This window comes from Arthrobacter sp. 10N44_2, assembly GCF_056394385.1.
In genome coordinates this window covers 1-57,671 of record NZ_JBFTHT010000012.1, presented here as the reverse complement: position 1 = coordinate 57,671, position 57,671 = coordinate 1, and the positions used below count along the sequence as shown (strand labels likewise).

Here is a 57,671-nt window from a genome sequence, read left to right as displayed (position 1 = left end):
GACCTGCCCTGCCTGTCCGAACTCGGCATGTGGCCGGACAAACTCTTCGACACCGAGCTCGCCGCCCGCCTGGCCGGGCTGCCCCGGGTGGGCCTCGCCGCCGTGATCGAACAGCTCCTGGGCTTCGGCCTGGCGAAGGAACACTCCGCCGCCGACTGGTCCACCCGCCCCCTGCCGGAACCGTGGCTGCGCTACGCCGCGCTCGACGTCGAAGTCCTGACCGAGCTGCGCGAGGAACTGATCGAGCTGCTCGTGGCGGACGAAAAGCTGGAATACGCCGAGCAGGAATTCGCCGCCATCCTCGAAGCCGGACAGGCCCCCCCACGCGTTGATCCGTGGCGCAAGACGTCCGGGCTGCACCAGATCCGGGACCGCCGCCAACTGGCCGCAGTCCGGGAGCTGTGGCTGGAACGCGATTCCCTGGCCCAGAAACGTGACGTCGCCCCCGGCCGGCTGATCCCCGACTCCGCGCTCGTCGCCGCGGCCAAGGCGATGCCCTCCACGGTCCCCCAGCTCCTGGGCACCAAGGGCTTCCACGGCCGCGCCGCACAGCGGGAAGCCCCCCGCTGGCTGCGCTGCATCGGCGTGGCCCGGGCCCTGGAGGACCTGCCGCCGCTGCACCTGCCCACCAACGCTCCCCCGCCCCCGCGCGTCTGGGCGGACCGGGACCCGGAGGCGGCCGCCAGGCTCGCCACCGCCCGTCCAAAACTCCAGGCCAGGGCCGAGGAACTGAACCTGCCGGTGGAGAACCTGCTGACCCCGGACTATCTTCGGCGGGTCGCCTGGCGTCCACCGGCAGAATGCAGCGAGGAAGGCGTGGCCGAGGAACTGGCGAACCTCGGGGCGCGCCAGTGGCAGATCGAAATCACGGCTCCGCTCATTGCCGAGGCCTTCCTGCACCCCGAGCCGCTGCCCGCAAAGGAACCCAAGGCCGCCGCGGAGGCGCCGTCGGGTTCCACGGTCTAGCGGCTCCTTCCGGGGCCGCTCATCTCCTCCTTGCCAGCTATGTTACTGGCGAGTAACATAATGCATGATGTCGCTCGGAACCCTCCTGCCTGTGGCAACCCCTGCCACAGGCACGGTTCCGGCACCATGTCTCAATGAGGAGTACGCCGTGAGCCAAGCCCGCACCAGCGGAAAACCCAGCAGCGCAAACCCGAGCAGCGGAAGAAACAGGACCGTGCGCGACGTCGTCTTTGTCGACGGCGTCCGCACCCCGTTCGGCCGCGCCGGCGACAAGGGCATCTACGCGGGCACCCGCGCCGACGACCTCGTGGTCAAGTGCATCCGCGAACTGATGCGCCGCAACCCTTCGCTTCCGGCGGACCGGGTCGACGAGGTCGCGATCGCCGCCACCACCCAGACGGGCGACCAGGGTCTGACCATCGGCCGCACCGCCGCCCTGCTGGCCGGACTCCCCCGCACCGTGCCCGGCTTCGCGATCGACCGCATGTGCGCCGGCGCCATGACCGCCGTCACCACGACGGCGAGCGGCATCGGCTTCGGCGCGTACGACGTCGTGATCGCCGGCGGCGTGGAACACATGGGCAACCACCCGATGGGCGCCGGCGCCGACCCCAACCCGCGCTTCATGTCCGAACGGATCGTGGACCCGGCCGCGCTGAACATGGGCAACACGGCCGAGAACCTGCACGACCGTTTCCCGGCCATCACCAAGGACCGCACCGACGCCTACGCCGTCGCCTCGCAGGACAAGCTCGCCGCAGCCTACGCCAACGGCCAGATCCAGCCCGACCTCGTACCCGTCGCCACGATGAAGCCGGGCCAGGGCTGGACCGTCAACACCGTGGACGAACCCCCGCGCCCCGGGACCTCGCTCGGGGACCTGTCCACGCTTAGGACGCCGTTCCGCGCCCACGGCCGGGTCACGGCGGGCAACGCCGCGGGCCTGAACGACGGCGCCACCGCAGCCCTGCTGGCCTCCGCCGATGCCGCCGAGGAACTCGGGCTGCCGGTCAGGATGCGCCTGGTGAGCTATGCCTTCGCCGGCGTCGAACCCGAGGTCATGGGCATCGGCCCGGTCCCGGCCACCGAGAAGGCACTCAAGAACGCCGGACTCGGCATCGGGGACATCGGGCTCTTCGAAATCAATGAGGCCTTCGCCGTCCAGGTCCTGAGCTTCCTGGACCATTTCGGGATCGCCGACGACGACCCCCGCGTCAACCGCTATGGCGGCGCGATCGCCGTCGGGCACCCGCTGGCGTCCTCGGGGGTCAGGCTGATGAACCAGCTGGCCCGGCAGTTCGAGGAGGACCCCTCGGTCCGCTTTGGCATGACCACGATGTGCATCGGCCTGGGCATGGGCGCCACCGTAATCTGGGAGAACCCGCATCACGCGGATTACGGCACCGAAACACACAGCACTGAAACACACGGCACCGCAGCACAGCACGCAGAGACCACGACCACCGAGACTGGAGCCACAGCATGAGCGCCGCTGACTTCCGCAAGCTTGCAGACCTCTTCCCGCACGAGACGGTCACCCACTCCTACGTCCAGGACATCGAACTGCCGCCCGTCGACGGTGGGGAGACGACTGACGGCAAAAGCCCCGGCATCTTCGCGCTGGTCACCCTCGACAACGGCCTGGACCACTCCAAGCCCACCACCCTCGGACCCAACACCCTGATCGAACTCGGCACGGTCCTGGAAGGACTGAAGGAACGCGCCGCCCGGGGCGAGATTGCCGGCGTCGGCGTCACCGGCAAGCCGTACTTCCTCGTGGCCGGCGCCGACCTCTCCACGGTCAAGTCCGTCAGCGGACGCGAACAGGGCCTGTGGATGGCCCAGCTCGGCCACGACGTCTACGCCACCCTCGCGAACCTCGGCGTGCCGAGCTTCGCATTCATCAACGGACTGGCCCTGGGCGGCGGCCTGGAGATCGCGCTGCAGTCCACCTACCGCACGGTCTCTACCGGCGCCGGCGCTCTGGCCCTTCCCGAGGCGTTCATCGGACTCATCCCTGGCTGGGGCGGGGTCCACATCCTGCCGCGGCTGATCGGGCCGGAGAACGCCCTCAAGGTCATGATCGAAAACCCGCTGAGCAACAACCGCACGCTCACCGGGCCGCAGGCCTACCAGCTGGGCATGGCGGACGCGATGTTCGAGCCGGCCGACTTCGTGGAACAGTCCCTGGCGTGGGCCGCGAAAGTCATTGCCGGTGCCGTGGCGCCGGAGCGGGCGAACGCCGTGGACCCGTCCGCTCCGGAGGTCGCCGCCCGCTGGGCGGCCGCCGTCGCCAAGGGCCGCGCCTTCGTGGAGGCCAAGACCTCCAACGCTTCCCCGGCGCCCGCCAAGGTCCTGGACGTCATGGAGGCCAACCGCACCCTGACCCAGGCGCAGTCCGCTGAGCTCGAATGCGAGACGCTCGCCGACCTCATGCAGACCGACGAGTTCCGCTCCACGGTGTACGCCTTCCTGGACCTCGTGCAGCGCCGCTCCAAGCGTCCAGCCGGCGCCCCGGACCGCAAGCTTGCGCGCCCGGTGACGAAGATCGGCGTCGTCGGTGCCGGCCTGATGGCCAGCCAGCTCGCCCTGCTCTTCGCCCGCCAGCTCAAAGTGCCCGTGGTCCTCACGGACATCGACCAGGCCCGCGTGGACAAGGGCGTGGGTTACGTCCACGCCGAGGTGGAGAAGCTGCTGGCGAAGGGCCGGATCAGCCCCGACGCCGCCAACCGCACCCGCGCGCTCGTCACGGGATCAGTTTCGAAGGAGGCCTTCGCCGACGCCGACTTCGTCATTGAGGCCGTCTTCGAGGAACTCAACGTCAAGAAGCAGGTCTTCAAGGAAGTCGAGGCGATCGTCTCGGAAGAGTGCATCCTCGCGACCAACACGTCCTCGCTGTCCGTCACCGCGATGGCGGAGGACCTTGAGCACCCCGAGCGCCTGGTCGGCTTCCACTTCTTCAATCCGGTGGCCGTGATGCCGCTGCTGGAGATCGTGCGGGCACCGAAGACCGACGACGCCGTGCTGGCCACCGCGTTCGAGCTCGCCAAGGGGCTCAAGAAGTCGGCGGTGCTGGTCCGGGATGCCGCCGCGTTTGTGGTCAACCGCGTCCTGCTGCGCCTCATGGGTGAAGTCACCGCGGCCTTCGACGAGGGCACCCCCGCCGACGTGGCCGATAACGCGCTGCGGCCGATGGGCCTGCCCATGACGCCCTTTGTGCTCGGCGCCATGGTGGGCCTGCCCGTGGCGCAGCATGTCCAGGAATCGCTGCACACGGCGTTCGGGGACCGCTTCAGGGTCTCGGCGAACCTGCAGGTGCTGATCGACAACGGTGTGACGTCCATTTGGGCCGTGCAGAACGGCACACCGGTGCCGGGCCCGGACGGCAAGCCGTTCATACCGGCCGAAACCCTGGCGCTGATGTCCTTTGGCAGCACCCCGTCCACCGGCGAGGAGGTGCTGCGCCGGACGCAGGACGCCCTGGCGGAGGAAATCGGGCTGATGCTCGAGGAAGGCGTTGTGGCCGGTCCCGAGGACATTGACCTCTGCATGATCCTCGGCGCGGGCTGGCCGATGTTCCTGGGCGGGATCACCCCGTATCTGGACCGGGTGGGCGCCTCGGAACGGGTCAACGGCAAGAAGTTCCTGGCCCCGGGCGTGGCGTCAGAGCCGGCCTAAAGCCAGGCTTCACCGCTCGCTTTTGTTGGCGCCGCCGCCCGGACTTTGGTCCGGGCGGCGGCGCTGCTTTCGGGAGAGTGGCCGGGCATCCCGGCGGCGCCATGACGTGGGCAGCCTCGATGTCTGCGGTGTTGAGATGAAAGGCTGGAACGCGAAAGACCGCGTCCGCGGAATAGATCCTGCTGTCCAGGACCAGGCCCGCGGAAACTCCAAGCAATATACATTGCGCGTCATGCATTGCGCGTTGGATTCGGTGCCTACCCCGCGGCCCCAGTCAGATTTCCCGCAGGCTCCCGCCGCTGAGTTCCAGGACGCGGTGCGCGTTCCTCCGTGCGTAGTCCAGGTCGTGGGTGACCATGACGACGGCGGCGCCCCGCGCGGCGGCGCGGTCGACGGCGCCCTGCAGCGCCTCTAGGCCGTGCCGGTCCAGCCCGACGGTCGGTTCGTCCAGGGCCACCACCGCCGGTTCGCGGGCCAGGACCGTGGCCAGGGCGAGCAGCCGCTGCCGGGAGGCGGACAGCTCGGCCGGGTGTGCCTCCTCGGTACCGGACAGGCCCACCGCGGCCAGCGCGGCCCGGGCCTTGCCCTCGGCGCCGGCCTTTCCGGACAGTTGCCGGAGTCCGAACGCGGCTTCCCGCAGGACGGTGCGTTCGAAAAGCTGGTCCCGGGGGTGCTGGAACAACAGGCCCACGGAGGCCGCGACCTTTCCCACCGGCTCGCCGGCAATGCTGCGCCCGCAGACCAGCACGTCCCCGGCCGAGGGCCGGAGCAGTCCATTGAAGTGGCGCAGCAGTGTCGACTTGCCGGCGCCGTTGAGCCCGGTCACGGCGATGATCTCGCCCGGGCGCACGGCGAAATCCACGTCCCGGAGGACCCGGTCCTGCGCGCCGGTGCCGTGCCGACGCGGGTCCCGAGCGTAGCCGAACCCAACCCCGCGCAGTTCCAGCGATGCCGGGCCGGGACCGGGCGCCGCGGCAGGCACCGGCCCGGGATGGCGGGCGCCGGCGGCGACGCCGGACCCACTGGCCCCCAGGACGCCGGACCCAATACCGCTCGGCCCAATGCCGCCGGGCCCGCCTACGCCAATCACTCCGGCGCGCTCCAGTTCGGCCGAGCCCGCCAGCTGCGCCGGCGTCCCGGCAGCGGTGACCGTCCCGGCAGCGGTGACCCTCCTGCCGTCGGGCCCGGTCTGAGCGTCAAGAATCGTCCAGTGCGTGGCTTCCCCGGCGAGCCCGTCGGCTGCCTGGCTCAGGAGGACGACGCCGGTCCCGGCGCCGCAGAGGCTGCGGACCAGGGCCTCGACTTGCGCGGCTCCGGCCGCGTCCAGCGATGCCAGCGGCTCGTCCAGGATGAGCACGTCCGGTTCCGTGATGACGGCGCAGCCCACGGCGAGCCGGCGCAGCTCCCCGCCGGAGAGCGTGGCCGGGTCCCGGTCCAGCAGGTGAGAGAGTCCGGTGCGGGCGGCGGTGCGCTCCACCGCGCGGAGCATGTCCTCCCGGGCCGTCGCGCGGTTTTCCAGGCCGAAGGCCAGCTCCTCCGCGACCGTGGCGCGCACCGAGGAGAGCATCGCCGCGGCGTCCTGCGGAACGAAGGCCACGCGGCGCGACCACTCGGCGGGGTTGATCCGGGGGTCCTCGGGCACGCCGCGGAATTCCAGCACCGTGCCGCCAAGCTCCAGGCTGCCGCGGAATTGTCCGGCGTGACCGGCCCGGAGCCAGCCGGCCAACAGTTTGCCCAGCGTGGATTTTCCGCTCCCGGACCCGCCCAGGACGGCGGTCAGGGAACCCGACGTGACCGAGAGTGCGGCATCCCTCAGCACCGGGGTGTCATCGCCGTGGAACGTGAACGCCTCGATCCGGATCTGAAGCGCCGTGCGGGTGGTGGCCGTCATGACACCGCCCCGGCAGGCCAGGAGGCCACAATCCGCCCGGCGACGGCGGCCGCCGCGAATACCAGTGCGGCTGCCCGGCATAGCCGCTGGGCGGGCGGGTCGGCGACTTCGCGGTAGCTGGTCCGGGGCCCCGGGCTGCCGAAGCCGCGGGCGTCGAGCGCCTGGGCGCGGCTTCCGGCGTCGTCAATCAGGGCCAGGACCAGCGGCACCATCTGCAGACGGAGGGTGCCGAGGCGGGACAGCAGGCCGCGTCCGACCACCATCCCGCGGGTTTCCTGGGCCTGCCGGATCCGGTCCAGGCGGCCCGCGACGGCGGGCAGGAGGGTGAGCGTGGAAGCCAGGACGAAGCCGAACTGCGGTGGGATCCTGCGCCCGGCGAGGGCGGAGACGAGGTCGGGGACGCTCACGGTGAAGGAAAAGAGCAGGAATACCAGCACGCAGGCCGTGGTCCGGGTTCCCAGCTCCAGCGCGAAGCCCAGACCCTCGGCCGTGACCCTCGCCGGACCCCACTGGGCCAGCACGGTCTGGCCCTCAGGGAAGAAGAGGCCGTGCAGCACCAGCAGGGACAGGCACAGAGGCGTCAGGATCACGGCTCCTGCGGTCAGGACGCGCCCCGCAATGCCATGGCGGGCGGCAAGGATCACCGCGGCGAGGGCCACGGCGACAGACAGCGGCCAATAGGCGGCCGCCGTCGTGACGACGGCGGCGCATACGGCGAGGGTCAGCGCGGTGAAGGGGTGCAGTCGCGGTGTCATGGTCGCTGTGTCAGTGTCTCAGGGTCAGTGTCGCTGTGGCAGTGTCGCAGGGTCGGGGTGTCCCAGCCGCAGCGGGGCTCAGGCGTCCGGCGCTGCCGGGGCCTTGCCGGCGAGTACCCGGTAGCGCCGCACGAAGGGGAACTGGAAGGTGGCGCGGCGGGGCAGCGCGTAGGCGAGCAGCGCCGCGATGGTGAAAACGATCGCCTTGTCCATGGGGTCGGAAATCAGTGCCTGCTTGGTGATGGCGGCGAGGAGGGTGTCCCCCATGGCGCGGAAGGCGCTGACGATCGCCCCGGTACCCAGCCCTGACGTGCCGCCAAAGACGAACGCGGCGATCGGGGCGGAGACGACGCCGGCCAGGATGCCGGTGACGAAGCCGGCGACGGGGGCGAGGTAGAAGCGGCGGAACAGCCCGCCGCGCGCGGCCATGCCGGCGAGGAATCCGATCAGGGCGGCACCGGCGGCGAACGGCAGAACGGTGGGGTTGAAGAAGGACCAGACGATGCTGCTCAGCGCGCCCGTGGCGGCACCCGCTGCGGGTCCGGCGAGGACGGCGATCAGGACGGTGCCGATCGCGTCAATGTAGAACGGCAGGCCCGTGCTGCCCATCAGCTGTCCGAGGACCACGTTCAGGACCAGCGCCACCGGGATGAGGACCACGGTGGAGGTGGGCAGCGCCGGCAGGACGGCCACAATCAGCAGCACAGCGCCGAGCAGGAAGCCGCCGAGGGCAACGAGGGCCGAGAAGCTGGCCGGGCCGTTGGCAATGTCAGCGGGCTGGGTCAGCACCAGGAAGATGTAGGTGGCGGCGATCGCGGCGGCGCCGGCGATTTCGAGCAGGCGGCGCCTGCGGCCGGCCGCCTGTCCAGGGGCAATGATGGTGAGGGCTGGCTGTGACATGAGGGGTGTTCCTTTGGCTGGGTACAACAAGTTCCGCCTCATGTCACCTCGGCGCAGCTACCATCCTAGCGAGCGGCGACCATTCTAGCGATCTGCAGACCCGTCCGGGCACTCCCCGCATTGGCCCAGCCGTACTGTCCGGTTTCAGGCCACCGGCGCCCGGGGGCCCACCGCGCGCGCAAGGGCGCCGATCGAGGAAATCAGTTCGTCGAAGCACTGCCCGGGGTTGTTGTCAGAGACGATCCTGACGTTCGGCGCCAACCCCCACAGCCCGCGGAAATCGGCCACCGTGGTGCCGATCAGCAGGGGCGAATCCGTTTCGACGTCGACCGTGGCCAGCCGGGTGGCGAACGGTGTGCGCCCCGCTGCAGCGCAGGCCGCGAAGGCGTCGTGCACGTGCGCCACATAGCCTTGGTCATAGAGGCGGTGAAATTCCATGTAGAAGCGCAGGGCGTCGGACAGGCAAGCGACGAGGGGGTTCCCGGACTGGCTCCGCTGGCCTTCGGACTGCTCCGGGAGGACGAGTTCGGGCTCCGGTGCACCGGCGGCCTCGCCAAGTCGGCGCAGGTGCTCCGGGTGCATCTCGATCCGCTCGGTCATTTCCAGGGCACACAAGATCGGCAGTTTGTCCTCGGGCAGGCCCCGGTAGGCGGCAAACACCTCCTTGGCGGCATGCGGATCCACCGAGGTGTTCCATTCGGCCGTAGGGGTGGTGTTGCCCTGGTAGTAGAAGCTGCCGCCCATGATCACAAGTCCCTTGAGCAGCCGGGGAAGTTCCGGTTCCCGGCGCAGGGCCAGGGCGAAGTTGGTCAGCGGTCCGGTGATCAGGCCGGTGAGCTCCCCCGGGTGCGCCCGCACCTCCTCGACCCAGACGTCGACGGCGTGCCGCGCCGAGATCTGCTGGCGCGGCGGCGGCAGCTCGGCATAGCCGATGCCCTGCGGCCCGTGGGTCTCCTCGGTGGTGACCAGCGGGATCTCCAGCGGGACCTCGGCGCCGATGGCCACCTCGATGCCCTCGCGGCCGCAGAGCTCCAGCAGGGCCAAGTTGTTCAGCGCCACCTGACGGGCCCCGACGTTCCCGGCGGTGCACGTGATCGCCTGGACGTGGACCTCGGGCCGGGACAGCAGGTAGACCAGGGCCAGGGCGTCGTCGATCCCAGTGTCGACGTCCATCAGGATCGAATGCGTCACGGCAGGTACCGCCGCCCGGGCGCTTGCAGCACTGTTCAGACCAGCACTGTTCAGACCAGCACTGTTCATACGATCAGTGTTCAGACCTGGACCGTTCAGAACTGGACCGTTCAGAACAGCGCCACCTTGGGCGTGCGCGGGAAGAGGTCGTCCAGCTCGGCGAGGTCGGCCTGGCTGGGTTTCCAGGCCACGGCGGCGGCGTTCTGGCGCACCTGCTCCGGCGTGGTGGCGCCGGCGATGACGCTGCTGACGGACGGCTGGGCGGCCAGCCAGGAGAAGGCCACCTGGACTTCGTTGAGCCCGCGGTCGGCGGCGAACTTGCCGAAGGCACCCAGCTGTTCCCAGTCGGCGTCGTGGACCAGGTTGGTGCGGGTGTGGCTGAGCCGGCTTCCCTCGGGGGCCCGGCCGGCGGAGTATTTGCCGGTCAGCAGGCCGTTGGCGAGCGGGAAGTACGGCAGGACGCCCAGGCCGTAGGCCTCGGCCGCCGGGGTCACCTCGAGTTCGGCGCGCCGGTCCAGCAGATTGTAGTGGTTCTGGCTGGAGATGAAGCGGGCTCCCCCGCGGGCGCGTGCCACGTACTCAGCCTCGGCGATCTGCCAGCCGGCCCGGTTGGAGTGGCCGATGTAGCGGACCTTGCCGCTGGTGACGAGGTCATCGAGGGCCGAGAGCGTCTCGTCGATGGGCGTGAGCGGGTCCGGGGTGTGGAACTGGTAGAGGTCGATCCAGTCCGTGCCGAGCCGGCGCAGCGAGGCCTCCGCCGCCTTGATGATGTAGCGGCGGGATCCGCGCGCACCAAAGTCCTCGCCGTTGGCGCCGCGCATGTCCATGCCGAACTTCGTGCCGATGACCGCATCGTCGCGGCGGGAACCGAGGGCCTTGCCGAGCATTGACTCGCTGAGGCCGGGCTCGCGGCCGTAGGCGTCCGCGACGTCAAAGAAGGTGATCCCGGCGTCGAGCGCCGCATGCACGACGGCGTCGGTGCCTTCCTGCGATTCGGTCACGGTCCCGGACCGGCCCAGGTTGTTGCAGCCAAGTCCCACGACAGAGACGGACAGTCCGGAATTTCCAACGCGGCGGTATTCAGTCATGGTTTTAGCCTATATCGCCCCGGCGGGTGCCCCGGCCAGGCCGCCGCGGGCGGCGGAGAAGCGGGACCCCGCTACCCTGCCGGCAGCTTCAGCCCGTGCTCGTCCATGGCGTCCTGGAGCTGCGCGAGGGTGCGAGGGCAGACGCCCGGCATCCCGGCAAGCCGGCGCCGGCCAAGCTGCACGAGGTGTTCGAGGGTCTCGACCCCCGCGTGCGCGAGCGACTTTCGCGCCGGCGCCGCGAGTCCCGCGGGCAGCGGGGTGCAGCCTGGTTTCGAGGGTTTGCGCGTCATTGCGTTGCCTTTCAGTCCGTGCCCCCAAACTGGTGTGAGCCGTGCCCGGCTCCTTGCCCGTGCTGCCTACAGCGTGAAGCCGTTTGCCGGCTTCGGCGAGTGCTTGAGCTTGAAAGTATCCTCGCCAAACGGCGCGGCGCCAATGCTCAGTTTGGTGAAGTCGAGGTCTTCGCCGCGGACGCAGACCTTGATGGCGTTGACCGTCTTATTCACGTCCGGGGTGAGGCAGAAGATGTTGAGCCGGGCGTCGGAAAATTCGCTGCGGTCCACGATCCCCAGGCCCCGCCAGGCCAGATGGCTGATCAGGGCGTCTTTGGCTTTTTCCTCGAGGTACCGGTCGCGGCTGGTCCCCTCTTTGGTCTTCAGCGCGTACTGGGCCACAACCCAGGACTGTTCCTCCGCCGGAATTTCGGCGTAGCCGTCCTCGGCGCACTGCGCCGCGAAGGCGTCCATGAGGCGCTCCGCGGCCTCCGCGTCCGCGACGTCCGTCTCGTCCGTCTTGCTCTGGTGTCCGACGACGCCGTGGTTCATCACGAACTGCCTGTAGTCCTCATCAAACCAGGCCTCCCTGAAGTGCAGGGTGCCCTCTTCGTCGCGCTTGTAAACTCTGATAATTCCACTCATATGCCAGTTCCTTCCTGGGCCGTCCGGCGCCGGATTCAGTGGCGCCCACGGGTAGTGCTCAACGGATGTGCTGGCTACAGCTGCGGGATGCTGCCGGTGCTGGGGTGTTCCTGGCCGGGCAAGGGGCGCGCAAACGGCACCTTGGTGCCCAGGACCTGGGCGACGACGTCGTGCGTGATCTGCTGGGCGGTCAAGCCCACGCGTTCGAGCACCTGGCTGCGCGTGCCGTGATCGAGGAACTCGACCGGCAGGCCGACCTCGTTGAGGGCAGTGTCCACGCCCGCGGTACGCATCTCCTGGCGGATCCGGGAGCCGACGCCGCCGGCCCGCACACCGTCCTCAATGCAAATGACCAGGCGGTGGCGCGCGGCGAGATCGATGATGGACTGCCGGACCGGGAGGACCCAGCGGGGATCCACCACCGTGGAGCTGATGCCCTGGGCACCGAGCCGGCCGGAGACGTCCAGCGCGAGTTCTGACATGGCGCCCACGCTGACGATCAGGACGTCGTTCTCGCTCGAGCCCGCGGGCCGGCGGGCCAGCACGTCCACGCCGTCCTCCAGGCGTTCGACCGCATCGACTTCGGGGCCGACGTTGCCCTTGGAGTAGCGGAGCACGCTCGGGGCGTCTTCAATGGCCACAGCCTCGCGCAGTTCCTCCCGCAGCCGGGTGGCGTCGCGCGGCGCCGCGAGGTGCAGCCCGGGGACGATCTGGACCATGGCCATGTCCCACATGCCGTGATGGCTTGCGCCGTCGGGTCCGGTGACGCCGGCCCGGTCCAGCACGATCGTGACGCCGGCTTTGTGCAGGGCGACATCCATCAGCAGCTGGTCGAAGGCGCGGTTCAGGAACGTCGCGTAGACCGCGACCACCGGGTGCAGTCCCCCGAACGCCATGCCGGCAGCCGAGGTGAGGGCGTGCTGCTCGGCGATGCCGACGTCGAACACGCGCTCCGGGTGCCGGGCGGCGAACTTGTGCAGCCCGACCGGAATCAGCATGGCACCAGTAATCCCGACGATGTCCTGGCGCTCGTCGGCGATGTCGGCGATCTCGTCGGCGAACACCGCGGTCCAGGACTTCGCGCCACCGGCTTCGGTGGGTGCGCCGGTCTCCGGATCGATGATCCCCACGGCATGGAACTGGTCCGCTTCATGGGCGCGGGCCGGGGCGTATCCGTGGCCCTTTTCCGTCATGGCGTGCACGATCACGGGGCCGGCATAGTTCTTGGCGGTGGACAGGGCGTTTTCCAAGGCCTGGAGGTCGTGGCCGTCGACGGGACCGATGTACTTCATGCCGAGGTCCTCGAACATGCCCTGCGGGGCCCACCAGTCCTTGATGCCCTTCTTCATGGCATGCAGGCTCTTGTACGTGAACTGCCCCGCGGGGCCGCCCTTCTGCAGTTTGCGCTTCCACCACTCGAGCGTGCCTTCATAGGAGGGGGCGGCCCGGAGGGAATCGATGGTGGGGCGAAGGGACGCCAGGTAGTCGGCGAACCCGCCGACCGTCGGGGCGTACGAGCGGCCGTTGTCGTTGACCACAATCACGACACGGCGTTTCTTGTCCGCCGCGATGTTGTTGATCGCCTCCCAGGCCATGCCGCCGGTCAGGGCGCCGTCGCCCACCACCGCGACGACGAAGCGGTCGCCGTCGCCGGTCAGCTGCCGGGCGCGCGAGATACCGTCGGCCCAGGACAGCGAGGAGGACGCGTGCGAGCTTTCGACGATGTCGTGCTCGGATTCGCCACGGTCCGGGTAGCCGGACATGCCGCCCTGCTGGCGGAGCGTGCTGAAATCCTGCCGTCCGGTGAGGAGCTTGTGCACGTAGGACTGGTGCCCTGTGTCGAAGACAATGCTGTCGCGGGGGGAATCGAAGATCCGGTGCACCGCGATGGTGAGCTCGACGACGCCGAGGTTCGGGCCCAGGTGCCCTCCCGTCCGGGAGACGTTGCCGATCAGGAAATCCCTGACCTCGGCTGCCAGCTGATCCAGCTGCGCCCCGGACAACTTACTCAGGTCCTGCGGATTCCGGATGGTGTCCAAGATTCCCAACGGCCCCTCCTTCGGGTGGTAGACATGCCTTTTAACTCTAACGCCTCCGGGCGGGCCGCCGCGCCGGAGGCCAGCACCGGTGCCCTGCACGCTTCACGCTCTCCGCTCCCCCGCTCCAGATCCAGCACCCGCGGCCGAAACCGGGAACGCAAAGGCCCCGGCCGGTCAGTGACCGGCCGGGGCCTTTGCATGCGTTACCGGAGCGTGCCCGGCAGCTCCGCTAGTGCGCGGAGATCTGGCGCAGGACGTACTGCAGGATGCCGCCGTTGCGGTAGTAGTCCGCCTCGCCCGGGGTATCGATGCGCAGCACGGCGTCGAAGGACGTGACGGAACCGTCTTCAGCGGTGGCCGTGACCTTGAGGGTCTTCGGCGTGGTGCCGTCGTTCAGGGCGGTGACGCCCTCAACTGCGTAGGTTTCCGTACCGGTCAGGCCCAGGCTGGCGGCGTTCTGGCCGGCCGGGTACTGCAGCGGGAGGACACCCATGCCGATCAGGTTGGAGCGGTGGATGCGCTCGTAGCTCTCGGCAACGACAGCCTTGACGCCCAGGAGCGCGGTGCCCTTGGCGGCCCAGTCACGGGACGAACCCGAGCCGTACTCCTTGCCTGCCAGGACCACCAGCGCGGTGCCGGCAGCCTGGTAGTTCTGTGCGGCGTCGTAGACGTAGGCCTGCGGGCCGTCGGCCTGGGTGAAGTCGCGCGTGAAGCCGCCCTCCACGCCGTCCAGGAGCTGGTTCTTGATGCGGATGTTCGCGAACGTGCCGCGGATCATGACCTCGTGGTTGCCACGGCGTGAGCCGTAGGAGTTGAAGTCCTTGCGCTCCACACCGTTGGCCAGCAGGTACTGGCCGGCCGGGGTGTCCGACTTGAAGGAACCGGCCGGGGAGATGTGGTCCGTGGTGACGGAGTCGCCGAGCTTGAGCAGCACGCGCGCACCGGTGATGTCCTGGACCGGCTCCGGCTGGGCCTTCATGCCCTCGAAGTACGGGGGCTTACGGACGTACGTGGACTTCTCGTCCCAGGCGAAGGTGTCGCCGGCGGGGGTGTCGAGCGCCTTCCAGCGATCGTCACCCTCAAAGACGCCTTCGTAGCCGCGGGCAAACATTTCCTTGTCGATCGAGGAATCGATGACCTGCTGGACCTCGACCGGGTTCGGCCAGATGTCCTTCAGGAAGACGTCGTTGCCGGCCTCGTCCTGGCCCAGGGCGTCGTTGTCGAAGTCGAAGTCCATGGTGCCGGCAAGGGCGTAGGCGATGACCAGCGGCGGGGAGGCCAGGTAGTTCATCTTTACGTCCGGGTTGATCCGGCCTTCGAAGTTGCGGTTGCCGGACAGCACGGCGGTGACGGAGAGATCGTTGGCCTGGATGGCCTCGGAGATCTCGGCGTCGAGCGGACCGGAGTTGCCGATGCAGGTGGCGCAGCCGTAGCCCACGATGTAGAAGCCGAGCTTCTCCAGGTAAGGGGTCAGGCCCGACTTGTTGTAGTAGTCGGTGACTACCTTGGAGCCGGGAGCCACGGAGGTCTTGACCCACGGCTTGGACGTCAGGCCCTTGTCGACGGCGTTGCGGGCCAGCAGTGCGGCGGCCAGCATCACGGACGGGTTGGACGTGTTGGTGCAGGAGGTGATCGAGGCGATCGACACTGCGCCGTGGTCCAGCTCGAACTCGCGTCCGTCCGCGGTCTTGACGCTGACCGTGTTGGACGGGCGGCCGTTGGACTTCGGGCCATGCGCGTGCGGGGCCACGTCACTCAGGTGCGACGCTGAGGCGGTGAACGAGGGCGAGTCCGAAGCCGGGAAGCTTTCGTCGATCGCTTCGTCCAGGCTTCCGCCGGCCAGGTCTTCCTTCACGTAGTTGCGCAGGTCCTCGCGGAACTGGGCCTTGGACTCGGTGAGGATGATGCGGTCCTGCGGGCGCTTCGGGCCGGAGATCGACGGAACAACCGTCGACAGGTCCAGCTCGAGGTACTCGGAGAACTTGATCTCGCGGGAGGGATCGTGCCAGAGGCCCTGTTCCTTCGCGTAGGACTCCACGAGGGCGACGTTCTCGTCGGACCGGCCGGTGAGGCGCAGGTAGTCGAGGGTGACGTCGTCGATCGGGAACATCGCGGCGGTGGAGCCGAACTCCGGGCTCATGTTGCCGATCGTTGCACGGTTGGCCAGCGGCACAGCCGCGACGCCTTCACCGTAGAACTCGACGAACTTGCCGACCACACCGTGCTTGCGCAGCTGCTCGGTGATGGTCAGGACGACGTCGGTGGCGGTGGCGCCGGCCGGGATGGAGCCGGTGAGCTTGAAGCCCACGACGCGCGGGATGAGCATGGACACGGGCTGGCCGAGCATGGCAGCCTCGGCCTCGATGCCGCCAACGCCCCAGCCCAGCACGCCCAGGCCGTTGACCATGGTGGTGTGCGAGTCAGTGCCGACGCAGGTGTCCGGGTAAGCGCGGACAACGCCGTCGACTTCACGGGTCATAACGGTGCGGGCCAGGTACTCGATGTTGACCTGGTGCACAATGCCGGTGCCCGGCGGGACGACCTTGAAGTCATCGAATGCAGTCTGGCCCCAGCGCAGGAACTGGTAACGCTCACCGTTGCGCTGGTATTCGATCTCCATGTTGCGCTCCAGTGCGCCGGAGTTGCCGAAGGCGTCAATCTGGACCGAGTGGTCAATGACCATTTCGGCCGGCGCCAAGGGGTTGACCCGCTTCGGGTCGCCGCCGAGCTCCTTGACGGCCTCACGCATGGTGGCGAGGTCAACGACGCAGGGCACGCCGGTGAAGTCCTGCATGATCACACGCGCCGGCGTGAACTGGATCTCGGTGTCGGGCTCGGCGCTGGGATCCCAGCCTGCCAGCGCACGGACGTGGTCGGCCGTGATGTTGGCACCGTCCTCGGTCCTCAACAGGTTTTCAAGCAATACCTTGAGGCTGAACGGAAGGTTCTCTGCACCTTCGACGGAGTTCAACCGGAAAATTTCATATTCGGTTCCGGCTACATTAAGTTTGCCTTTTGAACCGAAACTGTCCACAATGCTCATTCGCAGGACTCCTCTCGCAACAGTTTCATCTTTGTCGCGCCGCAGGACCCTTGCTAGTTAGGGCGGCCTAACTAATACAGGCATCAGTACAACGTGGTACGCAATGCAGGTAAGAAACGCAGGGAACGGCCGTTACATCAACACCAGTCAAATTAAAAGCAGCGGTGATGGAGCGCGACGACGGACTACTACGCCCATCCTAGTGGCATCACGGTTGAGGAGTCAGCAACGCCACAGTCTCCATGTGGTGGGTGTGCGGGTACAGGTCGAAGGCACGCAGCCCGGCCAGGCCCCAGCCGCCCTGCCGGAAATAGCCCAGGTCGCGGGCGAACGAGGCCGGATCGCAGGAGACGTAGGCGACGGCCCGGGGACCGGCGTCGATCAGCTGTTTGACTACCGCCTTACCGGCACCTGCGCGTGGCGGGTCCAGGATCAGGGCGTCGAAGTTGCGCGGTTTCTGCCGCAGCACGCGCTCCACACGGCCCTGGACGATCTCGACCTGGGCGGCGTCGTGCAGGTTCTTGCGTGCATCGCGGCTGGTTCCGGGTGCTCCCTCGACCGAGAGCACGGATCCGGTCACGCCCACGGCATCAGCCAGCGGTGCCGTGAACAGCCCGGCCCCGGCGTACAGGTCCGCCACCACCGAGCCCGGCGCGAGGTAGCCGCCGTCGTGCAGGAAGCCGGTGACGGCGCCGACGAGTGTCTCCGGGGCATCCCGGTGGATCTGCCAGAAGCCGTCGCCGGTAACCCGGTACTCGTGGCCCGCGGCCGACTCCTGGACGTAGGTGCGGCCGCGCAACTGCAGCACCTCGCCGGTGGCCGGGTCCAGGCTGGCGACCGAGACGTCGTCGGGCAGCTGGGCCAGGATGCCGCTGAGCCGCTTGGACCGGGTTCCCGGGGCTGGCACCAGCAGCACCAGCGGCCGGGAGCCGTTCGCCGGGGCGGCAACCTCGATCCGGTCGATGCCCTGCAGGTCGATGTCCCAGAGCCGGAGCGCGTTGATTCCGTCCACGGCCAGCGGCATCTCGCGCACGGGCAGGATGGCATCGGAGCGGTGGGCGTGCATGCCGAGCTTGCCGGCCTGTGTCACGGCGAAGCCGGCGCGCGTGCGCCAGCCCAGGCCGGACGCGGCGGACTCCCCCGCACTGCCGGCATCCTCCGGCGCGCCTGCGCCGGCGCCTGCCGCCTCGCCGACGGCCTCGCCGACGGCCTCGACTGTGATCTGCTCCGCCGGCGCAAGTTCGACGCCGGCCAGCCGCTTGAGTTGTTCGGCCAGGACCTCGGCCTTGAGGCTGCGCTGGCGCGCCAGGGAGATGTGGCCGAGTTCGGCGCCGCCGACGGGCGGGTGCCGGTGCGACCAGGAGCGCGCGGAATCGGCGAGATCCCAGAAGTGCGGCACCCGGTCCGGGGAGGCCTCCAGGACCTCCACCACATCGGCGCGCCAGAATTTCGCGGCCGGGCCGTCGTCGGTGAGCCGGACGCGGACCTTTTCGCCGGGAATCCCGTGCCGGACGAAGATGACGCGCCCCTCGTGCCGGGCCACACAGTGGCCGCCGTGGGCGACGGGTCCGACGTCGAGCGTCAGCTCGGTGCGGGTCTCGGTGTGGGTGTGCGTCCGGGTGTCGGGGGTCATTGGATATCCTGCAGTTTCTTGGCTTCTTCGGACGATTTCAGCTGCCACGGCACACTGCACACCATGACCCCGGGCTCGAAGTGCAGCCGGGTTTTGATGCGCAGCGCGGTCTGGTTGTGGACCAGTTGCTCCCACCATTTGCCCACGACGTACTCCGGGATGTAGACCACGATCAGGTCGCGCGGCGAATCCCGGCGCATGCTCTTGATGTAGTCCATGATCGGAGTCACCGTTTCGCGGAACGGGCTGGCAAGGACGGTCAGCGGCACAGGGATTTCGAGCTTCTCCCAGTCCGCAACAGTCGCCTCGGTCTCCTCGGAGCTGATGTCCACGGTAATGGCGTCCAGCCGCGACGGGCGGGAGGCCCGGGCGTAGGCGAGGGCGCGCAACACCGGCTTGCGCACGTGCGAGACGAGCAGCACGGCGTGCACCCGGGTGGGCAGCGCGCGCGGCGAGGAGTCCTCGTCCACGGCGAGTTCCTTGGCCACGTTGTCATAATGCGCCCGGATGCTCCACATGATCAGGAACAGCACGAACATGGCCAGCAGCGCGATCCAGGCGCCCTGCGAGAACTTGGTGATCAGGACGATCACCAAGACCAGGGCGGTCATGCAAAAGCCCACCGTGTTGATGGTCCGGGACTTGATGATGCGCAACCGCACGGCAGGTTCCTTGGAAAGCTTCAGCTCCCGTCCCCAGTGCCGGATCATGCCCAGCTGGCTCATCGTGAAGGAGATGAAGACGCCCACGATGTAGAGCTGGATGAGCTTGGTGACGTCGGCGTTGAAGGCGATGATCAGCACCAGGGCGCCGGCCGCCAGGGCCAGGACACCGTTGCTGAAGGCCAGCCGGTCGCCACGGGTCCGCAGCTGGCGCGGCAGGTAGCCGTCCTGTGCCAGGATCGAGCCGAGCACCGGAAAACCATTGAACGCCGTGTTGGAGGCGAACACGAGGATGACGCCGGTGGCGGCCACCACGATGTAGAACGGGATGGACCCCTCGCCGAAAACTGTCTGCGCGATCTGGCTGATGGCCGGGTTCTGGATGTACCCCTCTTCCAGCGGTTTGCCGTTCAGGAGGAATTCCGTCGCCGGATCCAGCACGATGTGCACCTTGGTGGCGTTGGCCAGGTAGATGATGCCCGCCAGCATGGCGGAGGCAATCACGCCAAGCAGGAGCAGTGTGGTGGCCGCGTTCTTGCTCTTGGGCTTCTGGAAGTTGGGCACACCATTGCTGATGGCCTCGACGCCGGTCAGCGCCGCCGCGCCGGAGGAGAAGGCACGCAGCAGCAGGAACGCGCCGGCCAGGCCGACAAGTCCTTCGTCGAAGCCCGGCTCCGGCACAATCTCGAACGCCGCCGACGGTGCCTGCCCCAGCTGGCCTGTCACGGCCTGGAAGATCCCGACGGCGGTCATGCCCAGGATGGAGGCCATGAAGATGTAGGTCGGGACGGCGAAGACACTGCCCGCCTCTTTGATGCCGCGCAGGTTCACCAGGGCCAGGATGATGACGCCGATCGTGGCAATCGCCGCCTGCTGTCCGTGCAGCGAGGGCACGGCGGTGGTCAGGTACGTCGCGGCCGAGGACATGGACACGGCCACGGTCAGCACATAGTCGACCAGCAGCGCCGAGGCCACGGTGAGGCCGGCAAATTTGCCGAGGTTGACGTTGGCGATCTCGTAGTCGCCGCCGCCGGAGGGGTAGGCGTGGACGTTCTGGCGGTAGGAGGCCACCACGGTCAGGAGCACCACCATGACGGCGAGGCCCACCCACGGGGCGACGGCGACCGCGCTCACGCCGGCGATGGCCAGGGTCAGGAGGATTTCGTCAGGGGCATAGGCCACGGAGGACAATGCATCCGAGGCGAAAATGGGCAGCGCGATCCGCTTCGGCAAGAGCGTGTGGGCCAGACGGTCGTTCCGGAAGGGCTTGCCTACCAGCACCCGCTTCACGGCATTGAAAATTGTCAGCACCACACAAAGCTAGTCTGATTCGGACGCGATGTCATGACGGCGAAGTCGGCGTGCGCAAGGGCGCCGGCCGGCGCCCCGTGCCCGTGGCCTTCCGGGACCGCGTGGCCGGTAGAGTTTTACGCAGTATCAGACGCAGAACCAAGAGGAGGCCCATGTGGCGCACTTCGTGATCATGGGTTGTGGCCGTGTCGGGGCAACCCTGGCACACACGCTCGAGGACGCCGGGCATTCGGTGGCCATCATCGACCAGGACGACCGCGCCTTCCGGCGGCTCCGCACAGGATTTTCCGGACGGAAGGTCACGGGGGTCGGGTTTGACCGCGAGACGATGAAGCGCGCCGGCGTCGAGGAAGCCTATGCCTTCGCGGCGGTTTCCAGCGGCGACAACTCCAACATCCTCGCCACCCGGGTGGCGCGGGAGACCTTCCACGTGCCCCATGTGGTGGCCAGGATCTATGACCCGGGCCGCGCCGAAATCTACCAGCGCCTCGGCATTCCCACGGTCGCCGCGGTCCGCTGGAGCGCCGACCAGGTACTGCGACGCATCCTGCCCGAACAGCACATCGCCGGTGACTTCCGGGAGCCCTCGGGCCGGCTGGTGCTCGCGGAGGTTGACCTCAACCCCGACTGGATCGGGCACCCGATCTCCTCGATCGAGAAGGCGGCCGGCATCCGGATCGCGTATCTGACCCGGTTCGGTGAGGGCATGCTGCCCGCTGCCGCCACGTCTTATCAGGACGGCGACACTGTCCACGCCATGCTGAACGTGGACCGGAGCTCCGAGATCGGCCACATTCTCGCCAAATCCCCCGCCAAGGAGTCCTGAGTGAAAGTCGTCATCGTCGGTGCCGGAAGCGTCGGGTCCTCGATCGCCCGCGAGTTGTTGGCCCATAAGCACGAAATCCTGCTGATCGACGAGAAGCCGGAGGTCATCGGCCGGAGCGGGCTGCGCGGAGCCCACTGGCTGGTCGGTGATGCCTGCGAGCTGAGCACGCTGCAGGACGCCAAACTCGAGGACGCCGACGTCGTGGTTTCCGCCACCGGTGACGACAAGGTCAACCTGGTGGTCTCGCTGCTGGCCAAGACGGAATTCGGTGTCGGGCGTACCGTCGGCCGGGTCAACAACCCCAAGAACGACTGGATGTTCGACGACTCCTGGGGCGTCGACGTCGCGGTCAACACCCCGCAGCTGATGACCGCCCTGGTGGAGGAGGCGGTGGAGATCGGCGACCTGGTGCGGCTGCTGACACTGCAGACCGGGGTGTCCTCACTGGTGGAGTTCACGGTCCCGCACGACTCGCATGTGATCGGGCTGACCGTGGGCGATGTCCAGTGGCCCGAGGACGCCACCCTCGTCGCGATCCTGCGGGACCAGGCGCCCATCACGCCGAGCCGCGACGACGTGATCGACGGCGGCGACGAACTGTTCTTTGTCACCACGATCGCCGCCGAGGACGACCTCCGCGCCCTGCTGGCGCCCGAATCACCGCTGGAGGACCAGCACCCGGTGACCTCGGACCAGCACGGCCACGGCACCCAGCCGGCCGGGGACGACGGCTTCGACGGCTAGAGCAGTTCCGCTCCCAATAGTTGCGCTATCAGATATGGCCGTTCCCGAAGTCTGGGAACGGCCATATCTGATAGCGCAACGGGTCAATTCGCTTCTGGGGCTGCGGCGGGCACCGGGGCCGGCCGGGTGATCAGCCAGGCAACCCAGATGCCGAGGATGTACAGCGGGGCGCCCATGATGAGCCTGGTGGTGGCGAGGGCGGCGAGGCCCTGCTCGCCCATGAAGTAGAGCGGAACCTGCACCACGAGCCGCAGGACCAGCACGGCAACGATCACCCATGTGCCGATGCTGTACGCCCTGATCCTTTTCGGGTCCTTGCGCCATTCCACGCCCTCGTTGCGGATGAAGCCGAAGAGCAGGCCGGCGATCGGCCAGCGCACGGCCACGGAGATCGACATGGCCAGGATGTAGCCGACGTTCGTGAAGAACCCCAGGACGTAAAAATTCTCTGCTTTGCCGGTCGAGGTGGCCAGCCAGGCGGAGAGGCCGACGCCAATGAAGCCGGCCAGAGCCTGCGTCAGCGGTTTGCGCTGAACCAGCCGGGCCACGGTGAAGACGGCGGCCACCGCCAGGGAGGCCGTGACGGCCATGGCCAGGTTTTCCCGGTCGATGGTGAAGGCAATCAGGAAGACCAGGCCCGGGAGGATGCTCTCGGCGATGCCCTGGATGCCGCCGGCGCTTTTCAGCACGTCGATGTTGCCGTTGCTCGACCGGTGCAGGCCGGCCTTGGCCGCGTAGTCCCCGGCAAGCTGGGCGACGGTGGGCGCGGCGGTTGTGGGCTGGGCGGTTGTGGGCTGGGCCGTTGTGGGCTCGGAGGTCACGGGGGCGGAAATGTCCCGGCCGCCGTCCGCGGATTCCGCCGGCTCGTGCCGGTCGGTGTCTTGTTGAGGCCGCTCCGGGCGGTCCCGCTCGGGGTGTTCGGGCAAGGTCATTGCTCCTCCTGGCGGGAGAGTATTTCGTAGCGTGGGTTGAAGATCGTGGGCAGCCCGTCGCGGATGGTGACCATGCCCTCGAGCCGGAGCTCAGTTCCGGCGTCGACGCCAGGGATCCGGCGCCGGCCCAGCCATACAACGCGCAGCCGCTCCTTGGGGCCGGCCGGCCGCTGGCGCTGAGCGCCGGGGCGCACCCGGTGGGTGGACACGCCGCTGGCCGGCAGGGTGCTGGCCGGCAGGCTGCTGGCCGTCCCGGCACCGGAGCCGGCTTTGACACCAAATCCCGGGAAACGGCTGACGGGCGCAGGCACGTCGTGATCGATCAGGATCGCAATGAAGGAAGCCACCTGGTTGGCGGGCACGTACGTGACGGACTCGATGAAGCCGTGGCACAGCACCCGCCCGCGGTCCGGCAAGTCCCGGACGGACATGGCGGCGGTGGATTTTTTGCCGGCGGCATCAGCCAATCTGGGTTATCTCCGGTCCGCGTTCGGGCTGTTCGAATTCGGGGGCCGCCTGCGGCGACGGTGCAGTGGCGGTGTCCTTTGGCAGGCGCAGCTGCAGCAGGTCACGCGGCGGCATGGGGTTCTCGCCGCGGACCACGACGATCTTCCGGAAGAGCCCCTCCAGTCCGGCCGCCGCGTCGCGGTCAAGGGCTGCCTCGCCGCCGAAGACTCCGCGGAGGAACCAGCGCGGGCCATCAACGCCGATGAAGCGGGCCACGCGGTAGCCCTGGCTGCCGTCCGCGCCGCCGGCGGGAAGCTTCGCCACGAGTTCGGTGCCGAAGCTGCCCTCGACCTCCTCGACCTGGCCGCCCTGGCTGCCGACCGACTGCCCGATCTGCTCACGGATTTCATCCCACAGGCCCTCGGAACGGGGGGCGGCGAAGGCCTGCAGCTGAAGGCTCGAGCCCTCCAGGTCCATAGTGACGGCGACGACGCGCTGGCTCGCCTCTTCAACCTCCAAGCGGAGCTGGAGTCCCTCGCGGGGCGCGATCAGCAGCGCACCGAGGTCCACGTACCCGTCCTGGTCTTCGATTTCCGCGACGTCGAAGGGGCCGGTCGCGGCCCGGCCGGCGGTTTCGGCAACGTTCCCGGCCGGTGTCGCGGCGGCGTCACCAGCAGCTTCCGTGGCCACAGCGTTCTGGTCCGTATCGGCCCCGGTCGGCTGCTCCTGTTTGGCTTTCCTGCCGCGCCCAAAAACCATGGGGTGTCTCCTTCAGTTGTGATCCTGTACCGCCGCCCGGCGCCGTCCTGGCGCCTGTCCGCGTGGCCGCCCGCTACCCCGCGGCCGGCTCCTTATTTCGTGCATCATTGCCTGCATGTGCTGCAGTGCCTGCGGCACTGCAGAAACGCAGTTGGCTCCCGTGGCGTTGCCGGGGCCTGCGCTCAGGCCGGTCCGCCGAAACCGCCGGTGGAACCGAAGCCTCCCCCGCCGCGGACGGAGCCGTCGAGCTCCTCGACCGGGAGGAACCTGGCGTACTCCACGCGCTGAATGACCATTTGTGCAATTCTATCGCCGCGGCGGAGCTCGATCGCCTCGTCCCGGTCCGTATTGAGCAGTGTCACCGCGATTTCACCGCGGTAGCCGGCGTCCACGGTCCCCGGGGCGTTCACCACCGTGAGTCCGTGCTTGGTGGCGAGGCCGGACCGGGGGTGGATCAGCGCAACGAATCCATCCGGGAGCGCAATCGAGACGCCTGTCGGGACGAGGCGGCGCTCCCCCGGCGCGAGGACGACGTCCTCGCGGGCGCGAAGGTCAGCGCCCGCGTCGCCCGGGTGCGCGTACGACGGCGGCTCGAGCCCGTCGTCGAGCATTTTCAGCTGTACCGTCAAGGTGGGCGTTCCGTAGGCTGCGTCGCTGGCCGTCGGTGCGGCACTGGCGACGGCGGTGTTTTCTTCAGTCACAGTCCCTCACTCTAACGCCCGCAAGGAACATCGTCCTAGCCGCCGCTGGCCTGCCCGGGCACGCCGCCCGCGGGACTGGTGCGCGGTGGATACGGGTTGATCCGGGTTGTTCCGGGTTGATCCAGGGCTGGAGCCGGGCCGGGCCGAGGTGAAATAGCCCGGGAAAGATGAAAAGCTGTGCTTATGCCCGAATCCAGCGCAGCCGCGCCTGCCCCGAAGAGCGCCCCGCGCGACTCCACTGCCCTTTACTCCGAGAAGCTTTGGCCGAACTTCTGGATCTGGCTGGTCGCGGCGGGGTTCTCCAGCGCCGGGATCCTCATGCTGGCGCCCATCAGCATCTGGGCCGGTATCACCGCAGCGATCGTGCTCTTCGTCATCATCTCCGTGCTGCTGGTCCTGTCCACGCCGTCAATCACGGTCACGAGGACCACCCTGAAGGTGGGCAGGGCCACGATTGAACGCGGATTCCTGGGCAAGGCCACGGCGTTCCGGGGCAAAGAAGCGACGGCGGAGCGGGGCACCCGGCTCAACGGGCTGGCGTTCCTGTGTATCCGCGGCTGGGTGGATCCGGTGGTCCGGATCGAGATCGAGGACCCCTCGGACCGCACGCCGTACTGGCTGGCGTCCAGCCGCCACCCGGAGCAACTGATCGCCGCGCTCAACGCTTAGTTCCCACCGCCCCCTGCACGGCTCTCCCCAACTCCCGGAGGGCACCTCACGTCGCCTCCTCCCCGGTCCCGAAATGCGGGCCCGGGATCGGGGGTCCCGGTCAGGGCTGCCGCGTGCCTAGCCCTCGCAATCCTTGCAGTACTTAAAGCCGTCCTTTTCGCGGGCAATCTGCGAACGGTGGCGGACGAGGAAGCAGGAGGCACACGTGAATTCGTCAGCCTGGGCGGGCAGGACCCGGACCAGCAGTTCCTCCCCGGACAGGTCTGCGCCGGGAAGTTCGTAGCCTTCGGCGAGGTCGGACTCATCTTCATCCACCACGGCGGAAGGCTTCTCCGTACGCCGCGCCTTCAGAGCCTCAATCGAATCCTCGCTGAGGTCTTCTTCGGTCTTACGCGGCGCATCGTAATCAGTCGCCATTATTTGTTGCTCACACTCCGCATTCGTTCGATTGATTCGCCGTTCCTGGGCGGCCCGCCGGGATGGTAACCCTGGGCTCCGGGAACGGTTCACCGTTGTAACGCCGGACATGCGGTTTTTGTGCCCGGTGTCGGGTCATTTTTGCTTAAGCGCCTCCCGAATGCCAGAGCCCACCGGTCTCCTCGCCCCGATCTCTCCCGCAGACCGGCAAAAACCGGCGGAAAGTCGCGTAAAGTCGCGGAAAATCACGGCGCGCCTGCCGTCCTAACCCGAAATGCGTCCGGCTGGTGGCAGAGTTTCGATTGTTAGTAATGCCAGGGTGGAGGATTTGTATGCAGGATCTACGGCTTGTAGGCGTCCACGACGACGGAGAGCATCTCCTGTTGAGTGGCACCGGCGGCGAGATGTTCCAGCTGCCGATCGATGAAGCACTTCGGGTGGCAGCCAGCCGGGCGTCGGCGAAGACCGCGTCCAGCGCGGCCGCACCCCCTATTGCCATGTCACCGCGCGACATCCAGACCAGGATTCGCAACGGGGCCACCGCCGCCGAAGTGGCGGAACTGTCCGGAATTCCGCTGGAGAAAGTCCAGCGCTACGAGGGCCCGGTCCTGGCCGAACGCGAGTACATCGCGCAGCAGGCCCGCAAGGTGGAGGTCGCCTCCCCCGCCCCGGGCCACGACGCCTACCGGTCGGTGTTCGGTGAAAACCCGGCGTCCCTCAGCGACATGGTCGAGCACCGGCTCAGGGCCTACGGAGTCGAGCCCTCAACACTGGAGTGGGATTCCTGGCGACGTCCCGACGGCAGCTGGAACGTGGTGGCCCGCTTCGAGCCCAAGCCCGGCGGCCCGGCCGGAATCGGCGAGGAGCCGCCGGCCCTGTGGACCTTCCACCCCGCCCGGAAGACCCTGCAAAACGCCAACCGCTGGGCCCAGCAGCTGAGCGAACTTGAGCCGCTCGAAGGCCCCGTGCCGACCCGGCGCCTTACGGCCGTCTCCGACCGGCCCTTCGACTTTGAAACCGATGCCGAGGCCGCCGCCCGCACAGCGACCGGCCAGCACAGCATTATTCACCAGATGCTGCTCCAGCAGGACAGGATCCACCAGGAACAAGACGCCGACGGGCTGCTGGACATGCTGCGTTCCCGCCGCGGCCAGCGAATCGGCGTGGACGAGGACGCGGACGACGCCCTTGCCACGCTCCTGACCACCGGCGTCCCCGCTGCCCACCCCCGTCCCTCGGAGGTCCCGGAAACACCCGGGCTTCCGGCAACTGTGGAGCCGGATGCCATCCCCGAATCGGCTGCGGAGAACGATCCCGCCCCGGCCGAGACCGATCCAGCCCTCATCAACCCCGGTCTGCCGGACGTTCCGGCAGTGGAGGCGGCCGCCCCGTCGGAAACCGACCCCTTCACGCGACGGCGCGACGGCAGGCCCTCGATGCTCTCGCGGCTGAGCCTCGCACCGCGCCTCCCGGAGGAAGACGATGCCCTGAAACTGCACGACGGCGTCAGCACCGAGACCCGGGAAGTCACCATCGCGGCGTCGCAACTGCGCCCGGCCCCTAAGAGCGGCCCGACGGCGAGCCCGGGTCTGGATGAATTGATCGGCGGCGGAACGTCCCGGCGGCAGCACCGCGAGTCCCACGCCGCTGCCCGGAACGAAGCCGGAACGGACCAGCCCGAGCGCCAGCCGGCCAAGCCGAAGCGCTCCAGCGTTCCGAGCTGGGACGAAATCGTCTTCGGAACCCGCAGCGACCAATAAAAGCCGGGCGCGCGTTTCCGGCAGGGATTTCAGTCCCGAATTTCAGGCAGGAATTTCCGTCCCGATTTTCAGTCCCGAATTTCAGGCTGGGAACGTCAGCCGCGGGGGGCTTTTTTACCGTCGGCCTGGAAATAGAGCAGCGGGACTTCCCGCTCGGCTTTCGTCAGGGAACCGTGCTGGCCCACGACCTCAAGGGCAGTGGGCCGGACCCTGCGGGTATCGTAAAGCGCCAGCGCGTCCCGGGCCGCGATCATGACGTCGCCGATCCGCAAGGCGGCCTCGGCCCTCACGTCGCCGAACAGGCCGCCCGCGATCGCTTCCTCACGGGTGAAGGCCCATATTCTGTCCCCGAAACGGGACCGCCAGTTGGCCAGCAGGCGGCCGCGGGCGGCGTCGTCCGTCCTATCCTCCAGGTAGAGGTGGACCATGCGCGGCTCTCCGGCGGTGTGCCGCACCCCGGCGAGCAGCGCCGGCTCCGCGGAGTAGTCGATCCGCTGCGATTCGGGCACGTCCACCATTCCGTGGTCCGCCGTCAGCAGCACCGTGGTGCCGGCCGGCAGGGTGGCGTTGAGCCGGCGCACCGTGGCATCGAGCTCTTCCAGCTGGTGCTCCCACTGGGCTGACTGGCAGCCGTGGCGGTGCCCGGCCTTGTCGAGCTCATTGACATAGAAGTACATCAGCGAGGGACCGGCGCCGGCCATGGCCTCGGCGGCCGCTTCGGTCCGGGCGTGCGACGTGGTTCCGGTGAGGAAGCGGCCTCCGCGGAGCGCGGCCTCGGTCATGGCAGAGGTGCTGAACTGCGGCAGGCTGACCGTCGTCACATCGACGTGTTCCGCGGCCCGTTCAAAAACGGTGGGGAACGGCTGCCACGTCCGCGGGTCCACGCCGGCGTCCCAGTTGCCCAGCATGTTCACTACCCGGTCCTGATCCGGATCCAGGACGTCATAGCCCACCATGCCGTGCTGGCCCGCCGACAGTCCGGTGCCGAAGCTGGCGAGGGATGCCGCGGTGGTGGACGGGAACGCCGAGTCCAGCGACACGGGCACCTGGCCCTGGCCGGCCTGCTGGACCGCACGCAGGAACGGGGTGTGGGCGCTCTTCTGCTTCAACAGGTTCCGGCCCAGCCCGTCGGCCAGCACCACACACACGCGTTTGGCGGCCGGAAGGTTCAGTTTGTTCTCAAACCCCGGGACTCCCAGGCTGGCGGCGGCGCTGGTGAGCACCTCGGCGATGGAACGGTGTCCGAACGCCGGGGCGGGCGGGAGCGGGGACGGACCAGCACCGGCGGCCAGCGGAACGGCCGCGGCGGCGCCGGCGGCCAGGGAGGGAGCCAATACCGGGACTGGCAGCTGATCTTCGGCGGGCTCAGGCTGACGGAAATGGGCCATGTCAGCGCTGGTGGCCGCGGCTGAGGCGGTTTCCGAACACGCCCATCCGCGGTCGGGGCGGCAGCCCGGGCCCGTTGTGCGGGACCGGCGCCGCGGAGCCGGTGTTCACAGCGCGGAGGGCGCGGGCGAAGAGCTTAGCGTCCTGTACGGCCTGCAGGCCGTCCGCTTCGGCGCTGATGCGCAGGACGATGTCTTCCTGGGCAATGGTGCCGCTGTAGCCGTGATCGGCCTCGCACTGCGGGTCCCCGCAGCTGGCCGGACCCATGTCGAGGCGCTGGCCGCCGGACCATGCAATGGACAACGTCAGCTCGCGGACAGGGTCGGAAGGCTTGTAGTCCTGCGGCTGGGCGTAGACATAGCTCAAGACCACGGAGCGGATCTGGGTGACGGGAACGGACTCGGTGGACACCTGGGCGACGGTCTGCTCGCCGGCCTCGTCGAGCTGCTGGTCGTCGACATGGGTGATGACCAACATGTCGTCGGTCAACACCAGGACGGTGATGTGGCGGCGGACCTCGGCCCGGTCGAAGTGTGTCTCGAGATGTACGAGGTGGGCCACGCAATCGCGGCCATCCAGGGCATCGGCGACGACGTCGGCCACGAGCCGGGGGTAGAAACCGGCCTGCTGGAGGGCCCCTTCCAGGCTCTGGCCCTGCGCACTGTGGTCATGGAGGCCGTGGTGGTGCGCGGTCTGGCGTGCGGGGGCGGTCGCCAGGGGCTTGGGTGCTGGAGGCTGGGTGCTCATAGTCTCCATTTTCACAGATCAGCATGGGACTTGCTAACTGCCGGGCCCTGGACGCGGGCTGCAGCCGGGGAGGTTAGACCCTAACTCCGCATCGCCCGGCGCGCACTGTCGGTCCGCTGGGCGGCGTTCGCGATCCTGACATCGGCGGCCAGGATCGAGGCACCATCGGGCCCGGCGAGGACGGGATTGAAATGCACCAGCGCGATCTCCGGGTGGTTGTCCTTCAGCCTGGTGAGGCGGGCGGCGAGGTCCTCGAGTGCCGCGACGTCGACGGCGGGCAGGCCCTGGTAGCCGAAAAGCTTCCGCGACGCCCGGGGCGCCCGGATGAAGTCGTGGACGTCGGAGCCGGAGAGCGGCGGCACGCGGTGGGCCCAGTCATCGAGCAGGTTCACGGCGTCTCCGGCCAGGCCGAAGGAGATCACCGGCCCCAGCAGCGGGTCTTCGATGGCGCGGAAAGTGCAGGCCTGCCCCACCGGTACCATGGTCTGCACTTCCAGGGACGGCGAGCCGTACCGCTCGAGCGACTTGCGCATCTCCAGCACGTTGCGCCGCAACGAATCGGCGTCCTGGATGTCCAGCCGCACACCTCCCAGGTCCAGCCGGTGCCGCAGTGCCGGGTCCGTGGTCTTCAAGGCCACAGGCCAGCCGAGCTGCCCGGCCGCGGCCACGGCCTCCTCCGCCGTCTCGAACCCGACGGACGGGACCAGCCGGATGCCGTAGTGGCCCAGCAGCCGGGCGGCCGTGTCCTGGTCCAGCCGGACGAGCTGCTCGCCGCCCACATCGCGCAGCAGCAGCTCCAGGTCCGCCCGGGCGGCCTCCGGGTGGCACCCTTCGGGCTCCACGAACAGTCCCTGGTCCCGGTCCAGCCACTGGGCGTAACGCACGACGGCGGCAAGGGCCGCGACCGCCGCACCCGGGTTGGAGTAGCACGGGACCGGCGGAGCGGGCGCGGGCTGGTGCGGCTGTTCAGGTTCGGCGCCGACCATTCCCTCCACATAGATGGAGGGATCAAGGATTCCGCTAAAGGCGGCAACCACCGGCTTGCCGGCCGCCGCGGAGCATTCGGCCAGCACTCCGGCGATCTTTTCGACGGTGAGACCGTGCGCCGGCAGCAGCGCGACCACCGCGGCGTAAACCGTGTCCGCGGTCAGGGTTTCCTGCAGGCTCCGGCGCAGGGCCGGCAGCGCCCGGGACATGCCCGCGTCCAGGTCCACGTCTGTCACGATCCGTTCCACGCCGAGCCCCTGGCGGGCGGCACTGTCTGCTACCACCTTGCCAAGGGCGCGCGAGTTGCTGAAGACGGCGATTCCGGGGCCCCCGGGCAGCGGCTGGCTCGAGACGATCTGGGCGACGTCCATGAGCTCTTCGATGGTCTCGACCCGGATCACCCCGGCCTGCCGCATCATGGCATCCAGCGCTTCCGAGGGAGCCTGGGTGGTGCGGACAGAGTGCCCGGGCGGCAGGTTCAGGCCCATGGCGTCGGACTTGGCCACAATCACCGGCTTGGTGCGGGCCAGCCGGCGGGCCAGCCGGGAGAACTTGCGCGGGTTGCCGATCGATTCCAGGTACAGGCCCACCGCCGTGGTGTCGGCGTCGTCTTCCCAGTACTGCATCATGTCGTTGCCGGAGACGTCGGCGCGGTTGCCGGCCGAGAGGAAGGTCGAGATGCCAACCCGGCGCCGGCTGGAGGCCGCGTAGAGCGAGACGCCGATCGCGGCCGACTGGCTGAACAGCCCCAACCCGCCGCGACGGGCCAGGGCCGGTGCCATCGAGGCGTTGAGGGACACGGCCGGGTTGGTGTTGACGATGCCCAGGGACGCCGGGCCGATCACGCGCATGCCGTTTTCTCGAGCCTGCCGCACCAGTTCGCGCTGGCGCGCCAGGCCGCGTTCGCCGTCGTCCGCGTACCCCGCGGTGGCCACCACAATTCCCTTGACCCCGGCGGCCGCGCATTCCTGGACCACCTTGGGGACCTCGTCGTACGGGACCGCGATGATGGCGAGCGTGACCGGGCCGGGAACCTCGGAGAGCCGGGCGAAGGAGAGCATGCCGGCCAGTTCCAGGGCCTCCGGGTTGATCGCATAGACCGGTCCGCTGAAGCCGCCTTCGATGACGTGCTCGAGCAGCTGGTAGCCCACGGTGCCCCATTTGCGGCTGGCTCCGATCACGGCCACGGACGCCGGAGCGAGCAGTTCCTGGATGCTGCGGGCTTCGGCGCGGTGCTCGCGGGATTCCATCACAGCGCGGGATTTGTCGGTGGGGTCGATGTTGAACTCGAGGCTGACCACGCCGTCGTCGAAGTGGCGTTTGACGTCGTAGCCGGCGTCGGAGAAGACCATGAGCATCTTGCGGTTCTCCGGAAGCACCTCGGCGCTGAACTTGCGGATCCCGTTCTCGCGGGCCGCGGCGGCGAGGTGTTCGAGCAGGATCGAGCCGATGCCGCGGCCCTGGTGGGCGTCGGCGATGTTGAAGGCGACCTCGGCCTCGGCCGGGTCATCGAGCCGGTCGTAACGGCCGATGCCCAGGATTTCGCCGCCGATGGTGATCACCAGGGCCACCCGGTCCTTGTAATCCACCTCGGTGAAGCGCTTGAGTTCCTTGCTGGAAAGCTTGGACTTGAAGGCGAAGAAGCGCATGTAGATGGACTTCTGGGACTGGCCCACGTGGAAGGCCTGGACCGCATCTGCATCGGAGGGGTGGATGGGGCGCACATGCGCCGTGCCGCCGTCGCGCAGGACAACATCGGCTTCCCAATATTCCGGATATACGCCGTCCGCCGGCTGATCCACCATAGGCTTAGCCTAGTCATAAACTTACGCAGTACCCGTTCAGCACCCCTCAGAAGGATCCACCAGCCTTATGGCACGCCGCCAAACCACGCCCCCGGCAGGGGAACCCAGCCACGATTCCGCAGGAAAATTCGTCGAGAACATCGTCGATATCGATGTCACGTCCGAGATGGAAGGCTCATTCCTCGAATACGCCTATTCGGTGATCTATTCGCGGGCCCTTCCCGACGCCCGCGACGGCCTAAAGCCCGTCCAGCGGCGGATCCTCTACATGATGTCCGACATGGGGCTGCGCCCGGACCGCGGCCACGTCAAGAGCGCCCGCGTGGTGGGCGAGGTCATGGGCAAGCTGCACCCGCACGGTGACGCCGCGATCTACGACGCCATGGTGCGGATGGCCCAGGACTTTTCCCTGCGGCTGCCGCTGATCGACGGACACGGTAACTTTGGCTCGCTCGACGACGGCCCGGCGGCCCCCCGCTACACGGAAGCCCGGCTGGCGGCCGCGGCCCTGACCCTCACCGACCACCTCGACGAGGACGTCGTCGATTTCGTTCCCAACTACGACAACCAGCTGACCCAGCCGGACGTGCTGCCGGCCGCGTTCCCCAACCTGCTGGTCAACGGCGCGACGGGCATCGCCGTCGGCATGGCCACCAATATGGCCCCGCACAACCTGGTGGAGGTCATCGCCGCGGCCCGGCACCTGATCGACAACCCGGACGCCACGCTCGAGGACATCATGAGGTTCGTCCCCGGCCCGGACCTGCCCACCGGTGGCCGGATTGTGGGCCTGGACGGCATCCGCGACGCCTATGCCACCGGCCGCGGCTCCTTCAAGACCCGGGCAAAGGTGGACATCGAGCAGCTCTCGGCCCGCCGCACCGGCCTGGTGGTCACGGAACTGCCTTACATGGTGGGCCCGGAGAAGGTGATCGAGAAGATCAAGGATGCCGTCAACGGCAAGAAGCTCACCGGCATCAGCGACGTCGTGGACCTCACCGACCGCAAGCACGGCCTGCGCCTGGTCATTGAGCTCAAGAACGGCTTCAATCCCACTGCCGTGCTCCAGCAGCTCTACCGCTACACCCCGATGGAAGACTCCTTCGGCATCAACAATGTGACTCTCGTCGACGGCCAGCCGCAGACCCTCGGGCTGCTCCAGCTGCTCTCGGTCTACGTGGACCACCGGATCAATGTGGTCCGGCGCCGCACCGCCTTCCGGCTGGGCAAGAAGAAGGACCGCCTGCACCTGGTCGAGGGCCTCCTGGTCGCGATCGTGGACATTGACGAGGTCATCCAGATCATCCGGTCCTCCGACGAGGTGGCCGAGGCCCGTACCCGGCTGATGTCCATCTACGATCTCTCCGAGATCCAGGCCAACTTCATCCTGGAACTGCGGCTGCGGCAGCTGACCAAATATTCGCGGGTCGAGCTGGAGAAGGAGCAAGAGGAGCTCCGCCGGGAGATCGCGGAGCTTGAAGCGATCCTGGGCTCCCCCGCGCTGCTCCGTGCCCTGGTGTCCGACGAACTCGGCGAGATCGCGGAGAAGTACGGCACACCGCGCCGGACCGTCCTGCTGGAATCCGAGGCCGTCTCCCCCACCGTCGCCGCGGCACTGGGCGCAGCCGCCGGGGCCAAGGGCAAGGCCGCACCGCTGGCCCTTGAGATCGCGGACGATCCTTGCTGGGCCATCCTCACCGTGTCCGGGCAGATTGCCCGCACCGCCAACCAGGACAGCCTGGCCGAGGCCGGACCGCGGACCCGGCATGACGTCTTCTCCTCCGTGGTCAAAACCACCGCCCGCGGCGAGATCGCCGCCGTGACCTCGCAGGGCCGCATGCTGCGCCTGCAGGTCATGGACATGCCTGTGCTGCCGCCAACCTCGGGTACCCCCAACATGGCCGGCGGGGTAGCGGCCAAGGATTTCATCACTCTGCTCAAGGGGGAATCGCTGGTGGCCTTCGCGCCGCTGGACCAGGTTCTGGCAATCGGAACCGCCCAGGGCGTGGTCAAACGGGTGCAGCCGGACTATCCGCTGAACCGCGAAGACTGGGAAGCGATCGCGCTCAAGGACAAGGACACCGTGGTGGGCGTTGCCCCCGCCGGGTCCGACGACGACGACCTCGTCTTCATCACGCGCCAGGCCCAACTGCTGCGTTTCAGTGCCTCCGCCGTCCGCCCGCAGGGCCGGACCGCCGGCGGCATGGCCGGGATCAAGCTGGCCGCCGGGGACCGGGTGATGTTCTTCGGGACCGCCAGCCCCGCTGACGCCGCCGCCGTCGTCGTGACCATCGCGGGGACGGAAGGCGCGCTGCCGGGCACAGCCCCCGGGGCCGCGAAGGTCACCGCCCTGGCCGAGTACCCGGTCAAGGGCCGGGCGACTGCCGGGGTGCGGGCACACCGTTTCCTCAAGGGCGAGGACACGCTGCTGCTCGGCTGGGCTGGGCACGGGCCGGCCAAGGCGTCCTCCCTGGCAGGTGTGGCGCGCTCACTCCCCGGCGAGCATGGCCGCCGCGACGGCTCCGGCATTCCGCTGTCCCAGGCGATCGACGCCATTGGACCCAGCATGGCGTGGTCAGAGGACCCGGAAGCCGGCAACGACACGTAGGACCGCGGACGAACGAAATCCGGCCGGCGGCGCTGTCGCGCTCCGGCCGGGATTCGTGATCCGGCGTTGCCTCCGGCGATCTCAGTCCCGGAAGCCTTGCCCGCATCCTGTGGGCCGGCGCTAGGGCATGTGGTTGAGGCTCAGGATGTTGCCCTCCGTGTCCAGGAACCACGCGGCCGAGCTTCCGTCCGGAGTGGTGGCGATGCCGTCCTCCGTTTTTAGGCCCGGGAAGTCGTATTCCTCGAAGACGACTCCCTTGGCCCGGAGTTCCGCAACGGCACCCGGAAGGTCATCGACCACCCAGCCGATCTGCGTGTTCTTGGCCGTTCCGGCATTGGGCGTCTGGTACAGGAGGAACCCGGTACCGCCGCCGCACTTGTACTGCAGGTTGTCCTCGGCATCCGCGTTCTCGGGTTCGAGTCCGAGCTTATCGCGGTAGAAATCCCGTGCACGGGCGATGTCCGCTGCCGGTAGCACTGCGCCGACTTGCTTGTCCTTGAGCATGGCTATTCTCTTTCCAGGCCCGCCCCCCGGAAGGAATGATACTCCTCCACATCCCCCACGTACCTGAGAAACCGCGACGCCGATTTCCTTGGCCGGCGGGGCACGGCCGGGCATGCGCGCACTCGATATCCGTGAGTGCGTGTAGCTCGAGGCTCCCGGACGGGGAGGCCTTCGGACTCTACCGGGCAGCCGAGGTCGGCCCAAGAATCGGAATAGCAATGGTCTGAGGCGAAAGGGCACCGGTCTTGATGTGGGGCTACGGCATGAATATGGCCTGGATGTGGATGTGGGGCATTCTCCTGCTCATCGGCATAGCGCTGCTGGTACTGGTCGCCGTGCGCATGTTTGCCGGAGGCGGCAGTCACAGCGGGATGCAGGGACCGCAGGGGCCCTACCCGGGCAGGAGCCGGGCCCGGCAGATCCTCGATGAACGCTTTGCCCGGGGTGAACTGACGGCGGAGCAATACCGCGAGCAGCTAAAGGTTCTCGGCGAGGACCAATAGTGCTCCCAATGAGCCGCCGGAACGCGCTCCTGCTGGGCGGCCTCGGCACGGCAGCCGTAGCCGCCGGCGGAGCCGGGCTCTGGTGGACGGTCAGTTCCCGGTTCGCGTCCGTCGCGGGCGGAGACTTCACCGAGCCGAAGCAGCTGCGCAGCAGCAACGGACAGTTGCAGGTCCGGCTCGAAGCGTCAGCTGGCTCAGTGCAGCTCGGCGGCCAGCAGGCCTCGGCGCTTGGCTACAACGGCGGAATCCCCGGCCCAACCCTGCGTTTGAGGGGTGGGGACGTGTTCGCCGTCGAGCTGGTCAACAGCATGGACGTCCCGACAAACCTGCACGTCCACGGACTCCACGTTTCACCCCAGGGCAACGGAGACAACGTTTTCAACGTCGTCGAGCCCGGCCACTCGTTCCGCTACGATTACCGGCTCCCTGCGGATCACCCGCCCGGCGTGTACTGGTACCACCCCCACCATCACGGCATGGTCGCCGATCAGATTTTCGCCGGCCTGTTCGGTGCGATCATCGTCGAGGACGCACAGCCCGTGGACGTCAGCCGCGAGCGGGTGATGGTCGTCTCTGACATCACCCTGGACGGCTCCGGAACCGTCGCCGGCCCCTCGCCCATGGACCGAATGCTCGGCCGGGAAGGTGAACTTGTCCTGGTCAACGGCCAAAGCAACCCGAAACTTTCCGCCCGGCCGGGCGAGCGTGAGCGGTGGCGGATCGTGAACACCTGCGTGGCCCGCTACCTGCAGCTGCGCCTAGACGGGCAGCAGATGCAGCTCCTCGGCATGGATTCCGGCCGCTTCCCCACACCCCGGAACGTGGACGAGGTGCTGCTGGCGCCGGGCAACCGTGCAGATGTCCTGGTCACAGCTGTCGAGGGCGACGCCACTCTCGGTGCCGTCTACTACAACCGTGGCAGCATGGCCGGCGTGATGGGACCGGCAGGGCCAGCCCCCAACGGCGCGCAGGGCATAGGGGACCTCGTGCTGGCGACCCTCTCGGTCTCCGGCGCCCCGGCCGCTCCTCCTCCGGCGGTGCCGGCCCGGCCCGCAGCGGCAGACCTGAGGACCGCGGCCGTTGCCGCTCGCCGGCAGCTGACCTTCGCCGTCGGCGGTATGGGGATGGGAATGACTTTCACCATCAACGGCCGTGAATTCAACGCAAGCCGGACGGACACCACCGTGGCCGCGCAGACGGTGGAGGAGTGGACCCTGATCAATCCCAGCCCGATGGACCATCCTTTCCACCTGCACGTCTGGCCGATGCAGATCATCGAAGAACAGAGGCAGGCGCCGGGCCAGCCCGTCTGGCGTGACGTCGTCAACATAGCCGCCAACGGACAGGTGCAGGTCCGGATCCACTTCAAGGATTTCACCGGCCGCTCCGTGTACCACTGCCACATCCTGGACCACGAGGACCAAGGAATGATGGGCGTCATCGAAGTCCGCTAGCCCAGCGGGAGCAAGTATCCCGACGACGGCCCGGCCAATGCGCAGCCTGTAGCCTTAACCTGGCTACCGTCCAACACTGCCAACCGGAGGGAGAATGCCATGGCCGCAGCTTTCATGGGCCATGCCGCAACCGCCCTTCGCCGCGGATTCCTGCTAGTGGGCCTGCTGGCGGTCATGGCTGGATTCCTCGGGATGCACATCATGACCGGAATGCATGGCGCTCATGCCATGACCGCGGTGACATCCTCCGCGGAAACCGCGGGGTCGTCTTCCCGGCCGGAGACCAACCTCGCACCTCATCCGGCCGCCCATGCCCTGCAAGAGCGCACCATGGGCCATGACTCCGTGGCTCCGCGCCCTGCGACCCCAGCCGGTCCCGACCTGACGGCCGACAGCCGGGCCGCTGCCCCAGCGGCTTCGTGCGTATGCCAATCGAACTGCGCCGACGCTGCGTCAATGCACTCGGCCTGTGCGCCCTCGGCGGCAATGACGTCCCTGGCCGCGCCCCCGCCTGGCACGGCACCGGCCTCAATGCACAACCCGGACACGCACGCCGACGCCGCCGTCTGGGCCTACTGCTATCTCCCCGCAAGTCCTTCACCGGGCGATCTGTCCATCAGCCGGACGTAAGACGGGATCGCGCCGTGTCGTGCCCGGCGTCCCTACTTACCCGACACGCTCCATCCCGTTCTTCCAGCGGCGCGGGCGTGTCATCCGCAGGCGTGCCACGACGCCGATTGATGATTGAAGGACTTGACCCCATGAAGAAAACCCTGACCATTTCTGCCACAATTTCTGCCTTCGGCATTTCCGCCGCCATCGCCCTTGCCGGCTGCGCCGGCACCTCCGGAAGCACACCCACTAACACCATGCCGGGCATGGTCAGCGGCGGCATGGGCATGGCATCCAGCTCAGCCCCCGCAACCGCAGGCCACAACGCGGCAGACACCATGTTCACCCAAGGGATGATTCCGCACCACGCCCAGGCCGTGGAAATGAGCGACATGATGCTCAGGAAACAGGGCATGGACGCGCGGATCACCGCACTCGCCACCAAGATCAAGGCCGCACAGGCACCCGAAATCGCGCAGATGACGGGCTGGCTCAAGACCTGGAACGAACCCACCCAGATGGCGTCCGGCCATGGCATGGGCGACGGGATGATGGGCGACGACGACCTCAAGACGCTCGACGCCGCCCAGGGCAACGACGCGGCCAAGCTGTTCCTGGCCCAGATGATCGCCCACCACGAGGGCGCGGTGATGATGGCCAAGACTGAAAGCAGCCAAGGCAAGAACTCGGACGCCATCAGCCTCAGCAAGGCAATCGTGACCGCCCAGGAAGCTGAAATCCAGGAGATGAAGGACCTGCTGGCCAGCCTCTAGCAGCGTCCCGGCCCCGGTCCGTCTTCGGACCGGGGCCGTCAACTGGGCGGCCACGGCCGACGTCGTCAAAGCATCGGCCGACGGCGGTGCTGCTTTGGCCTCGTACCTGGGTGCCGCACCGGCTGCAGCGACGGGTCGGGATGCCCGGCGGAACAAATGCACCTACACTGCTGGAATGCCTATCATTCCGGATTCCAAGGACTGGACTTGGGTCCTGTCGCGGCCCTGCCCCGAGTGCGGTTTCGATGCCTCCGCCGCGACCCCGGCCACGGCGCCGGGGATCGTCATCAGCATGCTCCCGCGGTGGCGTGCAGCCCTCCGACGTCCGGACGCGACGGAACGGCCCAACGAGGCAGCGTGGTCCGTCCTCGAGTATGGCTGCCACGTCCGGGACGTCTTCACGCTTTTCGATCACCGCCTGTCCCTCATGTTGTCCGAGGACGATGCCCGGTTCGATGACTGGGACCAGGACAAGACGGCAATCGAGCAGGACTACGCCAACGCCGATCCAGCCCAGGTCGGCGTCGAGTTGACGGCCGAGGGCGAGCAGATTGCAGCGTCCTTCGCACGGGTAACGGAGGAGGATTGGGTCCGCTTGGGGACCCGGAGCAACGGCTCAGTGTTCACTGTCCTGACCTTCGCGCAGTATTTCCTGCACGACGTCGTCCACCATCTCCACGACGTGGACGGCTAACGCGAAGAACCAGCGCGCGGACGGCCGGCGGGCAGGCGCAGGTCTGCGGTTCCCCGAGGCGGCCCCTACGGCGCTGCCGGCTGAAGCTCCTTGTCCCACGCCATGCTCCGGTTGACGGCCACATAGCCCATCTTGATGTAGAGCGCGAGGGCCCCGGTCGGGTTCTCCGAGTCGACATCCAGCGAGGCCACGTCCATGCCCGCGGCCGCGAAGCGGCGCATGGCATCGGCCAAAAGCACCTGCGCGATGCCCCGGCCACGGTACTCCCGCCGGACGCCGAGGAGCTCCGTGTAGCCTTCGCGGAAGCCGCGGGTCAGGGCGGCCCCGACGTCGTGGGTGGCCAACTGGTACCCGGCCACCGTGCCGGTAGAACGGTCCAGCACGACGCCGCTCAGGTCCGGCCGGGCCTGCGGATCATTCACCACAAAGCCCCAACCCTCCTGGTCGCGGGGCTCGCTGCCCCAGTGGTCCCGGAATGCCGCGTTGTGCGCCAGCCGCACCGGTTCATGCAACTCCGGACCAAAAGTGACGAGCTCCAGTCCGGGGTCCAGGGAGGATTCAGGCACAGCCTGGTTCAGTGGCCGGTGCATCTCGTTGTAATAGCGGACAACGCCGTAGCCGGAACCGGCAAACAAGGTGGCCTGGTGCTGGTGCTGCTGTTCGGTATGGAGCCGTAGTCTCGGGCGCGGGACGTCCCCGTTCCCCCCGTCCTCGGCAAAGCGGTCCCTGGTCCGCTGTTCCATCCAGCCCAGCAGCGAGGTGCCGATCCCGCTCCCCTGCCACTCGGGGTCAACGCAGCCGGAGCCGTTCGCCTTGTCACCGTCGCGGTTCTTGGTGATCCGGCCGTAAGCCCGGGCAACGCCCTCCGGATCGAAGCCGATGATGGTGTTTGCCGTTGCCGGGTTATTTTTCGACTCCAGGATCTGTTCCAGATCCGCCTGGCGTTCGAACCAGACGGGTTGCTCGACGGCGGCCGTGCGGGCAATCAGCCCGGCCCACGCGTCGAGGTAGCGGCGCTCCGCCGGCCGCCAGGACAGCCGGGGATCGAGCGCGGGCCGGGGGTGGAGCTCGCCGTTGCGGTTCATGGCAACAGGCTAATAGGCGGGTTACCCGCGCGCCAGCACGGCCGCCGCCGCTGGACCCTCCCCCGCGGCGCCCACGGCGGCAGCCGCGGCTGCGGCGTCCAGGTCCAGCCTGGTGTCCGCGGCGTCGATATCGTCCGGGTTGTGGGTGACCAGGACAACGGTCCGGTCGCGCAGCCCGTCGCGCAATTCGGCGAGCATGAGCCTGCCTGACTCCGCATCGAGGTGCGCCGTCGGTTCATCGAGCAGGATGACGTCGGCCCCGGTCATGAGCGTGCGCGCAACGGCCAGGCGCGTACGCTCTCCGCCGCTGAGGAAGGCCCCGCCCGGGCCGATCCGGGTGTCCAGGCCGTCCTCGAGCCGGGCCAGCATCGGGCCGAGTCCGACGGCGTCGAGGGAAGCCCGCATCTGCTCGTCCCCGTTGGCCACCACGGCGCCGCCGGGTCCTCGCTGCGCACTGTCCGTCCTGGCGGGAGCTGGCTCCGGCCGCGCCAGGAGAAGGTTGCCGCGGATGGTCGAATCGAACAGGTGTGCCTCCTGCGGGCACCAGGCGGCGCGTCCGCTCAGGTACAGGTGGCCGCCGGCCGCCGGCAGGAACCCCAGGACCGTGGCCAGCAGGGTCGATTTGCCGGAGCCGGAGGCGCCGGTGACGGCCAGCCAGCGGCCGGGGCCGGCCTCGGCCGTGAGTCCGCTGAAGACATTTCCGCCGCCAGGCCACGCGGCAGCGAGGTCCACGAGTTCAATCCCTGGCCGGCCGCCGGGCCGCGAAGCCACGGGTACCAGTCCGCCCGTTGCGGCGCCGCCGTCCGCGTCACTGTCCGCCCCGGCCTCCAGGACTCCTGCCGCGCCGATCCGCCGCATCACGGCGCGCAGCGCGGGATACTGCCGCACGGCCGTGGTGATGGCCGCGTAAGGGTCCACCAAGGCCAGCTGCACGAGGACGACGACGGCAACAGTCTCCGGTTTGACCGCGCCGCTCAGGGCGAGCGGGGCGGCCAGCACTGCGCTGGCCAGGGCGGCCCCGGCACAGGCCAGGACGGTCAGGGCCTGGCCGAGACCCTCCGCCCATGCCGACCGTTGTGAGGCTGCCGTCGCGGCCCGGTCCGCCCGGCCAATCGCATTGAGCACGGGGGCGCTGACGCCGTTCGCGTGCAGTTCCGCGCGGGCGTCCAGGGCTGCGGCAACGTGACGGAGCACGCCGGAACGGAGGCTTTGTTCGGTGCCGGCAGACATGCGGTCGGCGGCCAACGCCAGGGCGGGGGCAACGACGATGCTCAGCAGCGCTGCCGCGGCCACGGCAGGCAGCGCATCGGGAAGCAGCAGTCCGATCCCGGCCACTGCGGCCGCGGCGACAGCGACGGCGGTCACGGGCGGCAGCACGACGCGGGGCAAAAGCTCGCGGACCGTGTCGACGTCGTCCACCACCGTGCCGAGTACGTTGCCGCCCTGCAGGAGCCGGCGCAGGGACAGCGCCCGGCGGCTCAGCGACTCCCAGAGCCGGCCCCGGAGCCGGGTCAAGGCGGCGAACACGGCATCGTGCAGCAGCAACCGCTCGGAGTACCGCAGGCACGCCCGGCCGACGCCGAAAAACCTCACGCCGACGATCGCGGTGAGCAGGTACAGGATGGGCGGCTGTTCACTGGCCCGGATGATGAGCCAGCCGGACAGCCCCGCGAGGGCGACGGCGAACAGGGCCGCCAACGTGCCTACGGCTCCGGCGGCGGCGAACCGGCCCTTGACCGGGGCCAGCAGGCGACGCAGCTGGGCAGGGACCGAACCGGACGGGCCCGCCGCGCCGGAGCCGGAGCCGGATCCGGAGCCGATTGAGCTGACCGAACCGGCGGCCGCGGCAGGAGCGGGGCCGGTTTCGGGGCGGCCCGGGGCCGGATCCGGGGTCGGGGTTGGGTCCGGGGTCTGGCTTTGGCCCGGCGCCGCGGCGTCCACGAGGAAGGGCGCCCGGGTGGCCGCCGCCTGCACGCCCGGCTCTCCCCCGGCGGATGCCGGCAGTGGCGGGACGAGGGCCGGAAGTTCACCGCCGTGGTGGCCGCCGGCTCCCGGCGTAACCGCGACGAGAGTGTCGGCAAGGTCCCGGGTGTGCCGGTCGTGCGCAACGAGCAGCACGGTGACCTTTCCCCGGAGCCCGGCGAGGGCCCGATTGACCAGTGTGGCCGATCCCCGGTCCAGATGGGCGGTGGGTTCATCCAGGAGCAGTACGCGGGCGCCGGCCTCGATCCTCGCCAGCCCGCGGGCCAGAGCAACCCGCCTCAGCTCCCCCGGGCTCAGCTCGGCCGGGTGCTTGGCCGCCAGGTGCCCCGCGCCCACGGCTGCCAGGCACCGCTGCGCTGCCGCATCGGCTTCCGCGCCCGCCTCGGTGCCGGCCGTGGCGGCGTCGGCTTCGTCGGCGGGAACGCCGAGATACAGGCGGATCTCGTCCAGCACCGTGGAAGCCAACATGACGGGATGCTGTGGCACCCAGGCGAGATCCGCCGTCGTGAATCCTCCGAGGCGTCCGGACACGGCGGTCCCTGCATCCGTCCCGATGGTCCCCGCGAGGACTCCGAGCACGGTGCTCTTGCCGGCGCCGCTGGCACCGTCGAGTGCCGTGATCTGGCCGGCGGCGGCGGTGAAGCTCAACGGTCCGACGGCGGCGTCCGTGCGTCCGCCGAAGCGGACGGTCAGTCCGTCCACGGTGACGGCGGGCGGGCCGGCAGCAGGAACGGAGGCCGGCGTCGGATCCAGGGGCGCAGCTCCGGGATCCGCGAGGACCGCTGTGGTTTCGGCGAGCGCTGCCCGGCCGTCGTCGCTGGCGTGGTGTGCGGTGCCGAGCTCCCGGAGCGGAAGGTAGCAGTCGGGAGCGAGGATGAGCGCAAGCAGCCCTGCCTCAAGCGCCATGTCGCCGTTGACCAGGCGGACGCCGATGAACACGGCGACGACCGCCACGGAAATCGTCGAGATGAGCTCGAGGGCCAGGGCGGAAAGAAAGGCCGTGCGCAAAGTCCCCATGGTCCGGGAACGATATTCCTCGGACATGTCCTCCAGCGCCTGGCGCTGGGCGGAGGCCCGGCCCAGGCCCACGAGGACGGGCAGGCCTTTGGCGAGCTCGAGCATGTGCCCGGAGAGCCGTGCCAGCGCGGACTGGGCGTCCCTGACACGTTCCTCGGTGTACCGCCCGATCAGGATCATGAACAGCGGCACCAGCGGCACCGTCAGCACGATCACCACGGCGCTGACCCAGTCGGCGAACAGGATGCGGGCGCCCAGCAGCAGCGGAATGGCCGCGCAGTTCACCAGCGCGGGCAGGAACTGGGTGTAGTAGCTATCCAGGGCGTCCAGCCCCCGGGTGGCCAGCACGGCGAGGCCGCCGTCGGCGGGCCCGGCAGACCGCGTGCCGTTCCTGAGCGCCTGCTCCAGCAGTTGCGAGCGCAGCTCCTCCTTCACTCCGAGCGCCGCCCGGCGTGAGGCCACGGACTGGCCCCACACCGTCAGCGAGCGCAGCACCGCCCCCGCGGCGCCCAGAACCAGCTGGTCTGCCCAGGCGGGGTCATGAGCGGCGAGCCCGGCGAGCATCGATGCCACTGCCTGCGCCATGAGCACGAGCGAGAGGGCTTTCAGGGCGGCAAGCAGTCCCAGCAGGTAGAGGGCGGAACGGGTCGAGGGGCCGGCGGGGAACGGTCTCATCTGGGAAGTTAGTCCTTCGGTGCCAGCGCTTTGGCGGCGATCGCGGGAAGGAAGCTGTGCGCCTCCGGGATATGCGCTGCGCTCACCCGGCGCCGGAACACCCAGTACGTCCAGGCCTGGTACGCCAGGACCAGCGGCAGCCCGATGCAGGCCACGATGCTCATCAGGCCCAGGGTGTAGTCCGAGGACGAGGCGTTGGAGACGGTGAGATTGAACGCGGGATCCAGCGTGGACGGAAGGACCACGGGGAAGGCGGCACCGAAGATGGAGGCGCTGCCGAGCAGGAGGAATGCACCCAGCGACATGAAGGCACGGCCTTCGGCACCCTTGCGGGCGAAATTCCACGCCAGGACTGCGGCGACGACGGCGCCGACCACTGCGGCGATGGTCCACGCCTCGCCGCTGAGGAGCTGGAGGCTCACCGCCCAGCCGGCCATGGGCAGCAGCAGCACGGGCAGCAGCCGGACGAACCAGGCCCGCGCCCGGTGCCGTACCTCGCCGTCGGTCTTCAGGGCCAGGAACCCGAGACCGTGCAGGAGGGAAAACCCGACGACGGCGAGCCCGCCGAGCACGGCGTAGCCGCTGAACCAGGCAAACGGGCCGCCCTCGCGGTCGCCGTTGGCGTTCAGCGGCAGTCCCGTGGTGGTCAGGGCCAGTGCGGCGCCGACGCCGAAGGCCGCGACGAACGACCCTGCCGAGATGGCCCAGTCCCAGCGGGCGCGCCACCGGGGGTTGTCCACCTTGCCGCGGTATTCGAAGGCGACCGCCCGGAAAATGAGCGCCACGAGGACCAGCAGGAGTGGCAGGTACAGGGCGGAGAACAGCGAGGCGTACCAGAGCGGGAACGCCGCGAAGGTGGCGCCGCCGGCGGTCAGGAGCCAGACTTCGTTGCCGTCCCAGACCGGGCCGATCGTGTTGATCAGGACGCGGCGTTCCGTGTTGTTCCGGGCGAATCCCTTCATCAGCATGCCGACGCCGAGGTCGAAGCCCTCGAGGAAGAGATAGCCCGTCCACAGCACCGCGATGGCAACGAACCAGATGGTGGGTAGCAGTTCCATGCTGAGAATCCTCTGCGTATTTTTCGTGTGGGTTGCTGGGTGGTGGGTTGCCGGGCGGGCGCCTAGTAGGCGAACGCCAGGACGTCGTCGTCGGGTTTGCCGGGACCGCCCCGGGGGGTGGTGTCCTCGTTTTCGTCAACGGGGGCGTGGGCAAGTTCCGGCATGGCCGAGGCCACGCCGCCGCGGATGTACTTGACCAGGAGCTTGACCTCCACCACCAGCAGCACAGCATAGATGGAGGTCAGGACCACGAGGGAGGTCAGGATCTCACCGGCCGAAACACCCGGTGAGACGGCCGCGGCGGTGAACATGAAGACCTGGTCGATGCCGCTGGGGTCCGGGTTGGGGGCGACGACGAACGGCTGTCGGCCCATCTCGGTAAAGATCCAGCCCGCCGCGTTGGCACCAAACGGTGCGAGGATCCCGAACACCGCCAGGCGCATGAGGCCGCGGGAGGCCGGCACGGTTCCCTTGCGGGTTGCCCACAGTGCCAGGAGGGCGGCGAGGGCGGCCACGCCGCCGAAGCCGATCATCATCCGGAAGCCCCAGTAGGTGACTTCCATGACGGGCACGTACTGGATTTGCTGTCCGGCGCGGTCCCCGTAGATGGGGTTGTCCGGCAGGGTGGTGCCGTACTTGGCCTGGTACTCGCCCAGCAGGCTGTTGACGCCCTTGACCTCCGTGGTGAAGTCGCCCTTGGCCAGGAAGGACAGGATGCCGGGGACCTCGATCACGGCCACGATGTCATCGCAGTTCTTGGCGCCGAGGTTGCCGACGCTGAGGACCGAGAAGCCGGTGCCATCATGGCAGGCCGCCTCGGCGGCGGCCATCTTCATGGGCTGCTGCTCGAACATGAGCTTGCCCTGCAGATCTCCGGTGACGGCGGTGCCCGCGAAGGAAATCATGGCGACGACGGCGCCGATCCTCAGCGAGCGGATCCAGACGGTGTGGTCACTGCGGTCCCGGCCGAGGATGCCGGCGGCTTCGCCGGGGATCACCTTGCCGTCGGCCCCGATGGTGTCGATGCCGTCGTGGCGGCGGCGCCACAGGTGATACCAGGCAATGCCGAGCAGGAACCCGCCGGCGACGGCGAGGGCGCCGAAGAGAGTGTGGGGCACGGCGACCAGGGCCGTGTTGTTGGTGAAGACGGCCCACGCGTCGGTCATGACGGGCCGGCCGTTGACCATTTCGACGCCGACGGGGTGTTGCATCCAGCTGTTGGCCACGATGATGAAGTAGGCCGAGAAGACGGAACCAATGACGGCGATCCAGAGGCAGGCCAGGTGGACGGCGGGCTTGAGCTGTTTCCAGCCGAAGATCCACAGGCCCAGGAAGGTTGACTCGACGAAGAACGCCAAAAGCGCTTCCAGGGCCAGCGGGGCGCCAAAGACGTCACCGACAAAGCGGCTGTACTCGCTCCAGGCCATGCCGAACTGGAACTCCTGCACGATGCCGGTGGCCACGCCCATGATGAAGTTGATCAGGAAGAGCTTGCCCCAGAACTTGGTCATGCGCAGATATTCCGGCTTGCCGGTGCGGTACCAGAGCGTCTGGATCACAGCCACCACCAGCCCGAGGCCGATCGTGAGCGGCACCATCATGAAGTGGTAGACCGTGGTGATTCCGAATTGCCAGCGTGCGATTTCCAAGGCGTCCAAGGCAGTCCCTACTTTTGGCTAGGTCCGAGCAACTTCTACGTGGCGTAGAAGTAATTCTTCTACAGAGTGTAGAACACATCGTCGCTTCCCCGTAACTCAGACTCCCACGGCACGTCACGGCCTGCAATGGAACAAAGACCCTCTCCCGCCACCGCGGGCCGGCGGGGCGACACGCCGGGCGGCCGTGTTCTACTTCATGTAGAAAGAATGCGCAAAACGCGGTAAATTTGTAAACGAAGTATTCACACACACCGCCCCGGCAGGCACCAGCAGTTTCCCAGCATGACGCCGGCGCGGCAGGCATAGAAGGATGTACGCAATGGCAAGTCTCGGTGAACTGGAACGGGCAGTGATGGACCTGCTCTGGGCAGGCCAAGAAGCTGCGACAGCCAACGCTCTGCGGGACCTCCTCGCACAAAGCACCCAGCCCCAGGACGGCAGCGCCGGACACGTGGGCAAAGACCTCGCGGTCACCACGGTGCTGACCGTACTCTCGCGCCTTGAGCGGAAGGGTCTGGTGGAACGCGAACGCGGCACCCGCCCGCACCGCTACCAGGCCGTCTCGAGCCGTGCGGACCACACCGCGGAACTCATGCACGAGGTCCTCGGCTCGGCTCCGGACCGCGAAGCCGTCCTGGCCCGGTTCATTGGTTCCGTCACGGATAACGAGGCAGAAACCCTGCGCAAGCTTTTGGGCCGCAGCTAGCGCCCGATGTTCTGGACCTCATATTTTCTGGCGGTCCTGGCGATAGCATTGGCGTGGCCGGTGCCTGTCCTCCTCTCCCGTGCCCAGTGGCCGGCCCGCTCCCCCTTCACGGCGATGCTGTTGTGGCAGGCGATCGCGCTGGCCGGTGGCCTGTCCATGATCGGTGCCATGCTGGTTTACGGGCTCGAGCCGGTCGGGGACAACCTGCTCTCCGGCCTGCGGGCGCTGGCTGGCATGGTCTTCCACAATGCCCCCACCACGGAACTGGGCTTCTGGCACATCTTTGCGCTCTCGGCCGCGGCCCTGCTGACGGCGCACCTGGTATTTACCCTGCTGCTGACCTACTACAAGATCCAGCGCCAGCGCCGCCGCCACCGCGAGCTGCTGGACCTCCTGGCGTCGCCGTCCTCCGACGGCCCGGGGACGATGGTCCTGAACGTGGACTCGCCGGTGGCGTACTGCCTGCCCGGCGGCGCACGGTCCGTGACGGTTCTCTCCGACGGCCTCATGGCCGCCCTGGAGCCCGATGAGTTGCGTGCCGTGCTGATTCACGAGAACGCGCACCTGAGCCAGCGCCACCACCTCCTGCTGTGGGCCTTCGCCGCGTGGCGCCAGGCGCTGCCGTGGCTGCCCACCACCCGGCTGGCGCAGGAGTCGGTCAACTCCCTGATCGAGATGCTGGCCGACGACGTCGCGCTCAAGACGGAGAGCAAGGCGACCCTGATCAGGGCGATTGCCATTGTGGCCAGCGGGTCCCCGGCCACCCCCGCGGTGCGCCTGGCGTTCGGCGAGCCCGGCGTGGCCGACGGCGACCCCAGCCAGCCCGGCGCCACCGGAGGCAGCGGCTCGGCGGGCACGACGGCGTCACGCGTCAGCCGCCTGCTCTCGCCGCAGCCGCCGTTGTCGGAACCGCTGCGCGCCGCTGTCCTGGCCTGCTGCGTGCTGCTCCTGGCAGTGCCGACGGCCCTGCTGCTGGTCCCCGGCCTGCTCGGCTAAGTCCGGCCCCTGCCAGTCTTATCATCCGGCCCCCACGCCGGACCGCCCCGCCACAGGAGCGGCGGAGCGGCCGGTTTCGTGCAGGTTAGCCATCTGCGCCGCTATTTCAGCAGCTTGCTGGCCTTGAATTGGAGGTCGACGTTGCCGGACCCGTTGCCCTTGGACGTTCCATTGATCGCCGAGGTGGTCATGGCGAAGGTCAGTGTCGAGTGGGCGATCGCGTCGGCCATTTGCTCCAGCACAGTGGTGTTGACGTTGGCGAGAGTGTCGCAGGCCTGGTGGTAGCAGGCGTCATGAGCCACGTTCGGTGTCCCGCCGAACACTGCCGCTTCCGCCGCCGTCTTAAGGTCTTCCGCGCCGGTGAACAGGCCACCCGCCGGAATCCCGTTGTTGATGAATCCGGAGTAGTCCGAGCGCCCGTCGAACTGGGTCGGCGCAGTAGGCAGGTTCTGGGACTTGAAGTAGTCCAGGAAGACCTTCTCGACGAGCCCGGAGCCATTGGGGCCCTTCGTGCCGAAGGAGGAGCCGTCGCCGTCGTAGACGAACCGCACAAAGTTCGGCGAGCCGACCATGTCGAAGTTGAGGTTGACCGCGTGCGCCTTGATCTGGCTCGCCGTCAGCTGGGATGTGTAGAAGTCGGAGCCGACAAGTCCGGGCTCCTCCCCTCCCCAGAAGGCGAAGCGGACCCTGTTCACGGGGGTCTGGCCCGACGCCTTCAGCTGGATCGCCGTCTCGAGGATCGCGGCTGTCCCGGTGCCGTTGTCGTTGATGCCCGGCCCTTCCGGCACGGAATCCAGGTGAGCCCCCACCAGGACGGTGCGGTCCGCGCGTCCGCCGGTGTCGGCCAGGATGTTGAACGAGGTCAGCTTGGTGACGGTGGAGTTCACGGCGAGGTGCATGCTGACGCCGTTCAGCCCGGCGAGTTCGGCGCCGGTGGCGAAGCTGGTGCTGACCACCGGGATACCTGCCTGAGGCGCGTCCAGCGTGCCGCCGAAGAGGGCAAAGCGCTCGTCCGCCGGGTCCGCATTGCCCTGGTTGAAGATGATGACGCCGGCCGCCCCGGCCGCGGCGGCGTTGTCCGCCTTGATCCGGAAGGTGCAGGTGCCGCGCTGGATCAGGGCGATGTTGCCCGCCGTGAACCCGCCGAAGTCGGCTGCCTCGCAGCCGCTGGTGGAGGCCCGGTCGCCGGCCAGGTTGATGTCGACGGCGCTCAGCGGGGCCGTGACGTTGCCGGAACCGGAATAGTTCATATCGAGGAAGCCGTCCGGGGCGTCATAGGCGTAGGTCCGCGGGGATGGCGAGAGGCGCTCCATCGACGCCGAGACGGTGTCGTAGCGCTCGTAGGGGAAGGTTTGGCGGACCGGGGTGTAGCCGGCGGCCCACAACTTGCGCTCGATGTACCGGGCGGAGGCTTCGTATCCCGGAGTGCTGGCAGCCCGCGTGCCACCGTTGGCGTCCGCGACGGCCTGGAGGGCCGCGAGGTGTTTCATGATGTTTGTTGCCGACACGGCAGCACGCAGGGGTGCCGTGTTTGTTCCGTTGTCAGCGAGTGCGGGCGGCGCAAGGCTGGCCGCCAGTCCGATCGAGGCGGCGATGGCCGCACGGCGGATATTCCGGCGTTGCTTCATAGGGTTCTCCTGGATTCGGCTGCGGAATCCAATCCGGGCGTCCTTGCCCGCAAGGGTGAGATGAAGCTATCGGAAGCACCTTGGGCAAAGGTTGAGAGAACCAGACGCCGGCGAAGCAGCCGCGACGGCACAGATTTCCGTCGCCGGGCCCGTCCCCGCCGGCGGAACGTCAGGCGTCGATGCGCTCCCGGTCCAGATTGGCGGCGCCTGCAATGATGAAGTCCTTGCGCGGCGCCACGTCCGAGCCCATGAGGAGGTCGAAAGTCTCTTCGGCCTGCTTGGCGTTCTCGATCCCGACCTTGCGGAGCGTCCGGTGTCGCGGGTCCATGGTGGTTTCGGCCAGCTGTTCGGCATCCATTTCGCCCAGCCCCTTGTACCGCTGGATCGGCTCCTTGTAGCGCTTGCCCTCTTTGGCGAGCCGCGCCAGCAGGACATGGAGCTCAGCCTCGGAGTAGGTGTAGATCATCTCGTTGGCCTTCTGGCCGGCGTTGACGACCTCCACCCGGTGCAGCGGCGGGACGGCGGCGAAGACGCGCCCCTCGTCGATCATCGGACGCATGTAGCGGAAGAAGAGCGTTAGGAGCAGGGTCCGGATGTGGGCGCCGTCGACGTCGGCGTCGGTCATCAGGATCACTTTGCCGTACCGGGCGGCGCTGATGTCGAACGTGCGGCCGGAACCGGCCCCCACCACCTGGATCAGGGCAGCGCACTCGGCGTTGGAGAGCATGTCCCCCACCGAGGCTTTCTGGACGTTGAGGATTTTGCCGCGGATCGGCAGGAGCGCCTGGAAGTCGGAGGACCGCGCCAGTTTGGCGGTGCCGAGCGCGGAGTCACCTTCGACGATGAACAGTTCGGAGCGTCCGACGTCGTCGGTGCGGCAGTCGGCCAGCTTGGTGGGCATGGAGGAGGTTTCCAGCGCATTCTTGCGGCGCTGGGTTTCCTTGTGGACGCGCGCCGAGATGCGGGACTTCATCTCGCTGACGATCTTTTCCAGCAGCAGCGCGGACTGGGCCTTGTCGTTGCGGTTGGCGGAGGTCAGCTTCGCGGTGATCTCCTGTTCCACCACCTTGGCCACAATGGCCCGGACGGCGGAGGTGCCCAGGATTTCCTTGGTCTGGCCCTCGAACTGCGGTTCGGCCAGCCGGACGGTCAGGACCGCGGTCAGGCCGGCGAAGATGTCGTCCTTTTCAATCTTGTCGTTGCCGGCCTTGAGCTTGCGGGCATTGGTCTCCACGGCCTTGCGGAAGGTCTTGAGCAGGGCCTGCTCGAAGCCGGACTGGTGGGTGCCGCCCTTGGGCGTGGAAATGATGTTGACGAAGGTCCGGACCGTGCTGTCGTAGCCGATCCCCCAGCGCAGCGCGACGTCGACCTCACAGTCGCGTTCGACCTCCGCGAGCTGGCTGTGGCCCTTTTCGTCGAGGACGGGGACGGTTTCCTTGAATTTCCCGGCACCGTGGAGGCGCCAGATATCCGTGACGGCGGGGTCGGCGGCGAGGAAGTCGACAAATTCGGAGATGCCGCCGTCGTGGTGGAAGACCTCTTCATGCGGGCCCGATTCTCCGGGCGTGCCGGCAATCCTGCGTTCATCCCGGACCGTGAGCTTCAGTCCGGGGACCAGGAACGAGGTCTGGCGGGCACGCGCGGCGAGGTCATCGTAGGAGAATTTGGCGTCGGGCGTGAATATCTGCCGGTCCGCCCAGTAGCGGATCCGGGTTCCGGTCACGCCGCGCTTGGCCTTGCCCACGACATCGAGCACAGAGCCGTCGATGAAGGGTTCGAACAGGGTCGCGGGGTCCGGCTTGGTGCCCGGATCCTTGAACCGGCCCGGTTCCCCCCGGCGGAAGGACATCTTGTACGTCTTGCCGCCCCGGTCCACTTCGACGTCGAGGCGGGCCGAGAGCGCGTTGACCACCGAGGCGCCCACGCCATGCAAGCCGCCGGAAGCGGTGTAGGAGCCGCCGCCGAACTTTCCGCCGGCGTGCAGTTTCGTGAAGACGACTTCGACGCCGGTCAGCCCGGTTTTCGGTTCGACGTCCACGGGGATGCCGCGGCCGTCGTCGTGGATCTCGACCGAGTTGTCCGCGTGGAGGATGATCTTGATGTCGTGGCCGAAGCCGGCGAGGGCCTCGTCGACGGAGTTGTCGATGATTTCCCAGAGGCAGTGCATGAGGCCGCGGGAGTCCGTGGAGCCGATGTACATGCCCGGGCGCTTACGGACGGCCTCGAGGCCCTCCAGCACGGAGAGGTGCCGGGCAGTGTAATCAGAACTGGGTGCCACGGGTCGTGAACTCCTTAAAGGATCGGGACAGCCACCGCAGCGTGCGCAGGCGGCAGTCACAGAATTTGACGCACTTCCTAGGTTAGTCGGACTCCGGGTGATCGACGGTCTGCCACTCCCCGCGGGGGCTCTCCGGCCACCCGCCGTTACTGAGACGTGATACGCGGACAGCGAAAGTAGGCCATCCGTGCCATGGTTTGGCCACGAATGCTGGTTATATAGGTATACCGATCTACTAAGGAGGCCGAACATGACAACAGCAGTTGCGGACCGCACACTGACCGCCGCAGACCGGTGCGATCGTTGCGGAGCACAGGCATATGTCCGAGTTGTTCTCGGTGCCTCCGGCGGTGAGCTTCTTTTCTGCGGCCACCACGCACGCGCCGTAGAACCGACCCTCAAGCCGCTCAGTTCAGACTGGCATGATGAGACTGACCGCCTTCACCAGAAGGCCCCGGTTCCGGTCGACTAGACCGCACCGGTTTCAGCCCGGCACCCTACAGGGTTCCGGGCGACCTGAGACCACTGCATCAGGGCCCCTCCATACCGGAGGGGCCCTGATTCGTTAAGTGCTGTTTCGTCAGGTGCCGGGTCGGTTAAGTGCCGTGCACCCGGCTGCGGCGGCAAAAAGCAATGCGGGGTCCCTTCCTGCCCGTTCCTCCGGTGAGGATGGGCGGGAAGAGACCCCGCATTGCTGAGAACCTTTACCCGGTCTGCGACCAGTGGCGCTTAGTCCAGGTAGTCGCGCAGGACCTGTGAGCGCGACGGGTGCCGCAGCTTGGACATGGTCTTGGATTCGATCTGGCGGATGCGCTCACGTGTCACACCGTAGACCTTGCCGATTTCGTCTAAAGTCTTCGGCTGGCCGTCGGTAAGGCCGAAGCGCATCGCTACCACGCCGGCTTCGCGCTCGGAGAGCGTATCCAGCACCGAGTGCAGCTGTTCCTGCAGCAGGGTGAAGCTCACGGCATCCGCGGGAACCACGGCTTCGGAGTCCTCGATGAGGTCGCCGAATTCGGAGTCGCCGTCCTCGCCAAGCGGGGTGTGCAGCGAGATGGGCTCGCGGCCGTACTTCTGGACCTCCACGACCTTTTCCGGGGTCATGTCGAGTTCGAGGGCCAGCTCCTCCGGGGTGGGTTCGCGGCCGAGGTCCTGCAGCATCTGGCGCTGGACTCGGGCCAGCTTGTTGATGACTTCCACCATGTGCACCGGGATGCGGATGGTGCGGGCCTGGTCAGCCATGGCGCGGGTGATCGCCTGGCGGATCCACCAGGTGGCGTAGGTGGAGAACTTGAAGCCCTTGGTGTAGTCGAATTTCTCCACCGCACGGATCAGGCCCAGGTTGCCTTCCTGGATCAGGTCCAGGAACAGCATGCCGCGCCCGGTGTAGCGCTTGGCCAGCGAGACGACGAGGCGGAGGTTGGCCTCCAGCAGGTGGTTCTTGGCGCGCTTGCCGTCGTGGATGACGAATTCGAGCTCGCGCTTGAGTTTCGGGTCCATGGTGCCGTCGTCGGCTGCGATCTTTTCTTCAGCGAAGAGACCGGCCTCGATCCGCAGGGCCAGGTCTACTTCCTGTTCGGCATTCAGCAGGGCGACCTTGCCGATCTGCTTCAGGTAGTCCTTGACGGGGTCGGCGGTGGCGCCGGCAGACATAACCTGCTGCACCGGAGCGTCGTCGTCGTCGGCGTCGGAGTAGACGAAGCCGGAGCCGGTGGTGGCCGCGGCCTTGCCGGCGACTTCCTCGCCTTCTACTTCGTCGCCGAGCTCGGCGGCGTCGGGCGTGATGTCGTCGAGATCCTCTTCGGCGTCGACGTCATCGTCAGACGTACTGGCAGAGTTGCCGGCGGCTTCTGCCGCGGCTTTCGCGCCGGGCTTGGGCCCGCGCTTCTTGGGCTCAGGCTTGGCGACTCCGGTTACGGTGTCGCCACCCTCTGCGGAAGCGGCGTCCTTGACAGCCTTGTTGGCTGCGCGCGTGGCGGCGCGCTTGGCGTTGGTCGCCGCCTTCTTCTCCTCAGGGGACAATTCGGCCTGGTCGGCGGGTTCCTTCTTCGCGGAAGACGGGGTCACTGAAAACCTTTCTAGCTGCGGTCTGCGGAATCACCATACGGGCAACACCACTATGACCCTGTCAAGTCCGTGTTCAACATCAGGTGCAACCACGACCAGCAGAGCCACTTAGTAGAACTGCTGGCGCGGCCTTAATGTTCCCTGTTTCCAAGGAACATTTAGGGCACTTGATACACGGACCCAACCGGGTCTCGGCAACCATTGTCTCACGGTTTTCAGGCCGGGCGCCTTTCGCGACGCCGGGTCGACGATATCGCGGCGGCTTCGCCCGCCGCGTCAGGACCTCATGCCGCGTCCGGGGCAAACTTCTGCCAGGCCGCCTCCCGCCTGGCAGCCCAGCCGCAAAGGGTGCCGCGCCGGCCAAGCTCTGCCAGCAGTTCCGCGAGCCTGTACCCCGGCTGGCCCTGCAAGGCCTGCCGGTAGAGCGCGTCGGCGTAGGAGCCGCGGCCACGGCACCATTCGATCCAGCCCCGCGCCGTCACGGCGGCCGCCGTTGCCTCCCCGTCACCAAGACGGCCAAGCCGTTCCAGGACCCGCTCGAGCCCGACCATCAGGGTCCAGTCCGGAACCGACGGCGCCAGTCCGAGCAGGACTTCCCCGTAACCGGGAACAGCCCCGGCTGCAGGCACGGCGCCGCCGGCGGACCCGCCGCTGCCGGGTGCCACCGGCAGGGGTATCCGCGGAGCGGACTTGGACCGGGAAGTGCGGCCGGACATTGGACCCGGCAGGGGGCTGGGCGTGGGTCGGAGCCGTGAGGCGGGCGTGTTATCGGGGAAAGCGGCGGACCCGGGGTCCGGGTCGAAGATACCGAAGTCCTCGGCGCCGCGTTCGGCCGCAGACCGTCCGGCGGCCGCCATCACCAGGACCGCATCCCGCCATGACGGAATGCACAGGCTGGCCCGCAGGTAGCCGGCGAGTTCCGGTGAGAGCTGAAGCGGCCGGCCAATGGTCCAGGGATCGGGCGTCCCGGAGCCGGTGGTTCCGGCGTCGGTCCCGGAGCCGGTGGTTCCGGCGTCGGTCCCGGCGTCGGTGGTTCCGGCGTCGGTGGTTCCGGCGTCGGTCCCGGCGTCGGTGGTTCCGGGGTCGGGGACGGCACCCCTAGCCACGTCACCCGCGGTGGGGACAGGAAGGTGCTCCTGGCCAATGGCGGCCTGCATGGCCATCATCCAGACGTCGAGGACCTGGTCGAATTGGGCCCGGTCCCGCCGTCGAGGAGAGAATTGCTCCGCCCAGCCGCACTCGGCAAGGCTCACCGCGGGGTCCACCGGCAGCGGCGCCGGGGTGGTCCCCTGGGCGCCGGGGACCGCGCCGACGCTGCTGCCGCGGTAGACCATCTCGGCGTTGAGCCTGCTGTTCCTGATCTGTTCGACCGGACGGCCGGGCATCCCACAGCATTCCGGATCGCTGCAGTCTGCGTTGCGCCAGAACTCAGTACCGATAATCCAGGCGTCCCTCACGGGCAATCCGGCTGCCTCAAGGGCAAGCTCGAGTTCTTTGAGCAGGTCCGCCCACGCATGGCCGTCGCCGGCGCTGTCCGTCTGCGTATCGGCGCCGGCCTCAGCGTCAGTGAAGAAGGCCAGCAGCGAACCGTCAGCCGCGTCGTCCGCCTGCAGATAGGCCACGACATTCCGGGCAAAACCGGCCAGCATGTCCCTCCGGCCTGAGCCGCCTCCGGGCACGGGGAGGTCGACCCGCAAGGTGGCTCCGAGGCGTTTCCCCTGCAAGGTCATGGCCACGAGGCTGTCTTCCGGCCAGTAACCGAGGGAGTGCGGGATGAAGCCCAGAATGTCTTCGGGGCCGGTAATTCTCAGGTGATCGGGAGCTGTCATAAGTCCAGCTTCGCGGCGGCTGCGTCCCCGGCGACAGTACCGGGTTGCGCTATGTGGATAACCGCGACGAAGTCGGAACCACTATGGCGGAACCAGCGCCAACGGGCGGTGTCCTCCCCCCGCCCCCCGAATGACGACAGGACGCCGGCCTTTCGCCAAACCGCACTAAACCGCACTATTTCGATGCATTGGCCTCCACCGTTGCCGCGTTTGCGTCCGCGGCGCGGCGAATCTCTTTGACCTTCGCGATCTGCGGGGCGAGTTCCTGCATGCGGGTTGTCAGGTATTTGTCCAGGACTTTGTCCAGGGCAGCGTGGAACCCGGTCTTGTCCCGGCAGACGGCGTCGGTCACGGCGATTCTGAACTCTTCCTGGCCGCCCGCAGTTTTACCGGCATCGGCGGCCTGCCCCGGGTTAGAAAACGAGGCGTAAGGGGTTTCCTTCATGCAGGCCGCCCAGTCAGCGACTGCTTTGGTAATGCCCGAGTCGCCGGAGGCGGACAGGGTGGCCGGGAAAAACCAGTTGGAGGCGATGCCGGTGGCGAGCATGTAGTTTTCCGCGCTGCCGTAGATCTGTGTCATGGCTTCGCCGCGGCATCCGCCGGAGGACGTTCCCATACCGTCCACCGTGGTCATTGACGCGGTGTCCCCGGGCCCGGTGAGTGCCTTGGTGAAGGCTGGATTGGCGAAGAGTTTGCCGTCTGCGGACCCGGGAGCCGGCTCGTGAGGTCCCTGCGGTCGGGTGCTGGCGTAGCCGCTGGCTTTGGCGGCGTCGACCGTGAGCCGTTTGAATCCGATGGCTCCGTTGAGGTCCATAGTCGTCTCGGAGGCGGGCGGTGTGTAGTCGAAGCCGGCCTTGGCCATGCAGCGGCGGACAGCCTCCTGCATGCCCTTTTCGGCTATCGGATCTGTTGAGGCGTAGGCCTCTGCCTGGCGGATGATCCCTGGGACGGGCTCCGGGGACGCGGTGACCGACGCGGCCGGGATGGCGGCCGCGGCCAGGGCGGCGCCGGTGCCTACGATCAGCACGGCAGCGCCGAAGATCTTCTTTTTCATGGTGGCTCCTTCGGTTGTTTTGGGCAAAGCGGTGGCTGTCCTTCCCGTATTGGGACGGCGTCGGAGGGTGGGAGGTGCTGCTGTGAGGGCTAGACGATATGAGGTAGCCGGGTTTTTCGGGCTGGAACCTCCTTTTCAAAGCGGGACGTGGGTTGCCTGCCAGACTTGGCGGACAGGTAGAGCCACATTTGAAATTGGAGGTTCCAGCTATGTTCGAGCGTACAAGCGTCGGCCTGGA

At 68.1% G+C, this 57,671-nt stretch carries 44 protein-coding genes (1 of these 44 running past the window's edge); 15 read left to right on the top strand and 29 right to left on the bottom strand.

What is annotated here, in order from left to right; all coding sequences use genetic code 11:
* The 3 genes from AC1DBX_RS13680 to AC1DBX_RS13670 all read left to right on the top strand — a co-directional run.
* Positions 1-966, top strand: the 3' portion of a protein-coding gene (locus AC1DBX_RS13680; protein ID WP_243179289.1) for an HRDC domain-containing protein. Its footprint begins 393 nt before the window's first position; 966 of the gene's 1,359 nt are visible here — the last part of the coding sequence; its start codon lies beyond the left edge, outside the window; the stop codon is at positions 964-966.
* A 148-nt stretch (positions 967-1,114) separates the two neighbouring features.
* A complete protein-coding gene (locus AC1DBX_RS13675) occupies positions 1,115-2,452 on the top strand; it encodes a thiolase family protein (RefSeq protein WP_476931986.1) in 1,338 nt (445 codons plus the stop codon).
* Entirely contained in the window at positions 2,449-4,644 is a 2,196-nt protein-coding gene (locus tag AC1DBX_RS13670; protein ID WP_476851498.1) for a 3-hydroxyacyl-CoA dehydrogenase NAD-binding domain-containing protein, read from the top strand. The genes AC1DBX_RS13675 and AC1DBX_RS13670 overlap by 4 nt, the downstream gene beginning before the upstream one ends.
* A gap of 274 nt (positions 4,645-4,918) precedes the next feature.
* Here the strand turns inward: AC1DBX_RS13670 and AC1DBX_RS13665 are convergent, their stop codons facing one another.
* The 11 genes from AC1DBX_RS13665 to AC1DBX_RS13615 form a co-directional block, all read right to left on the bottom strand.
* A complete protein-coding gene (locus AC1DBX_RS13665; protein WP_476851497.1) occupies positions 4,919-6,535 on the bottom strand; it encodes an ABC transporter ATP-binding protein in 1,617 nt (538 codons plus the stop codon).
* Entirely contained in the window at positions 6,532-7,290 is a 759-nt protein-coding gene (locus tag AC1DBX_RS13660) for an energy-coupling factor transporter transmembrane component T (protein WP_476851496.1), read from the bottom strand. The genes AC1DBX_RS13665 and AC1DBX_RS13660 overlap by 4 nt, the downstream gene beginning before the upstream one ends.
* 78 nt (positions 7,291-7,368) lie before the next feature.
* Complete coding sequence (locus tag AC1DBX_RS13655; RefSeq protein WP_476851495.1) at positions 7,369-8,190, bottom strand: ECF transporter S component; 822 nt, start codon at positions 8,188-8,190, stop codon at positions 7,369-7,371.
* A gap of 144 nt (positions 8,191-8,334) precedes the next feature.
* Positions 8,335-9,363, bottom strand: a complete 1,029-nt coding sequence (locus AC1DBX_RS13650; RefSeq protein WP_230009738.1) for a nucleoside hydrolase — start codon at positions 9,361-9,363, stop codon at positions 8,335-8,337.
* A gap of 128 nt (positions 9,364-9,491) precedes the next feature.
* Entirely contained in the window at positions 9,492-10,469 is a 978-nt protein-coding gene (locus tag AC1DBX_RS13645) for an aldo/keto reductase (protein WP_476851494.1), read from the bottom strand.
* 71 nt (positions 10,470-10,540) lie between these two features.
* Positions 10,541-10,759, bottom strand: a complete 219-nt coding sequence (locus tag AC1DBX_RS13640; RefSeq protein WP_026537002.1) for a helix-hairpin-helix domain-containing protein — start codon at positions 10,757-10,759, stop codon at positions 10,541-10,543.
* Between the two features lie 66 nt (positions 10,760-10,825).
* Positions 10,826-11,383 (bottom strand): hypothetical protein, encoded by a 558-nt coding sequence (locus AC1DBX_RS13635; RefSeq protein WP_476851493.1) that lies wholly within the window; start codon positions 11,381-11,383, stop codon positions 10,826-10,828.
* Between the two features lie 74 nt (positions 11,384-11,457).
* Positions 11,458-13,431 carry a 1-deoxy-D-xylulose-5-phosphate synthase gene (dxs, locus tag AC1DBX_RS13630; protein WP_476860243.1) on the bottom strand — a complete coding sequence of 658 codons (1,974 nt, stop codon included), beginning with the start codon at positions 13,429-13,431 and terminating at the stop codon, positions 11,458-11,460.
* A gap of 220 nt (positions 13,432-13,651) precedes the next feature.
* Positions 13,652-16,465 (bottom strand): aconitate hydratase, encoded by a 2,814-nt coding sequence (locus AC1DBX_RS13625; protein ID WP_476851491.1) that lies wholly within the window; start codon positions 16,463-16,465, stop codon positions 13,652-13,654.
* A gap of 208 nt (positions 16,466-16,673) precedes the next feature.
* Positions 16,674-18,098: a class I SAM-dependent RNA methyltransferase gene (locus AC1DBX_RS13620; protein WP_476931985.1), complete on the bottom strand. Its 1,425-nt coding sequence runs from the start codon at positions 18,096-18,098 to the stop codon at positions 16,674-16,676.
* Positions 18,095-20,071, bottom strand: a complete 1,977-nt coding sequence (locus AC1DBX_RS13615; protein WP_476931984.1) for an APC family permease — start codon at positions 20,069-20,071, stop codon at positions 18,095-18,097. Before AC1DBX_RS13615 ends, AC1DBX_RS13620 begins: the two co-directional genes overlap by 4 nt.
* A gap of 154 nt (positions 20,072-20,225) precedes the next feature.
* On the opposite strand from AC1DBX_RS13615, the gene AC1DBX_RS13610 reads away from it, so the two are divergent.
* Both AC1DBX_RS13610 and AC1DBX_RS13605 read left to right on the top strand, forming a co-directional pair.
* Entirely contained in the window at positions 20,226-20,897 is a 672-nt protein-coding gene (locus AC1DBX_RS13610) for a potassium channel family protein (RefSeq protein ID WP_079553719.1), read from the top strand.
* Positions 20,898-21,641, top strand: a complete 744-nt coding sequence (locus tag AC1DBX_RS13605) for a potassium channel family protein (protein ID WP_018772421.1) — start codon at positions 20,898-20,900, stop codon at positions 21,639-21,641. It abuts the gene before it with no gap.
* Positions 21,642-21,724: 83 nt separating this feature from the next.
* Here AC1DBX_RS13605 and AC1DBX_RS13600 read toward each other — a convergent pair whose 3' ends face one another.
* The 4 genes from AC1DBX_RS13600 to dut form a co-directional block, all read right to left on the bottom strand.
* Complete coding sequence (locus AC1DBX_RS13600; protein ID WP_476931983.1) at positions 21,725-22,573, bottom strand: DUF3159 domain-containing protein; 849 nt, start codon at positions 22,571-22,573, stop codon at positions 21,725-21,727.
* On the bottom strand, positions 22,570-23,040 hold the full coding sequence (locus AC1DBX_RS13595; protein ID WP_476850470.1) for a hypothetical protein: 471 nt from the start codon (positions 23,038-23,040) through the stop codon (positions 22,570-22,572). Before AC1DBX_RS13595 ends, AC1DBX_RS13600 begins: the two co-directional genes overlap by 4 nt.
* Complete coding sequence (locus AC1DBX_RS13590) at positions 23,033-23,779, bottom strand: DUF3710 domain-containing protein (protein WP_476931982.1); 747 nt, start codon at positions 23,777-23,779, stop codon at positions 23,033-23,035. Before AC1DBX_RS13590 ends, AC1DBX_RS13595 begins: the two co-directional genes overlap by 8 nt.
* A 182-nt stretch (positions 23,780-23,961) precedes the next feature.
* On the bottom strand, positions 23,962-24,480 hold the full coding sequence (gene dut / locus AC1DBX_RS13585) for a dUTP diphosphatase (protein WP_230010969.1): 519 nt from the start codon (positions 24,478-24,480) through the stop codon (positions 23,962-23,964).
* Between the two features lie 183 nt (positions 24,481-24,663).
* Here dut and AC1DBX_RS13580 point away from each other — a divergent pair, with 183 nt between their 5' ends.
* Positions 24,664-25,149: a DUF3093 domain-containing protein gene (locus AC1DBX_RS13580; RefSeq protein WP_223917074.1), complete on the top strand. Its 486-nt coding sequence runs from the start codon at positions 24,664-24,666 to the stop codon at positions 25,147-25,149.
* A gap of 117 nt (positions 25,150-25,266) precedes the next feature.
* Here the strand turns inward: AC1DBX_RS13580 and AC1DBX_RS13575 are convergent, their stop codons facing one another.
* On the bottom strand, positions 25,267-25,566 hold the full coding sequence (locus AC1DBX_RS13575) for a DUF4193 domain-containing protein (RefSeq protein WP_476931981.1): 300 nt from the start codon (positions 25,564-25,566) through the stop codon (positions 25,267-25,269).
* Between the two features lie 332 nt (positions 25,567-25,898).
* Between AC1DBX_RS13575 and sepH the strand changes: the two genes are divergently transcribed.
* A complete protein-coding gene (gene sepH / locus AC1DBX_RS13570) occupies positions 25,899-27,326 on the top strand; it encodes a septation protein SepH (RefSeq protein ID WP_476931980.1) in 1,428 nt (475 codons plus the stop codon).
* Between the two features lie 95 nt (positions 27,327-27,421).
* Here sepH and AC1DBX_RS13565 read toward each other — a convergent pair whose 3' ends face one another.
* The 3 genes from AC1DBX_RS13565 to AC1DBX_RS13555 all read right to left on the bottom strand — a co-directional run bounded on the left by AC1DBX_RS13565 (position 27,422) and on the right by AC1DBX_RS13555 (position 32,251).
* Positions 27,422-28,648: an alkaline phosphatase family protein gene (locus AC1DBX_RS13565; RefSeq protein WP_476850477.1), complete on the bottom strand. Its 1,227-nt coding sequence runs from the start codon at positions 28,646-28,648 to the stop codon at positions 27,422-27,424.
* A 67-nt stretch (positions 28,649-28,715) separates the two neighbouring features.
* Positions 28,716-29,459 (bottom strand): DUF5998 family protein, encoded by a 744-nt coding sequence (locus AC1DBX_RS13560; RefSeq protein ID WP_223917079.1) that lies wholly within the window; start codon positions 29,457-29,459, stop codon positions 28,716-28,718.
* Between the two features lie 80 nt (positions 29,460-29,539).
* The gene (locus AC1DBX_RS13555) at positions 29,540-32,251 is read right to left on the bottom strand and encodes a bifunctional acetate--CoA ligase family protein/GNAT family N-acetyltransferase (RefSeq protein WP_223917081.1); all 2,712 of its coding nucleotides are present in this window, start codon (positions 32,249-32,251) and stop codon (positions 29,540-29,542) included.
* Positions 32,252-32,318: 67 nt separating this feature from the next.
* On the opposite strand from AC1DBX_RS13555, the gene AC1DBX_RS13550 reads away from it, so the two are divergent.
* Positions 32,319-34,859 (top strand): DNA gyrase/topoisomerase IV subunit A, encoded by a 2,541-nt coding sequence (locus AC1DBX_RS13550; RefSeq protein ID WP_476886945.1) that lies wholly within the window; start codon positions 32,319-32,321, stop codon positions 34,857-34,859.
* A gap of 120 nt (positions 34,860-34,979) precedes the next feature.
* Here the strand turns inward: AC1DBX_RS13550 and AC1DBX_RS13545 are convergent, their stop codons facing one another.
* Positions 34,980-35,363 (bottom strand): VOC family protein, encoded by a 384-nt coding sequence (locus AC1DBX_RS13545; protein ID WP_223917085.1) that lies wholly within the window; start codon positions 35,361-35,363, stop codon positions 34,980-34,982.
* Between the two features lie 245 nt (positions 35,364-35,608).
* Between AC1DBX_RS13545 and AC1DBX_RS13540 the strand changes: the two genes are divergently transcribed.
* From AC1DBX_RS13540 to AC1DBX_RS13525, 4 genes are all read left to right on the top strand, one after another.
* Entirely contained in the window at positions 35,609-35,866 is a 258-nt protein-coding gene (locus AC1DBX_RS13540) for an SHOCT domain-containing protein (RefSeq protein WP_026537025.1), read from the top strand.
* An 8-nt stretch (positions 35,867-35,874) separates the two neighbouring features.
* Positions 35,875-37,320, top strand: coding sequence for a multicopper oxidase family protein (locus AC1DBX_RS13535; RefSeq protein ID WP_476931979.1), 1,446 nt, complete (start codon positions 35,875-35,877; stop codon positions 37,318-37,320).
* A gap of 761 nt (positions 37,321-38,081) precedes the next feature.
* A complete protein-coding gene (locus AC1DBX_RS13530) occupies positions 38,082-38,705 on the top strand; it encodes a DUF305 domain-containing protein (protein WP_476859814.1) in 624 nt (207 codons plus the stop codon).
* A gap of 175 nt (positions 38,706-38,880) precedes the next feature.
* Positions 38,881-39,399, top strand: coding sequence for a DinB family protein (locus tag AC1DBX_RS13525; RefSeq protein WP_476850461.1), 519 nt, complete (start codon positions 38,881-38,883; stop codon positions 39,397-39,399).
* Between the two features lie 65 nt (positions 39,400-39,464).
* Here AC1DBX_RS13525 and AC1DBX_RS13520 read toward each other — a convergent pair whose 3' ends face one another.
* From AC1DBX_RS13520 to AC1DBX_RS13505, 4 genes are all read right to left on the bottom strand, one after another.
* The gene (locus AC1DBX_RS13520; RefSeq protein WP_476931978.1) at positions 39,465-40,484 is read right to left on the bottom strand and encodes a GNAT family N-acetyltransferase; all 1,020 of its coding nucleotides are present in this window, start codon (positions 40,482-40,484) and stop codon (positions 39,465-39,467) included.
* Between the two features lie 21 nt (positions 40,485-40,505).
* Positions 40,506-44,159, bottom strand: a complete 3,654-nt coding sequence (gene cydD / locus AC1DBX_RS13515) for a thiol reductant ABC exporter subunit CydD (protein WP_476931977.1) — start codon at positions 44,157-44,159, stop codon at positions 40,506-40,508.
* 8 nt (positions 44,160-44,167) lie between these two features.
* Complete coding sequence (gene cydB / locus AC1DBX_RS13510) at positions 44,168-45,217, bottom strand: cytochrome d ubiquinol oxidase subunit II (protein ID WP_476857967.1); 1,050 nt, start codon at positions 45,215-45,217, stop codon at positions 44,168-44,170.
* Between the two features lie 62 nt (positions 45,218-45,279).
* Entirely contained in the window at positions 45,280-46,875 is a 1,596-nt protein-coding gene (locus tag AC1DBX_RS13505) for a cytochrome ubiquinol oxidase subunit I (RefSeq protein WP_476931976.1), read from the bottom strand.
* A gap of 319 nt (positions 46,876-47,194) precedes the next feature.
* Between AC1DBX_RS13505 and AC1DBX_RS13500 the strand changes: the two genes are divergently transcribed.
* Entirely contained in the window at positions 47,195-47,581 is a 387-nt protein-coding gene (locus AC1DBX_RS13500) for a BlaI/MecI/CopY family transcriptional regulator (protein WP_476931975.1), read from the top strand.
* A 6-nt stretch (positions 47,582-47,587) separates the two neighbouring features.
* Entirely contained in the window at positions 47,588-48,577 is a 990-nt protein-coding gene (locus tag AC1DBX_RS13495; protein ID WP_223917105.1) for a M56 family metallopeptidase, read from the top strand.
* Positions 48,578-48,678: 101 nt separating this feature from the next.
* Here AC1DBX_RS13495 and AC1DBX_RS13490 read toward each other — a convergent pair whose 3' ends face one another.
* Positions 48,679-50,205, bottom strand: a complete 1,527-nt coding sequence (locus tag AC1DBX_RS13490; RefSeq protein ID WP_476931974.1) for a M20/M25/M40 family metallo-hydrolase — start codon at positions 50,203-50,205, stop codon at positions 48,679-48,681.
* A gap of 169 nt (positions 50,206-50,374) precedes the next feature.
* A complete protein-coding gene (locus tag AC1DBX_RS13485) occupies positions 50,375-52,483 on the bottom strand; it encodes a DNA gyrase/topoisomerase IV subunit B (RefSeq protein WP_018772397.1) in 2,109 nt (702 codons plus the stop codon).
* A 250-nt stretch (positions 52,484-52,733) separates the two neighbouring features.
* Here AC1DBX_RS13485 and AC1DBX_RS13480 point away from each other — a divergent pair, with 250 nt between their 5' ends.
* Entirely contained in the window at positions 52,734-52,955 is a 222-nt protein-coding gene (locus AC1DBX_RS13480) for a DUF7455 domain-containing protein (RefSeq protein WP_026266251.1), read from the top strand.
* A 257-nt stretch (positions 52,956-53,212) separates the two neighbouring features.
* On the opposite strand, the gene AC1DBX_RS13475 is transcribed toward AC1DBX_RS13480, so the two are convergent.
* The 3 genes from AC1DBX_RS13475 to AC1DBX_RS13465 all read right to left on the bottom strand — a co-directional run bounded on the left by AC1DBX_RS13475 (position 53,213) and on the right by AC1DBX_RS13465 (position 57,433).
* The gene (locus tag AC1DBX_RS13475) at positions 53,213-54,550 is read right to left on the bottom strand and encodes an RNA polymerase sigma factor (RefSeq protein ID WP_018772396.1); all 1,338 of its coding nucleotides are present in this window, start codon (positions 54,548-54,550) and stop codon (positions 53,213-53,215) included.
* A gap of 284 nt (positions 54,551-54,834) precedes the next feature.
* Entirely contained in the window at positions 54,835-56,379 is a 1,545-nt protein-coding gene (locus tag AC1DBX_RS13470) for a DUF4192 family protein (protein ID WP_476931973.1), read from the bottom strand.
* A 175-nt stretch (positions 56,380-56,554) separates the two neighbouring features.
* Complete coding sequence (locus tag AC1DBX_RS13465) at positions 56,555-57,433, bottom strand: hypothetical protein (RefSeq protein ID WP_476931972.1); 879 nt, start codon at positions 57,431-57,433, stop codon at positions 56,555-56,557.
* Positions 57,434-57,671: the final 238 nt, after the last annotated feature.

Coding starts and splice junctions, on each gene's coding strand:
- AC1DBX_RS13670 (WP_476851498.1), top strand. CDS start 2,449: ATGAGCGCCGCTGACTTCCGCAAGCTTGCAGACCTCTTCCCGCACGAG.
- AC1DBX_RS13665 (WP_476851497.1), bottom strand. CDS start 6,535: ATGACGGCCACCACCCGCACGGCGCTTCAGATCCGGATCGAGGCGTTC.
- AC1DBX_RS13660 (WP_476851496.1), bottom strand. CDS start 7,290: ATGACACCGCGACTGCACCCCTTCACCGCGCTGACCCTCGCCGTATGC.
- AC1DBX_RS13655 (WP_476851495.1), bottom strand. CDS start 8,190: ATGTCACAGCCAGCCCTCACCATCATTGCCCCTGGACAGGCGGCCGGC.
- AC1DBX_RS13650 (WP_230009738.1), bottom strand. CDS start 9,363: ATGGACGTCGACACTGGGATCGACGACGCCCTGGCCCTGGTCTACCTG.
- AC1DBX_RS13645 (WP_476851494.1), bottom strand. CDS start 10,469: ATGACTGAATACCGCCGCGTTGGAAATTCCGGACTGTCCGTCTCTGTC.
- AC1DBX_RS13640 (WP_026537002.1), bottom strand. CDS start 10,759: ATGACGCGCAAACCCTCGAAACCAGGCTGCACCCCGCTGCCCGCGGGA.
- AC1DBX_RS13635 (WP_476851493.1), bottom strand. CDS start 11,383: ATGAGTGGAATTATCAGAGTTTACAAGCGCGACGAAGAGGGCACCCTG.
- AC1DBX_RS13625 (WP_476851491.1), bottom strand. CDS start 16,465: ATGAGCATTGTGGACAGTTTCGGTTCAAAAGGCAAACTTAATGTAGCC.
- AC1DBX_RS13620 (WP_476931985.1), bottom strand. CDS start 18,098: ATGACCCCCGACACCCGGACGCACACCCACACCGAGACCCGCACCGAG.
- AC1DBX_RS13600 (WP_476931983.1), bottom strand. CDS start 22,573: ATGACCTTGCCCGAACACCCCGAGCGGGACCGCCCGGAGCGGCCTCAA.
- AC1DBX_RS13590 (WP_476931982.1), bottom strand. CDS start 23,779: ATGGTTTTTGGGCGCGGCAGGAAAGCCAAACAGGAGCAGCCGACCGGG.
- AC1DBX_RS13580 (WP_223917074.1), top strand. CDS start 24,664: ATGCCCGAATCCAGCGCAGCCGCGCCTGCCCCGAAGAGCGCCCCGCGC.
- AC1DBX_RS13575 (WP_476931981.1), bottom strand. CDS start 25,566: ATGGCGACTGATTACGATGCGCCGCGTAAGACCGAAGAAGACCTCAGC.
- sepH (WP_476931980.1), top strand. CDS start 25,899: ATGCAGGATCTACGGCTTGTAGGCGTCCACGACGACGGAGAGCATCTC.
- AC1DBX_RS13560 (WP_223917079.1), bottom strand. CDS start 29,459: ATGAGCACCCAGCCTCCAGCACCCAAGCCCCTGGCGACCGCCCCCGCA.
- AC1DBX_RS13555 (WP_223917081.1), bottom strand. CDS start 32,251: ATGGTGGATCAGCCGGCGGACGGCGTATATCCGGAATATTGGGAAGCC.
- AC1DBX_RS13550 (WP_476886945.1), top strand. CDS start 32,319: ATGGCACGCCGCCAAACCACGCCCCCGGCAGGGGAACCCAGCCACGAT.
- AC1DBX_RS13545 (WP_223917085.1), bottom strand. CDS start 35,363: ATGCTCAAGGACAAGCAAGTCGGCGCAGTGCTACCGGCAGCGGACATC.
- AC1DBX_RS13535 (WP_476931979.1), top strand. CDS start 35,875: ATGAGCCGCCGGAACGCGCTCCTGCTGGGCGGCCTCGGCACGGCAGCC.
- AC1DBX_RS13530 (WP_476859814.1), top strand. CDS start 38,082: ATGAAGAAAACCCTGACCATTTCTGCCACAATTTCTGCCTTCGGCATT.
- AC1DBX_RS13525 (WP_476850461.1), top strand. CDS start 38,881: ATGCCTATCATTCCGGATTCCAAGGACTGGACTTGGGTCCTGTCGCGG.
- AC1DBX_RS13520 (WP_476931978.1), bottom strand. CDS start 40,484: ATGAACCGCAACGGCGAGCTCCACCCCCGGCCCGCGCTCGATCCCCGG.
- cydD (WP_476931977.1), bottom strand. CDS start 44,159: ATGAGACCGTTCCCCGCCGGCCCCTCGACCCGTTCCGCCCTCTACCTG.
- cydB (WP_476857967.1), bottom strand. CDS start 45,217: ATGGAACTGCTACCCACCATCTGGTTCGTTGCCATCGCGGTGCTGTGG.
- AC1DBX_RS13500 (WP_476931975.1), top strand. CDS start 47,195: ATGGCAAGTCTCGGTGAACTGGAACGGGCAGTGATGGACCTGCTCTGG.
- AC1DBX_RS13495 (WP_223917105.1), top strand. CDS start 47,588: ATGTTCTGGACCTCATATTTTCTGGCGGTCCTGGCGATAGCATTGGCG.
- AC1DBX_RS13490 (WP_476931974.1), bottom strand. CDS start 50,205: ATGAAGCAACGCCGGAATATCCGCCGTGCGGCCATCGCCGCCTCGATC.
- AC1DBX_RS13480 (WP_026266251.1), top strand. CDS start 52,734: ATGACAACAGCAGTTGCGGACCGCACACTGACCGCCGCAGACCGGTGC.
- AC1DBX_RS13470 (WP_476931973.1), bottom strand. CDS start 56,379: ATGACAGCTCCCGATCACCTGAGAATTACCGGCCCCGAAGACATTCTG.
- AC1DBX_RS13465 (WP_476931972.1), bottom strand. CDS start 57,433: ATGAAAAAGAAGATCTTCGGCGCTGCCGTGCTGATCGTAGGCACCGGC.